Annotated in this window: 57 protein-coding genes and 1 tRNA gene (2 of these 58 only partly in view); 35 read left to right on the forward strand and 23 right to left on the reverse strand. The window is 67.1% G+C overall.

What is annotated here, in order from left to right; translation table 11 throughout:
* The 6 genes from M4578_RS21110 to M4578_RS21135 all read left to right on the forward strand — a co-directional run.
* Nucleotides 1-1,032, forward strand: partial view of a GMC family oxidoreductase gene (locus tag M4578_RS21110; protein WP_258095210.1) — the 3' portion only. It extends 540 nt beyond the left edge of the window; only the last 1,032 of its 1,572 coding nucleotides appear in the window; its start codon lies beyond the left edge, outside the window; it ends in the stop codon at nt 1,030-1,032.
* 216 nt (nt 1,033-1,248) lie between these two features.
* Complete coding sequence (locus tag M4578_RS21115) at nt 1,249-4,668, forward strand: transglutaminase family protein (protein ID WP_258095211.1); 3,420 nt, start codon at nt 1,249-1,251, stop codon at nt 4,666-4,668.
* A gap of 25 nt (nt 4,669-4,693) precedes the next feature.
* On the forward strand, nt 4,694-7,078 hold the full coding sequence (locus tag M4578_RS21120) for a circularly permuted type 2 ATP-grasp protein (protein WP_258095212.1): 2,385 nt from the start codon (nt 4,694-4,696) through the stop codon (nt 7,076-7,078).
* 6 nt (nt 7,079-7,084) lie between these two features.
* Nucleotides 7,085-7,963: a transglutaminase family protein gene (locus M4578_RS21125; protein WP_258095213.1), complete on the forward strand. Its 879-nt coding sequence runs from the start codon at nt 7,085-7,087 to the stop codon at nt 7,961-7,963.
* A 98-nt stretch (nt 7,964-8,061) separates the two neighbouring features.
* Nucleotides 8,062-9,051 (forward strand): hypothetical protein, encoded by a 990-nt coding sequence (locus tag M4578_RS21130; protein ID WP_258095214.1) that lies wholly within the window; start codon nt 8,062-8,064, stop codon nt 9,049-9,051.
* Between the two features lie 66 nt (nt 9,052-9,117).
* Nucleotides 9,118-9,882 (forward strand): sulfite exporter TauE/SafE family protein, encoded by a 765-nt coding sequence (locus M4578_RS21135; protein WP_258095215.1) that lies wholly within the window; start codon nt 9,118-9,120, stop codon nt 9,880-9,882.
* Nucleotides 9,883-9,894: 12 nt separating this feature from the next.
* Here the strand turns inward: M4578_RS21135 and M4578_RS21140 are convergent, their stop codons facing one another.
* From M4578_RS21140 to ugpB, 4 genes are all read right to left on the reverse strand, one after another.
* Nucleotides 9,895-10,902 carry an ABC transporter ATP-binding protein gene (locus M4578_RS21140; RefSeq protein ID WP_274705709.1) on the reverse strand — a complete coding sequence of 336 codons (1,008 nt, stop codon included), beginning with the start codon at nt 10,900-10,902 and terminating at the stop codon, nt 9,895-9,897.
* 62 nt (nt 10,903-10,964) lie between these two features.
* A complete protein-coding gene (ugpE, locus tag M4578_RS21145) occupies nt 10,965-11,801 on the reverse strand; it encodes a sn-glycerol-3-phosphate ABC transporter permease UgpE (RefSeq protein ID WP_258095269.1) in 837 nt (278 codons plus the stop codon).
* Between the two features lie 20 nt (nt 11,802-11,821).
* Nucleotides 11,822-12,703: a sn-glycerol-3-phosphate ABC transporter permease UgpA gene (gene ugpA, locus M4578_RS21150; protein ID WP_258095216.1), complete on the reverse strand. Its 882-nt coding sequence runs from the start codon at nt 12,701-12,703 to the stop codon at nt 11,822-11,824.
* A 102-nt stretch (nt 12,704-12,805) separates the two neighbouring features.
* Complete coding sequence (gene ugpB, locus M4578_RS21155) at nt 12,806-14,113, reverse strand: sn-glycerol-3-phosphate ABC transporter substrate-binding protein UgpB (protein WP_258095217.1); 1,308 nt, start codon at nt 14,111-14,113, stop codon at nt 12,806-12,808.
* 319 nt (nt 14,114-14,432) lie between these two features.
* Here ugpB and M4578_RS21160 point away from each other — a divergent pair, with 319 nt between their 5' ends.
* The 10 genes from M4578_RS21160 to M4578_RS21205 all read left to right on the forward strand — a co-directional run bounded on the left by M4578_RS21160 (nt 14,433) and on the right by M4578_RS21205 (nt 19,770).
* Nucleotides 14,433-15,269 (forward strand): 2-dehydro-3-deoxygalactonokinase, encoded by an 837-nt coding sequence (locus M4578_RS21160; protein ID WP_258095218.1) that lies wholly within the window; start codon nt 14,433-14,435, stop codon nt 15,267-15,269.
* Nucleotides 15,266-15,889, forward strand: coding sequence for a 2-dehydro-3-deoxy-6-phosphogalactonate aldolase (locus tag M4578_RS21165; protein ID WP_258095219.1), 624 nt, complete (start codon nt 15,266-15,268; stop codon nt 15,887-15,889). The genes M4578_RS21160 and M4578_RS21165 overlap by 4 nt, the downstream gene beginning before the upstream one ends.
* Nucleotides 15,890-15,922: 33 nt before the next feature.
* Nucleotides 15,923-16,408 carry a tRNA (N6-threonylcarbamoyladenosine(37)-N6)-methyltransferase TrmO gene (gene tsaA / locus M4578_RS21170; RefSeq protein WP_258095220.1) on the forward strand — a complete coding sequence of 162 codons (486 nt, stop codon included), beginning with the start codon at nt 15,923-15,925 and terminating at the stop codon, nt 16,406-16,408.
* Between the two features lie 166 nt (nt 16,409-16,574).
* Nucleotides 16,575-17,390, forward strand: a complete 816-nt coding sequence (locus M4578_RS21175; protein ID WP_258095221.1) for an urease accessory protein UreD — start codon at nt 16,575-16,577, stop codon at nt 17,388-17,390.
* Between the two features lie 3 nt (nt 17,391-17,393).
* Nucleotides 17,394-17,696 carry an urease subunit gamma gene (locus M4578_RS21180; RefSeq protein WP_008884617.1) on the forward strand — a complete coding sequence of 101 codons (303 nt, stop codon included), beginning with the start codon at nt 17,394-17,396 and terminating at the stop codon, nt 17,694-17,696.
* Between the two features lie 22 nt (nt 17,697-17,718).
* Nucleotides 17,719-18,291: a HupE/UreJ family protein gene (locus M4578_RS21185; protein WP_258095222.1), complete on the forward strand. Its 573-nt coding sequence runs from the start codon at nt 17,719-17,721 to the stop codon at nt 18,289-18,291.
* Between the two features lie 10 nt (nt 18,292-18,301).
* Nucleotides 18,302-18,607 (forward strand): urease subunit beta, encoded by a 306-nt coding sequence (locus M4578_RS21190; RefSeq protein ID WP_258095223.1) that lies wholly within the window; start codon nt 18,302-18,304, stop codon nt 18,605-18,607.
* A 79-nt stretch (nt 18,608-18,686) separates the two neighbouring features.
* Complete coding sequence (locus M4578_RS21195) at nt 18,687-18,980, forward strand: antifreeze protein (protein ID WP_258095224.1); 294 nt, start codon at nt 18,687-18,689, stop codon at nt 18,978-18,980.
* Between the two features lie 19 nt (nt 18,981-18,999).
* On the forward strand, nt 19,000-19,353 hold the full coding sequence (locus M4578_RS21200; protein WP_258095225.1) for a hypothetical protein: 354 nt from the start codon (nt 19,000-19,002) through the stop codon (nt 19,351-19,353).
* Nucleotides 19,354-19,374: 21 nt separating this feature from the next.
* On the forward strand, nt 19,375-19,770 hold the full coding sequence (locus M4578_RS21205; protein WP_258095226.1) for a carboxymuconolactone decarboxylase family protein: 396 nt from the start codon (nt 19,375-19,377) through the stop codon (nt 19,768-19,770).
* 72 nt (nt 19,771-19,842) lie between these two features.
* Here M4578_RS21205 and M4578_RS21210 read toward each other — a convergent pair whose 3' ends face one another.
* A complete protein-coding gene (locus M4578_RS21210; RefSeq protein WP_258095227.1) occupies nt 19,843-20,688 on the reverse strand; it encodes a c-type cytochrome in 846 nt (281 codons plus the stop codon).
* Between the two features lie 150 nt (nt 20,689-20,838).
* Between M4578_RS21210 and ureC the strand changes: the two genes are divergently transcribed.
* The 6 genes from ureC (at nt 20,839) to ureG (ending at nt 25,533) form a co-directional block, all read left to right on the forward strand.
* Nucleotides 20,839-22,587 (forward strand): urease subunit alpha, encoded by a 1,749-nt coding sequence (ureC, locus tag M4578_RS21215; RefSeq protein WP_258095228.1) that lies wholly within the window; start codon nt 20,839-20,841, stop codon nt 22,585-22,587.
* 20 nt (nt 22,588-22,607) lie between these two features.
* Nucleotides 22,608-23,198: a hypothetical protein gene (locus tag M4578_RS21220; RefSeq protein WP_258095229.1), complete on the forward strand. Its 591-nt coding sequence runs from the start codon at nt 22,608-22,610 to the stop codon at nt 23,196-23,198.
* A gap of 147 nt (nt 23,199-23,345) precedes the next feature.
* Nucleotides 23,346-23,564, forward strand: coding sequence for a DUF1127 domain-containing protein (locus M4578_RS21225; protein ID WP_258095230.1), 219 nt, complete (start codon nt 23,346-23,348; stop codon nt 23,562-23,564).
* A 145-nt stretch (nt 23,565-23,709) separates the two neighbouring features.
* A complete protein-coding gene (gene ureE, locus M4578_RS21230; protein ID WP_258095231.1) occupies nt 23,710-24,264 on the forward strand; it encodes an urease accessory protein UreE in 555 nt (184 codons plus the stop codon).
* The gene (locus tag M4578_RS21235; protein ID WP_258095270.1) at nt 24,254-24,889 is read left to right on the forward strand and encodes an urease accessory protein UreF; all 636 of its coding nucleotides are present in this window, start codon (nt 24,254-24,256) and stop codon (nt 24,887-24,889) included. Before ureE ends, M4578_RS21235 begins: the two co-directional genes overlap by 11 nt.
* 11 nt (nt 24,890-24,900) lie before the next feature.
* Entirely contained in the window at nt 24,901-25,533 is a 633-nt protein-coding gene (gene ureG / locus M4578_RS21240) for an urease accessory protein UreG (protein ID WP_258095232.1), read from the forward strand.
* Nucleotides 25,534-25,702: 169 nt separating this feature from the next.
* Here ureG and thyX read toward each other — a convergent pair whose 3' ends face one another.
* On the reverse strand, nt 25,703-26,611 hold the full coding sequence (thyX, locus tag M4578_RS21245; protein ID WP_258095233.1) for an FAD-dependent thymidylate synthase: 909 nt from the start codon (nt 26,609-26,611) through the stop codon (nt 25,703-25,705).
* A 213-nt stretch (nt 26,612-26,824) separates the two neighbouring features.
* Between thyX and M4578_RS21250 the strand changes: the two genes are divergently transcribed.
* Together M4578_RS21250 and M4578_RS21255 are read left to right on the forward strand one after the other, a co-directional pair.
* Complete coding sequence (locus M4578_RS21250) at nt 26,825-27,259, forward strand: VOC family protein (protein WP_258095234.1); 435 nt, start codon at nt 26,825-26,827, stop codon at nt 27,257-27,259.
* On the forward strand, nt 27,253-27,978 hold the full coding sequence (locus tag M4578_RS21255) for a DUF1194 domain-containing protein (RefSeq protein WP_258095235.1): 726 nt from the start codon (nt 27,253-27,255) through the stop codon (nt 27,976-27,978). The genes M4578_RS21250 and M4578_RS21255 overlap by 7 nt, the downstream gene beginning before the upstream one ends.
* On the opposite strand, the gene M4578_RS21260 is transcribed toward M4578_RS21255, so the two are convergent.
* The 3 genes from M4578_RS21260 to M4578_RS21270 form a co-directional block, all read right to left on the reverse strand.
* Nucleotides 27,972-28,469, reverse strand: a complete 498-nt coding sequence (locus M4578_RS21260; protein ID WP_258095236.1) for a MarR family winged helix-turn-helix transcriptional regulator — start codon at nt 28,467-28,469, stop codon at nt 27,972-27,974. The genes M4578_RS21255 and M4578_RS21260 overlap by 7 nt on opposite strands.
* A 114-nt stretch (nt 28,470-28,583) precedes the next feature.
* On the reverse strand, nt 28,584-28,844 hold the full coding sequence (locus tag M4578_RS21265; RefSeq protein ID WP_258095237.1) for a succinate dehydrogenase assembly factor 2: 261 nt from the start codon (nt 28,842-28,844) through the stop codon (nt 28,584-28,586).
* Entirely contained in the window at nt 28,841-29,236 is a 396-nt protein-coding gene (locus M4578_RS21270; protein ID WP_258095238.1) for a helix-turn-helix domain-containing protein, read from the reverse strand. The genes M4578_RS21265 and M4578_RS21270 overlap by 4 nt, the downstream gene beginning before the upstream one ends.
* Before the next feature lie 107 nt (nt 29,237-29,343).
* On the opposite strand from M4578_RS21270, the gene M4578_RS21275 reads away from it, so the two are divergent.
* The gene (locus tag M4578_RS21275; protein ID WP_258095239.1) at nt 29,344-30,546 is read left to right on the forward strand and encodes a pyridoxal phosphate-dependent aminotransferase; all 1,203 of its coding nucleotides are present in this window, start codon (nt 29,344-29,346) and stop codon (nt 30,544-30,546) included.
* A gap of 99 nt (nt 30,547-30,645) precedes the next feature.
* Nucleotides 30,646-31,047 carry a hypothetical protein gene (locus M4578_RS21280; RefSeq protein WP_258095240.1) on the forward strand — a complete coding sequence of 134 codons (402 nt, stop codon included), beginning with the start codon at nt 30,646-30,648 and terminating at the stop codon, nt 31,045-31,047.
* Here M4578_RS21280 and M4578_RS21285 read toward each other — a convergent pair.
* Nucleotides 30,951-31,652, reverse strand: coding sequence for a LysE family translocator (locus M4578_RS21285; RefSeq protein ID WP_258095241.1), 702 nt, complete (start codon nt 31,650-31,652; stop codon nt 30,951-30,953). The two genes, M4578_RS21280 and M4578_RS21285, sit on opposite strands and share 97 nt — an antisense overlap.
* 421 nt (nt 31,653-32,073) lie before the next feature.
* Between M4578_RS21285 and M4578_RS21290 the strand changes: the two genes are divergently transcribed.
* A complete protein-coding gene (locus M4578_RS21290) occupies nt 32,074-32,403 on the forward strand; it encodes a hypothetical protein (RefSeq protein WP_258095242.1) in 330 nt (109 codons plus the stop codon).
* Nucleotides 32,404-32,482: 79 nt separating this feature from the next.
* Nucleotides 32,483-33,274 (forward strand): inositol monophosphatase family protein, encoded by a 792-nt coding sequence (locus M4578_RS21295; RefSeq protein WP_258095243.1) that lies wholly within the window; start codon nt 32,483-32,485, stop codon nt 33,272-33,274.
* 141 nt (nt 33,275-33,415) lie between these two features.
* Here M4578_RS21295 and M4578_RS21300 read toward each other — a convergent pair whose 3' ends face one another.
* The 3 genes from M4578_RS21300 to putA form a co-directional block, all read right to left on the reverse strand.
* Nucleotides 33,416-33,784, reverse strand: coding sequence for a GFA family protein (locus tag M4578_RS21300; RefSeq protein WP_258095244.1), 369 nt, complete (start codon nt 33,782-33,784; stop codon nt 33,416-33,418).
* Nucleotides 33,781-34,524 (reverse strand): rhomboid family intramembrane serine protease, encoded by a 744-nt coding sequence (locus M4578_RS21305; protein WP_258095245.1) that lies wholly within the window; start codon nt 34,522-34,524, stop codon nt 33,781-33,783. The genes M4578_RS21300 and M4578_RS21305 overlap by 4 nt, the downstream gene beginning before the upstream one ends.
* A gap of 84 nt (nt 34,525-34,608) precedes the next feature.
* On the reverse strand, nt 34,609-38,043 hold the full coding sequence (gene putA, locus M4578_RS21310) for a bifunctional proline dehydrogenase/L-glutamate gamma-semialdehyde dehydrogenase PutA (RefSeq protein ID WP_258095246.1): 3,435 nt from the start codon (nt 38,041-38,043) through the stop codon (nt 34,609-34,611).
* 105 nt (nt 38,044-38,148) lie between these two features.
* On the opposite strand from putA, the gene M4578_RS21315 reads away from it, so the two are divergent.
* The 5 genes from M4578_RS21315 to M4578_RS21335 all read left to right on the forward strand — a co-directional run bounded on the left by M4578_RS21315 (nt 38,149) and on the right by M4578_RS21335 (nt 41,705).
* A complete protein-coding gene (locus tag M4578_RS21315; protein ID WP_258095247.1) occupies nt 38,149-38,637 on the forward strand; it encodes an Lrp/AsnC family transcriptional regulator in 489 nt (162 codons plus the stop codon).
* Nucleotides 38,638-38,704: 67 nt separating this feature from the next.
* Nucleotides 38,705-39,139, forward strand: coding sequence for an META domain-containing protein (locus M4578_RS21320; RefSeq protein ID WP_258095248.1), 435 nt, complete (start codon nt 38,705-38,707; stop codon nt 39,137-39,139).
* Nucleotides 39,140-39,223 (forward strand) — tRNA-Leu (locus M4578_RS21325).
* A 133-nt stretch (nt 39,224-39,356) separates the two neighbouring features.
* Nucleotides 39,357-39,947 (forward strand): hypothetical protein, encoded by a 591-nt coding sequence (locus tag M4578_RS21330; RefSeq protein WP_258095249.1) that lies wholly within the window; start codon nt 39,357-39,359, stop codon nt 39,945-39,947.
* Between the two features lie 243 nt (nt 39,948-40,190).
* Nucleotides 40,191-41,705: an acetyl-CoA hydrolase/transferase family protein gene (locus tag M4578_RS21335; protein WP_258095250.1), complete on the forward strand. Its 1,515-nt coding sequence runs from the start codon at nt 40,191-40,193 to the stop codon at nt 41,703-41,705.
* A 59-nt stretch (nt 41,706-41,764) separates the two neighbouring features.
* Here the strand turns inward: M4578_RS21335 and M4578_RS21340 are convergent, their stop codons facing one another.
* The 3 genes from M4578_RS21340 to cobA all read right to left on the reverse strand — a co-directional run bounded on the left by M4578_RS21340 (nt 41,765) and on the right by cobA (nt 45,512).
* Complete coding sequence (locus M4578_RS21340; protein WP_258095251.1) at nt 41,765-43,309, reverse strand: malonate--CoA ligase; 1,545 nt, start codon at nt 43,307-43,309, stop codon at nt 41,765-41,767.
* Nucleotides 43,310-43,314: 5 nt separating this feature from the next.
* Nucleotides 43,315-44,571: a malonyl-CoA decarboxylase gene (locus M4578_RS21345; protein ID WP_258095252.1), complete on the reverse strand. Its 1,257-nt coding sequence runs from the start codon at nt 44,569-44,571 to the stop codon at nt 43,315-43,317.
* A 173-nt stretch (nt 44,572-44,744) separates the two neighbouring features.
* The gene (cobA, locus tag M4578_RS21350) at nt 44,745-45,512 is read right to left on the reverse strand and encodes a uroporphyrinogen-III C-methyltransferase (RefSeq protein ID WP_258095253.1); all 768 of its coding nucleotides are present in this window, start codon (nt 45,510-45,512) and stop codon (nt 44,745-44,747) included.
* Between the two features lie 369 nt (nt 45,513-45,881).
* On the opposite strand from cobA, the gene M4578_RS21355 reads away from it, so the two are divergent.
* Nucleotides 45,882-46,346 carry a GNAT family N-acetyltransferase gene (locus M4578_RS21355; protein WP_258095254.1) on the forward strand — a complete coding sequence of 155 codons (465 nt, stop codon included), beginning with the start codon at nt 45,882-45,884 and terminating at the stop codon, nt 46,344-46,346.
* An 8-nt stretch (nt 46,347-46,354) separates the two neighbouring features.
* Here M4578_RS21355 and M4578_RS21360 read toward each other — a convergent pair whose 3' ends face one another.
* Nucleotides 46,355-46,852, reverse strand: a complete 498-nt coding sequence (locus M4578_RS21360; protein ID WP_258095255.1) for a histidine phosphatase family protein — start codon at nt 46,850-46,852, stop codon at nt 46,355-46,357.
* Between the two features lie 128 nt (nt 46,853-46,980).
* A complete protein-coding gene (gene ileS, locus M4578_RS21365; RefSeq protein WP_258095256.1) occupies nt 46,981-49,890 on the reverse strand; it encodes an isoleucine--tRNA ligase in 2,910 nt (969 codons plus the stop codon).
* Nucleotides 49,891-50,280: 390 nt separating this feature from the next.
* On the opposite strand from ileS, the gene M4578_RS21370 reads away from it, so the two are divergent.
* Nucleotides 50,281-50,490, forward strand: coding sequence for a hypothetical protein (locus M4578_RS21370; RefSeq protein ID WP_258095257.1), 210 nt, complete (start codon nt 50,281-50,283; stop codon nt 50,488-50,490).
* 29 nt (nt 50,491-50,519) lie between these two features.
* On the opposite strand, the gene M4578_RS21375 is transcribed toward M4578_RS21370, so the two are convergent.
* The 5 genes from M4578_RS21375 to M4578_RS21395 form a co-directional block, all read right to left on the reverse strand.
* Nucleotides 50,520-51,212 (reverse strand): VIT1/CCC1 transporter family protein, encoded by a 693-nt coding sequence (locus M4578_RS21375; protein WP_258095258.1) that lies wholly within the window; start codon nt 51,210-51,212, stop codon nt 50,520-50,522.
* Nucleotides 51,213-51,341: 129 nt separating this feature from the next.
* Entirely contained in the window at nt 51,342-52,367 is a 1,026-nt protein-coding gene (locus tag M4578_RS21380; RefSeq protein ID WP_258095259.1) for a YcjF family protein, read from the reverse strand.
* Nucleotides 52,364-52,855, reverse strand: a complete 492-nt coding sequence (locus M4578_RS21385) for a GNAT family N-acetyltransferase (protein WP_258095260.1) — start codon at nt 52,853-52,855, stop codon at nt 52,364-52,366. Before M4578_RS21385 ends, M4578_RS21380 begins: the two co-directional genes overlap by 4 nt.
* Nucleotides 52,852-54,279, reverse strand: a complete 1,428-nt coding sequence (locus tag M4578_RS21390; protein ID WP_258095261.1) for a YcjX family GTP-binding protein — start codon at nt 54,277-54,279, stop codon at nt 52,852-52,854. The genes M4578_RS21385 and M4578_RS21390 overlap by 4 nt, the downstream gene beginning before the upstream one ends.
* Before the next feature lie 157 nt (nt 54,280-54,436).
* A protein-coding gene (locus M4578_RS21395; RefSeq protein WP_258095262.1) for an inorganic phosphate transporter crosses the window boundary here: on the reverse strand, nt 54,437-55,391 show its 3' portion. 527 nt of this gene lie beyond the right edge of the window; the window shows 955 of its 1,482 coding nt (coding positions 528-1,482); the start codon falls outside the window, past its right edge; its stop codon occupies nt 54,437-54,439.

Genomic DNA, 55,391 nt, shown 5'->3' on the forward strand with positions numbered 1-55,391 from the left:
ATGGCGATCAACTCGACCGAGAACCAGGACCGGATGATGTGCCAGCAGACCGGGTTCTGTTTCCAGGGCTGCAAATGGGGCGCCAAATGGTCCTCGGCCTATACCGACATCGAGCAGGGCGAGGCCACCGGCAACCTCGAAGTGCGCATCAAATGCCACGCGGCGCGCATCCTGCACAACGATGCGGGCAAGGTGACCGGCGTGGAATATTTCGACGCCGACGGCAATCTGCAGATGCAGGCCGCGCGGGCGGTCTGCGTCGCGGGCAATTCCATCGAGAGCCCGCGCCTGCTGCTCAACTCGGCCTCGTCGATGTTCCCGGACGGGCTGGCCAACAGCTCGGGCCAGGTGGGGCGGAACTATATGCGCCACACCACGGGTTCGGTCTATGCGGTGTTCGACAAGCCGGTGCGCATGTGGCGCGGCACCACCATGGCGGGGATCGTTCAGGACGAGGCGCGGCACGATCCGTCGCGCGGCTTTGTCGGCGGGTTCGAGCTGGAGACGGTGTCTGTCGGGCTTCCTTTCGCGGCGGCCTTCCTCGATCCCGGCGGCTGGGGGCGCGAATTCACCTCGGCGCTCGATGGTTACGAGAACATGGCCGGGATGTGGATCGTGGGCGAGGACATGCCGCAGGAGACCAACCGGATCACGCTCAACACCGAGCTGCTCGATCAGCACGGCCTGCCGGCGGCGAATGTGCATTACGACGATCACCCCAACGATGTGGCGATGCGCAACTATGCTTATCAGCAGGGGCAGGCGATCTATGACGCGGTGGGCGCGACCCGCACCTTCCCGACGCCGCCTTACCCGTCGACGCACAACCTCGGCACCAACCGGATGTCCGAGAATCCGCGCGACGGGGTGGTCGACCGCAACGGGCGGACCCATGACATTCCGAACCTCTTCGTCTCGGACGGGTCGCAGTTCACCACCGGCGCGGCGGAGAACCCGACGCTGACCATCGTGGCGCTGGCGATCCGGCAGGCGGATTTCATCGCGCGCGAAATGTCCGCCGGCGCGCTCTGAACAGCGGTTTCCGGGCATCTGGCGGCGGGGCGGGGCGGCAAGCTCCGCCCCGTTGCGTTCCACGAGGCCGGATCGAGATTTGCGCAAGGGTCCATCACCGTGATGTTCCCGCGCACCGCTTTGGCGGTCAGCAGTGCCGGTAGGCTTTACAAGACCTTGGGAACGGGCTCTTTTGGCTGGAACGCAATCGGCAGAAATTTCGGGCGGACCTCAGCCATGGCCATTACGGCAAGCATTCATCACCTGACGCATTACAAATACGACCGCCCGGTTTCGTTGGCGCCGCAGATCATCCGGCTGCGCCCGGCGCCGCATTCGCGCACGCGGGTGATTTCGCATTCGCTCAAAGTCAGCCCCACGGGGCATTTCGTGAACCACCAGCAGGACCCTTATGGCAACTGGCTGGCGCGGTTCGTCTTTCCCGAGCCGGTGACCGAGTTCAAGATCGAGGTCGATCTGGTCGCCGACATGACGGTCTACAACCCGTTCGACTTCTTCGTCGATGAAGAGGCCCAGAAATGGCCCTTCGAATACCCCGAGGAATTTCGCAGCGATCTCGACATCTACCGCAAGCCCGAAGCCGCCGGGCCGCGGCTGCAAGCCTATCTCGACCAGCTTCCGAAGAAGGCCGAGAACACCGTCAATTTCCTAGTCGATCTCAACGCCAAGCTGCAACAGCATATCGGCTATGTGATCCGCATGGAGCCCGGGGTGCAGACCCCGGAGGAGACGCTCCAGCATGTGCGGGGTTCCTGCCGGGATACTTCCTGGCTGCTGGTGCAGATCCTGCGGCATCTGGGCTTTGCCGCGCGGTTTACCTCCGGCTATCTCATCCAGCTCAAGCCGGACCTCGTGTCGCTCGACGGGCCGGCGGGCACCGATCACGATTTCACCGACCTGCACGCCTGGTGCGAGGTGTTCCTGCCCGGCGCCGGCTGGATCGGGCTCGACCCGACCTCTGGTCTGCTGACCGGCGAAAGCCACATCCCGCTGGCCGCAACCCCGCATTACCGCAACGCTGCGCCGATCACCGGCATGGCGAGCTTTGCCGAGGTCGATTTCAATTTCGACATGTCGGTGACGCGGGTTTCCGAGCATCCGCGCATCACCAAGCCCTTTTCCGAAGAGGCCTGGCAGGCGCTCGACACGCTCGGCAACAAGGTGGACGAGGTCATCAAGGCGCAGGACATGCGGCTGACCATGGGCGGCGAGCCGACCTTTGTGTCGATCGACGATTTCGAAAGCGCCGAGTGGAACACCGCCGCCGTGGGGCCGCAGAAACGCGGGCTGGCGGACGAGCTGATCCGGCGACTGCGCGACCGTTTCGCGCCGGGCGGGTTCCTGCATTACGGGCAGGGCAAGTGGTATCCGGGCGAGACGCTGCCGCGCTGGACTTTCTCGCTTTACTGGCGCCGCGACGGCAAGCCGATCTGGAAGAATTCGGATCTGGTGGCCAAGGAAAACGCCAAGGGTGCCACCGCCGAGGATGCCGACCGCTTCCTCTCGGGCTTTGCGCAGAATCTCGGGCTCGACGGCGATTTCGTGCATCCGACCTACGAGGATCCGGTCGAGTGGATCATGAAGGAAGCGGATCTGCCCGCCAACGTGACGCCCGAGGACAGCAAGCTCAAGGATCCCGAGACCCGCGCCCGCATCGCCCGCGTCTTCTCGCGCGGGCTCGAGAACCCGGCGGGCTATGTGCTGCCGATCCAGCGCTGGCAGAGCAAGGCGCAGCCCTCGACCCGCTGGCGCTCGGAGCACTGGAAGACCCGGCGCGGGCATCTCTTCCTCATTCCCGGTGACAGCCCGGTAGGCTTCCGCCTGCCGCTGGGCGCGCTGCCCTATATCGCGCCCTCGGCCTATCCCTATGTCTATCCGACAGACCCCACCGTCCCGCGCGAGGCGCTGCCCGATTTCCACGCCGACCGCGAGGAGAAGCGCAAGGCGTTGATGGATGAGCTGGAGCGCATCGCCCAGGAGGAGGCGCGGATCGCCAGGGAACAGGCCGATCTGCTGCCCGAGGTCACCGAGGGCCGCGATCAGCCGGTCTCGGCCGCGCGCGATGCCGGGCGCCGTCAGAAGATCATGGAGCAGGGCGTGGACCCGGAAGGCGGGCAGGTGCGCACCGCCATCGCCATCGAGCCGCGCGACGGCCGGCTCTGCCTCTTCATGCCGCCGGTGGAAGAGCTGGAGGATTATCTCGAACTGCTCGCAACGGCGGAGGAGACCGCCGAGGAACTGGGCCTGCCGATCCATATCGAGGGCTACACGCCGCCGCATGACAGCCGCATGAACGTGATCCGCGTCGCGCCCGATCCGGGCGTGATCGAGGTGAACATCCACCCCGCGCATGATTGGGAAGACTGCAAGGCCATCACCCAGGGCGTCTATGAGGAGGCACGGCTGTGCCGGCTCGGCGCCGACAAGTTCATGATCGACGGCAAGCATACCGGCACCGGCGGCGGCAACCATGTGGTGGTGGGCGGCGAGACGGTGCTCGACAGCCCGTTCCTGCGGCGCCCCGACCTCATGCGCTCGATGATCCTTTACTGGCTGCGGCACCCCTCGCTCAGCTATCTGTTCTCGGGCCTCTTCATTGGCCCGACCAGCCAGGCGCCCCGGATCGACGAGGCGCGGCATGACAGCCTTTACGAGCTGGAAATCGCGCTGTCGCATTTCCCGCGCCCCGAAGACGGCGAGCCGCCGCAGCCCTGGCTCACCGACCGGCTGCTGCGCAACATGCTGATCGACGTGACCGGCAACACCCACCGGGCGGAGATCTGCATCGACAAGCTGTTCTCGCCCGACGGGCCCACGGGCCGTCTGGGTCTGGTGGAGTTCCGCGGTTTCGAGATGCCGCCGGACGCCAAGATGTCTCTCGCCCAGCAGGTGCTGATCCGGGCGCTGCTGGCGCGGTTCTGGAAGGAGCCGGTGCAGGGCCGTCCGGTGCGCTGGGGCACCGCGCTGCACGACCGCTTCATGCTGCCCTATTTCGTCTGGCAGGATTTCCTCGAAGTGCTGCGCGACCTGCGCGGCCACGGGTTCGAGTTCCGCTCCGACTGGTACGAGGCGCAGAAGGAATTCCGCTTTCCCTTCGCCGGCGAGGTCGAATACGAGGGCGTGCATCTGCAACTCAACCAGGCGCTGGAGCCCTGGCATGTGCTGGGCGAGCGCGGCGCCATCGGCGGCACCGTGCGCTACACCGACAGCTCGGTCGAGCGCATGCAGGTCCAGCTCACCGCCATGGATCCCGACCGCTATATCGTCACCTGCAACAAACGCCCGGTGCCGCTGGCGCAGACCGATGCGAGCGGCGTCAAGGTGGGCGGTGTGCGCTTCAAGGCGTGGCAGCCCGCCGACGCGCTGCATCCGACGCTGCCGGTCAACGCGCCGCTGGTCTTCGACATCTTCGACACCTGGACCGGCCACGCGCTGGGCGGCTGTACCTATCATGTCGCGCATCCGGGCGGGCGCAACTACGACACCTTCCCGGTCAACACCAACGAGGCCGACGCCCGCCGTCTGGCGCGGTTCGAGAAGCTGGGGCACAACCCGGGATCTTACTGGCCCGCGCCCGAAACGCCGCATCCGGAATTTCCGATGACCCTCGACCTGCGCCGCGCGCCGGGTCTTTGAGCCGGTGCAGGATGGGCCCGATACCATGGCGCCGGATATGCTCTCGCGTCTGCTTGCCGGTTACAGCCCGCTCACGGGGGTTGCCGACGAGCTGAAGCGCCCGGACGGATCGCTTCGCCCGGTCTGGGAACCGCTGATGCGCTACCTCTCCGAGCAGAGCGCCGAGACGCTGGCGCGCGCCTTTGCGCGCGGCGATCAGTATCTGCACGATACCGGGGTGTATTTCCGGCAATATACCGGTACGGGATCGACCCTGCGCGACTGGCCTCTGAGCCATGTGCCCGTGGTGATCGGCGAGACGGAATGGGCGGGGCTGGCCGACGGCATCGCGCAGCGCGCCGAGCTGCTCGAGCGGGTCATGGCCGATCTTTACGGGCCGGGGAATCTGGTGCGCGACGGCTTTCTGCCTGCCGATCTGGTGGCGCAGAACCCCGAATGGCTGCGCCCGGTGGTGAATATCCGGCCGCGTTCGGGCAAGTTCCTGCATTTCCTCGCCTTCGAGATCGGCCGCTCGCCGGATGGGAGCTGGTTCGTGCTGGGCGACCGCACCCAGGCGCCCTCGGGCGCCGGGTTCTCGCTGGAAAACCGCATGGCCTCGAGCCGGGTCTTCCACGATCTCTTCCCCAAGGCCAATGTCGAGCGGCTGGCGGGGTTCTTCCGCAGCTTCCGCGATGCGATGAACGGTCTGCGCGACGACCCCGAGGGGCGGGTCGCGATCCTGACGCCGGGCCAGCACACCGACACCTATTACGAACACGCCTATATCGCCCGTTACCTCGGGTTCTCGCTGCTGGAATGCGAGGACCTGAAGGTGCAGGACGGCAAGCTCTCGGTGCGCACGATCAACGGGCCCGAGCCCGTCAGCGTGCTGTGGCGCCGGCTGGATTCGCGCTTTGCCGATCCGCTGGAGCTGGACGAGACCTCGGCGCTGGGTACGCCGGGCATGGTCTCGGCGCTGCGCGCGGGCGCGATGGACATGGTGAACTGTCTCGGTTCCGGGGTGCTCGAGGCGCGGGCGCTGATGGCCTTCCTGCCGCGCATCTGCGAGCATCTGATGGGGGCGCCGCTGCGGCTGCCCAATATCGCCACCTGGTGGTGCGGCCAGCCCAACGAACGCGCCTATGTGCTGAACAATCTCGAACGGATGATGATCGGACCGGCGCAATCGACCAAGCTGCCCTTCGACATCGACGCCACCACCGCGCTGGGCGGCAAGTTCCGCGGCACCGCCCACACCTCCGTCGCCGAGTGGATCGAGCGCGAGGGTGCCTCGCTGGTGGGGCAGGAGGCGGTGACGCTCTCGACCACGCCGGCGATGATCGACGGCAAGCTGGTGCCGCGTCCGATGGTGGTGCGGGTCTTTGCCGCGCGCACGCCCGAGGGCTGGGCGGTGATGCCCGGCGGCTACGCCCGGATCGGGCGGTCGGGGGATCCGACGGCGCTGGCGATGCAGGCGGGCGGTTCCGTGGCCGATGTCTGGGTCATGGCCGACCAGCCAGTCGCGCCGGACACGCTGCGCAAGACACCGGCAGGCCCGTTCCTGCGGCGCCTGCCCGGGTTGCTGCCGGCCCGCGCTGCGGACAATCTCTACTGGCTCGGCCGTTATGTGGAGCGCGCCGAAGGCGGCGTGCGGGTGCTGCGCGCCTATCATCTGCGGCTGGAGGAATATGGCCGCCGCACCGTGCCGCTGGTCGATAGTCTCGGCCAGTTCCTCGACAATTTCGGGCTCGACCCCGAAGAGCCGATCCCGGGCGCGCTGCTGGGGCAGTTCGACGCCGCGGTCACCTGCGCGAGCAAGGTGCGCGACCGGTTTTCCACCGATGGCTGGAACGCGCTCAACGATCTGTCGGCCACCGCCCACGATCTGGCGACGCGGGTGCAGCACGGCGACGACGCAGCCCGCGCCATGGGGGTGCTGCTGCGCAAGACCGCCGGGTTCTCTGGGCTTGTGCACGACAACATGTTCCGCTTCCTCGGCTGGCGCTTCCTGACGCTGGGCCGCGCGCTGGAACGGGCCGACCAGATCGCCGCCGTGCTGGCCGCCTTCGCCGGTCCGGAGGTTCCGGCGGGCGGGTTCGACGCGGCGGTCGAGATCGGCGACAGCGTGATGACGCATCGCCGCCGCTATACGGTCGAGACCAACCGCGACACGGTGATCGACCTGCTGGCGCTCGACCGCGACAACCCGCGCTCGATGCTGTTCCAGCTCGACCGTCTGCGCGAGGAAGAGACCCGGCTGGCCGGGCTGGCGGGGATGCCGCAACTGGGAGAGGCCTCGCGCCATATCCTGAGGTTGCAGACCGCGCTGGCGGTGGCCACACCGGAAGAAACCACCACCGAGCGGCTGGGCGAGCTGCGTGCCGAGCTGGCCGCGATCTCCGAAGCGCTGACCGCGCAATATCTGAGCTGACCGCCGATGAGCCAGGTTTACGACATCACGCTGAAAATCGCGTATCTCTACGAAAGTCCCGCCGCGGCGAGCCACACGCTGCTGCGCATGCTGCCGCGCAACCTGCCCGAGCAGCAATTGCTCTACGGGGTGGTGACCACCAATCCCGCCCCGGATTATCGGTTGGACGCCATCGACTTCTTTGGCAATCCCACGACCGAAGTCAGTCACGAGCAGCGGCTTTCCGAGATCGAGTTCCTGTTCGAAGGGCGGGTGCTGCGGCACGGCCCGGCGGGCGGGCTCGACCTGTCCTGCGCGCTGGCGTCGCTGCCGCGGGAGGTGGCGCAGATCCAGAGCATCGCGCCCGACAGCCCGCATCACTTCCTCGGCGCCTCGCCGCGCCTGCCCGCCGAGCCGGAAATCGCCGCTTTCGCGCGGAGTTGCGTAGAACCCGGCATGTCGGCGCTGGCGGCGGCGGAGGCGGTGAGCCTTGCGCTGCACGAGGCGTTCGATTTCGACCCCGAGGCGACCGAGGTCACGACCACCCCCATCGAGGCGTTCCGCGCAAGGCGGGGGGTCTGTCAGGACATCAGCCATGTGATGATCACCGCGCTTCGGGCGCTGGGGATTCCGGCGGGCTATGTGTCGGGCTTCCTGCGCACAATCCCGCCCAAGGGCCAGGAACGGCTCGAAGGGGCGGACGCGATGCATGCCTGGGTGCGCGCCTGGTGCGGCGGCGAGACCGGATGGGTCGAGTTCGACCCGACCAACGCGATCCGCGCGGGCACCGATCACGTCACCGTGGCGGTGGGCCGGGATTACTCCGATGTGGCCCCCGCCAAGGGCTCGCTGCGCTCCGAAGGCTCGCACGAGACGACGCATCAGGTGGATGTGGTGCCGATCTGAGGCATGTCCCGCGGCCGGCGGGACGGATTTACCAATGCTCAACCTGTTTCCGCCTAGACTGCCCGCAGGCGCGGGGCGCGCGGTTCAGGGCAGGGCATATGAGACGGATCGACGAAAAGCTGGCCAAGATCCTCGCGGATAATTACGCGCCGCGCGATTTCATCGTCACCTTCGCCAAGGATGCCGATCTGCTGCGGGGATGCTCGGCCACCGGGGCCGACGCGCAGGGCCGGCCACGCCCGCTGGCCGCCTACCGCGCCGATGTGAAGCGGGTGATCGAAAGCGATCTGGCCGACATCGTGCTCACCTCGCTCTCCACTGCCGAGATGCTGGCCGAGGATGGTGTCTATGCCCGCTCGAACGCGACTCCGGCGGTGCGGCTCAACGATCCGACCGACATGTGGCGCGTGCGCGGCGGTGCCTATCCGGCACATCCGGCGCTGCCCTTCCGCTCGTCGCGGCTGGATGCGGTCAAGCCGGTGGCCAATCTGGGCCTCTACGGCATGACCTTCTACAACGATCCGGCGCAGGATCATGCCACGCTGCGCGCCTATTCCGATTTCCGCGATCTCGCCACGGCAGTGGGCATCCGGCATTTTCTACAGGTCTCGGATCCGCAATTTCCCATCGCCACCGGCGAGGCCGATTATGCCGCCTACCGCAACGACATCCTGATCCGCAGCCTTGCGGGCATCGCCCGCCGCGAACGCCCGATCTTTATCGAGACCGAGTATCTCGGCCCCGCCGCGATGGAGGAGCTGGCGGGCTGGCATCCGGGGCGCCTTGTCATCGGCATCACCGGATGCCCCACCGGCACCACCCGCGATTGTCTCGAACGGCTGGCACAGGCGGAAAAATACGGCGCGCGGCTGGCGGGGTTCAGCCGTGAAAGTTTCGCCTGCGAAGATCCGGTGCTGATGCTCACCGCCATGCGCCGCGTGATCCGCGAGGGGATGGGATCTTTCGAGGCGGTCAGGGCTTATCATGGCGATCTGCAACGCTCCGGACAGGTGCCGAACCGGCCGCTTCAGGAGGATGCGGAGCTGACCAGCCCCTTGCTCAAGGCCCATGCCGCCCGCGCCGCCTGAGCGCTTTGCCCTTTCCGCCGCCGCCGGTCCGGTGCATGACGGGGCAGGGCGCAGGGGAGGCCGGGTGTGGAACCGAGCTGGACATTCTGGATCGCGGCAGGCGCCGCCACCTTCTTCGTGGGCATGTCCAAGGGCGGGCTGCCCATGGTGGCCATGCTGGGGGTGCCGATCCTGTCGGTCTTCATCCCTCCCGCCGCCGCGGCGGGGTTGTTGCTGCCCATGTATATCCTGGCGGATGTCTATGCGGTGTGGCTGTTCCGGGGCCAGTATTCGGCGCGCAACCTCAAGATCCTGATCCCGGCCGCGGCCATCGGCATCTGGGTGGCCTTTCTGCTGGTGTCGCGCGTGCCGGTCGAGGCGAGCAAGCTGGTGGTGGCGCTGATCGGGGTAAGCTATCTTGCCAGCGCGCTGCGCAAACGGCTGTCGGGCGATTACAGATCCCGCCCGGCGGATGTGCCGAGGGGGCTTTTCTGGGGCGCGCTCTCGGGGTTCACCAGCTATATCAGCCACGCCGGAGGGCCGCCCTTTCAGGCCTATACCCTGCCGCAGAAACTGCCCAAGATGACCTTTGCCGGCACCGCCACGATCACCTTCGCCTGCATCAACTGGATGAAACTGCCCGCTTATGTCCTGGCCGGGCAGGTCACCTGGGACAGCCTGCGCCAGATCGCCTTTCTCGCGCCGCTGGCGCTGGCCGGGGCCTGGGTCGGCTACAGGCTGACCACCCGGCTGCCGGAGCGCGCCTTCTTTGCGCTGGTCAATATCGCGCTGGGGCTGCTGTGCCTGCGGCTGTTCTGGGAGGTCGGACAGGCCTGGTGGCCGGGGGCGTGACGCCGGGGCGCCTCAGCGCAGCCGCCGTCCCGCATCGTCAAAGCGCATCTCCTCTCCGGTGGCCCAGCTCAGCCCCGCTTCGGCACCCTCTGCGGGCAGCTCGGCGGTTCCCTCCTGGCGCACGGTGACGGCGGTGCCGTCCTCCAGCCGGAGATGGACGAGGGTTTCCGCGCCCAGCGGCTCGATCGAGACCGCCCGCCCGTCGATGCGGCCCGCGCCAGCGGCCCCGAGCGTCAGATGTTCGGGGCGGATGCCCAGCATCTCGCCCTCTGCGCCGCCGAACCGCGCGGCGGGCAGGAAATTCGTCGGCGGCGAGCCGATGAACCCGGCGACAAAGGCGGTGGCGGGGTCGGCGTAGACATCGAGCGGCGCGCCGATCTGATCGGCCACGCCGGCGTTCATCACGATCATCCGGTCGGCCAGCGTCATCGCCTCGACCTGATCGTGGGTCACGTAAAGCGCCGTCACCCCCAGCTTGCGCTGGAGCTGCTTGATCTCGAGCCGCATCTGCACCCGCAGCTTGGCATCGAGATTCGACAGCGGCTCGTCGAAGAGAAACACCGACGGCCGCCGCACGATGGCCCGCCCCATCGCAACCCGCTGCCGCTGCCCGCCCGACAGCTCGCGCGGCTTGCGCTTGAGATAGGGGGTGAGCTGGAGGAGCGTTGCCGCCTCCTGCACCCGCGCCGCGATCTCGGCTTTCGGAGTCTTGGCGATCTTCAGCCCGTATCCCATGTTCTCGGCCACCGACATATGCGGATAGAGCGCGTAGTTCTGGAACACCATCGCGATGTCGCGATCCATCGGTTCCTGCTCGTTCACGCGTTTGCCGCCGATGCGGATCTCGCCGCCGCTGACCCCTTCGAGCCCGGCGACCATGCGCAGGAGGGTGGATTTTCCGCAGCCCGAGGGGCCGACGATCACGATGAATTCGCCATCGGCCACGTCGATGTCGACGCCATGGATCACCTTGGTGTCGCCAAATGATTTCTGAACGTTCTCAAGCGTCAGCGTGGCCATTTACTGCATGTCCCGTTTCGTCGGATAAAGAGAGTTGCGCGGGGCGATAGGTCCGGACATGTTCATTTCTCGCTGTCGACCAGCCCGCGGATGAAGAGTTTCTGCATCGAGATGACGACGATGACCGGCGGGATCATGGCGAGGATCGAGGTCGCCATGATCACCGGCCAGTCGGCGATGTCGTCGCCGCTGGGGAACATCTGCTTGATGCCCATCACGATGGTGTTCATCTCGGGATCGGTGGTGATGAGGAGCGGCCAGAGATACTGGTTCCAGCCGTAGATGAAGAGGATCACGAAAAGCGCGGCCATATTGGTGCGGCTCATCGGCAGCAGGATGTCGATGAAAAACCGCATGGGCCTTGCGCCATCGACGCGGGCGGCCTCGGCCAACTCGTCGGGCACGGTCATGAAGAACTGCCGGAAGAGGAAGGTGGCCGTCGCCGAGGCGATGAGCGGCAGGATCAGCCCGTGATAGGAATTCAGCATGTCGAACCGTGCGGCAACCTCGTAGGTCGGCACGATGCGCACCTCGACCGGCAGCATCAGCGTGACGAAGATCAGCCAGAAGAAGAGCTTCCGCCCGGGGAAGCGGAAATAGACGATGGCGAAGGCCGAGAGGATCGAGATCACGATCTTGCCGACCGCGATGCCGATGGCCATGACCGCCGAGTTCGCCAGCATCCGCGCCACCGGCGCGTTGATGCCCGAGACCAGCGCCTTGCGGTAATTCTCGAGAAACTGGTCGCCGGGCAGCAGTGGCATGGGCGGGTGCACGATCTCGGGCTGCGTCACGGTCGAGGCGACGAAGGCGAGCCAGATCGGGAAGAAGATGAACAGCACGCCAAGGATCAGCCCGGCATGGGTGAGCCAGAGCCCCGCGCCGCGTTTTTCCACCATGCCCGTGTGTCGGTCGGCCATCAGTAATGCACCTTCCGTTCGACATATTTGAATTGCAGCACCGTCAGCGCGCCCACCACCAGCAGCAGGATCACCGATTGCGCCGCCGAAGAGCCCAGATCCTGCCCGACGAACCCGTCGGCAAAGACCTTGTAGACGAGGATCGTCGTGCTTTGCTGCGGCCCGCCGGCGGTGATCGTGTGGATCACCCCGAAGGTCTCGAAGAAGGCGTAGACGATATTGACCACCAGCAGGAAGAAGGTGGTGGGCGAGAGCAGCGGAAAGACGATGGTGCGGAACCGGGTCCAGAAATGCGCGCCGTCGATGGCGGCGGCCTCGATGACGGAGCGCGGGATGCTTTGCAGCCCCGCGAGGAAGAACAGGAAATTGTAGCTGATCCGGCCCCAGGCCGACGCGACGACGACCAGCCCCATGGCCTCGGAGCCGTTCAGCACATGGTTCCAGTCATAGCCCAACTGGCCGAGATACCAGGTGATCACGCCGACGCGGGTGTTGAACATGAACATCCACAGCACGCCCGCCACGGCGGGGGCCACCGCATAGGGCCAGATGAGCAGGGTGCGATAGGTGCCCGAGCCCTTGATCAGCCGGTCGGCCAGCACGGCGAGATAGAGCGCCACACCCATCGAGACCACGGTCACCAGCGTCGAGAACACCGCCGTGGTGAGGAACGAGGCGCGGTAATATGGGTCCGACAACAGATATTCGAAATTCCCGAGGCCCACATATTGCATCGACAGCCCGAACGGGTCGGGGATGAACAACGATTGCCAGACCGCCTGGCCGGCGGGGTAGAAGAAGAAGACCGCCGTGATCAGCATCTGCGGCGCCACCAGCAGCAATGGCAGCCAGATCCCTTTGAAGATCACGCGTTTTTCCATGGTGGGTCAGCTCGGGCTTGAGGGGAAAAGACCGCGCCCCGGTGTGGGAACCGGAGCGCGGCGGACGGCCCCGGCACAAGGCCGGGGCATCTGGCAGTGGGGTCAGCGGTTGGCCTGCTCGAAGCGGCGCAGAAGCTGGTCGCCGCGGGTCTTGGCGCTGTCCATCGCGTCCTGGGCGGATTTATCGCCCGACCAGACGGCCTCCAGCTCTTCGTCGATGATGCCGCGGATCTGGTCGAAGCTGCCCAGACGGATGCCCTTGGAATTGGGCGTCGGTGCCTTGGCGGTCATCTGGATCACCGCGATGTCAGTGCCGGGGTTCGCATCATAGAAGCCCTGCTCGCGGGTCAGCGCGGCGGCGGCTTCGGTGATCGGCAGATAGCCGGTGTCCTGGTGCCACTTTGCCTGAATCTCCGGCGAGGAGAGGAAGTTCAGGAATTCTGCCACGCCCTTGTATTCCTCGTCCGACTGGCCTTCCATGACCCAGAGCGAGGCGCCGCCGATGATGGTGTTCTGCGGCGCGCCTTCGGCATCCGACCAGTAGGGCAGCGGACGCACGGCGAAGTCGAACTGCGCCTCGGCCTTGATGCCCGCATAGCCTGCCGAGCTTTCGGTGAAGAGCGCGCATTCGCCGGCGCGGAAGTTCGCGCCGCCCTCGTTGCGACGGCCGGCATAGATGAATTTGCCGTCCTTGGCCCAGTCACCCATGGTCTGGATGTGCTTGACCTGGAGCGGGCCGTTCAGCGCCAGCTCGGTGTCGAGCCCGGCAAAGCCGTTCTCTTTCGTGGCAAACGGCACGTTGTGATAGGCCGAGAGGGTTTCCAGGTGGATCCAGCTCTGCCAGGCGGTGGTCAGCGGGCAGGTGGAGCCGGCTTCCTTGAGCGTGGTCAGAACGTCGCCGACCTGCTCCCAGGTCGACAGATCGGTCTCGGGGTCGATGCCCGCCGCGGACAGCGCGTCCTTGTTGACCCAGAGAACCGGGGTCGAGGAGTTGAAGGGCAGCGACAGCATATTGCCGTCGGTATCGGTGTAATAGCCTTTGACCGCCCCGATATAGGCGTCGGGGTCGAAGTCGGCACCGGCGTCGGCCATCACTTCGTAGACCGGCTTCACGGCGCCCTTGGCGGCCATCATCGTGGCGGTGCCGACTTCGAAGACCATCAGGATGTCGGGCTGCTCGCCCGCGCGGAAGGCGGCGATCCCGGCGTTCAGGGTTTCGGAATAGTTGCCCTTGTGGGTGGCGGTGACTTTGTAGTCGCTTTGCGCGGCGTTGAAGGTCTCGACCTGCTCGGCCACCAGCTCGCCCAGGCGGCCGGTGAAGGCGTGCCAGAATTCGATCTCGGTCTGGGCGGCTGCGGACTGGCCCACCAGCGCGGCGGCCAGAGCCAGCGCGGAAATACGCAGTGTCATAAATCGTTCTCCTTGTCGTCCGGAGACCTGGCTTTGCAGCCGGACTCCCTGTTTTCGAAACGGAAATCCCGCCATCGGGTGGCGGGGATGGACCCCCCAATGCCCGATGAGCACGACAGTTTCGTGACAGCCCGGGCCGCCGGTTGGCTCCGGCGGTCCGCGGGCATGGTGTGACTGAAAGGACTGTGGCCGGCGATTGCGCGGCCCCTCTCCTCCTCCGCGCACAACTAGAACATGCATTGGCGCCGTCGCCAAGGGGGCATTGGGGTTGCGTGGAAAAGCGCCGGCGACTACCTGTCGCGCGACAAGGAGGCACGGCATGACGCAACCGGACTGGATCGCCGGGGAATGGGCGCAGGGGCACCTGCGGCTGTGGCAGATGGCGGCGGACGATACGGTGCTGGCGCAGATGGCGCCCGCGCCGGGCCGGGATGCCGCCGAGGCGCTGGCGCGGCTCCTGCCGGAGCTTGCGCCGGGCGTGCCGGTTCTGATCAGCGGCGCTGCCGATCTGCCCTTTCCGGCCGTGCCCTGCAAACCGCCGGTCATGGCCCGGGCGCGGGACGGGGCAGGGGGCTTGCACCTGCTGCCGGGCGTGGCGCAGGCGCGCCCCGCCGATATACTGGAAGGGGAGGAAACCCGTGTGGCGGGGTTCCTCGCGCTCAATCCGCGATTCGACGGGGTGGTCTGTCTGCCCGGCGCCCAGAGCCGCTGGGTGCATGTGAGCGCGGGCGAGATCGTCAGTTTCCGCAGCTTCCTGACGGGCACGCTCGGGCGGCTTCTGGCGGCACCCGAGGCGCTTGGGCCCGCGCTGGGCACGGGCTGGGACGAGGCGGCGTTTCTCGAGGCGGTGGATCAGGCGATGGGGCGCCCGGCGGGTTTTGCCGGGGATCTGTCGGCGATCCTGGCCGAATCGCGGCTGCACGATCTGTCCCCGGCGGTGGCTTTGGCGCGGCTCTGGGGGCTGCTGATCGGCATGGAGCTGGCGGCGGCGAAACCCTATTGGCTGGGGCAAAGCGTGGCCATTCTGGACGAGGGCGAGACGGCGGCGCGCTATCGCGCGGCGCTGGCGGCGCAGGGCGTGCCGGCGGTGCTGGCGGATGGCGCGCGCATGGCGCTCGAAGGGCTGAAACGCGCGCGTCGGGAGGCAAAGCCATGAGCCGAAAAATCATCGCGATCTTGCGGGGCATCACGCCCGAAGAAGTTTCCGGCGTGGCAGAGGCGCTGATCGCGGGCGGGATCGGCCGGATCGAGGTGCCGCTGAACGTGCCGGGCGCCTGGGACAGCATCCGCCTGCTGGTGCAGGGGGCTGGACGGGACGCGCTGGTGGGCGCCGGAACGGTGCTGGCGCCGGAAGAGGTGATGCGGCTGGCGCATATGGGCGCGCGGCTGGCGGTTTCGCCGGACATGAACCAGCGGGTGATCATGGCGGCGAAAAAGGCCGGCATGGTCAGCGTTCCGGGCATCATGACGCCCACCGAAGCCTTTACCGCGCTGCGCACCGGGGCGGACGCGCTGAAACTGTTTCCGGCGCCTCTTGTGGGGCCCGCGGGTCTTGCGGCGCTGAAAACGGTTCTGCCTGAGGGCACGGAGGTTTATCCGACCGGCGGCGTGTCGGCGGAGAACATGGCCGACTGGGCGCGCGCCGGCGCGGCGGGCTTTGGCATCGGCGGTTGGCTCTATGCGCCGGGCCGGCCAGCGGCCGAGGTCGCGGCCCGGGCGCGCGATGTCGTCGCGGCCTATGACGCGGCCATGGCGGGCGCGGGCGGAGCGCGCTAATCTCGCCGGGACACGCGAGAAAGGAACCCCGCCATGTCCCAGTCCGCAGAGCTTCGCCCCGGTGAGCAGATCGTGGATCTGCCGCCCGCCGAAGACGCGCATCTGCGCTACATCGGCCGCATCCGCACCCCCTTCAAGACCCGTGAGGACTGCCCCCGGCAGGGCAGTTTCGACGGCCCGGACTGCCGGGTAGAGCTGATCCCCGCGCTGGAACCGGCGCTCGACGGGATCGAGCGGACCGATACGCTGGAGCTGCTCTACTGGCTTGACCGGTCGCGCCGCGATCTGCTGACGCAGAGCCCGCGCGGCAGCGGCGAGCTGCGCGGCACGTTCAGCCTGCGCTCGCCCAACCGGCCGAACCCGATCGGCACCTCGGTGGTCCGGCTCGTGGCGCGCGAGGGCGCTGTGCTGGTGGTGCGGGGGCTTGATTGTCTCGACGGCACGCCGCTGCTCGACATCAAGCCGGCCCGCTGCGATCACGCGGTGCGCAAACGGGCCGAGGCCGAGCGGCAGGGGTGACATGCGAAGTGCCTGATTTTGCGGCAAATCGCCAGAATGCGCTCATCCGCTGCGCGCCGGTGGGCCGGCGGGCCCGGGGCCGGATGCCGCATCTTGCCGTTCCGCGGGCGCTGGCAAAGTCTGTCCGGCGCAGGAGGCCCGCGCCATACCCTACGATCAGACAGAGATGACCCGCCCGAGCGCCCACGCCGCGCAACGTGCCCGTGGGCGCGCGCGGATCGGTGCGCGTTTGCGCAACGGGCGCAGCGCGATCGGCGATCTGCACATGTCGGGCAGTTCCAAGCTGTTGTTTCCGCGCGCTCAGGGCGCGTTGCAGGCGGTCTATCTCAACAGCTCGGGCGGAATCACCGGCGGCGATGCTTTCGAGGTCGCGGCCCATGTGGAGCCGGGCGCGCATCTTGCGATGACCACCCAGGCGGCCGAGCGCATCTACCGCGCGCTGCCGGGGGAAACCGGGCGCGTCGAGACCCGGCTGGCGCTCGACGCGGGCGCGCGGCTCGACTGGTTGCCTCAGGAGACGATCTTTTTCGAAGGCGCGGCGCTCGACCGGCGCCTGTCCATCGAGATGGCGCCCGATGCGCGGCTGCTGGCCTGCGAGGCGCTGATCTTTGGCCGTCACGCCATGGGCGAGGTGCTGCACAATCTGCGCCTGCGCGACCGCATCGACCTGCGGGTCGACGGAAAGCTCGTCTTTGCCGACCGGCTGCGCCTGACGGGCGATGCCCACGAAACGCTGGCGCACCCGGCGGTGGCGGCGGGCGCGGGGGCGATGGCCACGGTGATTCACGCCGCCCCCGGCGCCGCGTCGCAGCGCGACAGCCTGCGCGCGATGCTGCCCGAGAGCGCAGGCGTCTCGGCGATTTCCGACGATCTCTTGCTCCTCCGTCTGGTTTCCGTTGACGGCTACGCGCTGCGGGGCCACCTTGCCCCCGTCCTGCGCTGCCTCAGCGGAGCCGAACTGCCACGACCCTGGATGATCTGACCCATGCAATTGACCCCCCGCGAAAAGGACAAGCTGCTTGTCGCAATGGCCGCCGAAGTGGCCCGCAAACGCCTGAGCCGCGGCGTGAAGCTGAACTACCCCGAGGCGGTGGCGCTGATCACCGACGCGGTGGTCGAAGGCGCGCGCGACGGCCGCTCGGTCGCCGAGATGATGGAGGCGGGCGCCCAGGTGATCACCGCCGGACAATGTATGGAAGGCGTGCCCGAGATGATCCACGAGGTTCAGGTCGAGGCGACCTTTCCCGATGGCACCAAGCTCGTCACCGTTCACAACCCGATCCGCTGATCCCGCAGAAAGGCCCGTTTCGATGAAGAAACTTTCCCTGATCCTCGCCCCCGCGCTGCTGACGGCAAGCCCGGCGCTCGCCCATCTCAACCCCGGTGAGCATGGGTCGTTCGCGGCGGGGTTCACCCATCCGGTCTTTGGCGCCGATCACGTGCTGGCCATGGTCAGCGTCGGTCTCTGGGCGGCGCTGCTGGGCGGACGGGCGATCTGGATGCTGCCGGTCTCCTTCGTCGCGGCGATGTGCGCGGGCTTCCTGCTGGCGCTTGCGGGGCTGATGCTGCCCTTTGTCGAGCCGGTGATCCTGGCCTCGGTGATGGTGCTGGGCGTGGCGGTGGCGCTGGCCGCCCGCGTGCCCGCCGGTCTGGGCGCCGCCGTTGTCGCGGTCTTTGCGCTGTTCCACGGCTATGCCCATGGCACCGAGATCGGCGGCGCGACGGCGCTGACCTATCTGGGCGGCTTTGCCGTCGCCACGGCGCTGCTGCATGGCGCGGGCCTGGCGCTTGGCCTGGTTCTGTCGCGCTGGGTCAGCCCGGCGCTGACCCGCGTGGCAGGCGGCGCGGTGGCCATCGTCGGCGCCGCGCTGGCGGTTGGCTGAGGAGGGCGCGATGATCCCCGGAGAGCTTTTTCCCGCCGAGGGCGACCTCGTTCTGAACGCGGATCGCGAGGCGATCACGCTGATGGTCGCCAACACCGGCGACCGCCCGGTGCAGGTCGGTTCGCATTACCATTTCGCGGAAACCAACCCTGCGCTCGATTTCGACCGCGAGGCGGCGATGGGCCTGCGGCTCGACATTGCGGCGGGCACCGCCGTGCGCTTCGAGCCGGGCCAGCGCCGCGAGGTGCAGCTTATCCCGATTTCGGGGGCCCGCCGTGTCTACGGCTTCAATCAGAAGGTCATGGGCGCGCTGTAAGCGCGGCCCGGCCGACAACAACAAGAACCGGAGTACGGTAATGATGTTCGGGCAGTTCAATGCGTGGCACGAGAGTGCCGTGAAACTTGGCCTGCTGGCCACCGAGGCGCAAAGCGTCGTGGCCTACCGGCTTCTGGGCTTCAGCGGCCTATGGTCGGTGCAGCCCTCGGAATCGATCCGCATGGTGGCCGAGAAGACGCCGGCCTTTCTGAGCGGCTGGTGGGACGCCTCGCAGGCCTGGGGCAATGGCGCGCCGCCCGAAGCGGTGATCCTGGCCTGGGCCGAGCCGCTGGAGGAGGCGGCGCGGGAAAATCGTCAGCGCCTGGCGCGGCGGGGACCGAAACTGCATCTCGGGATCGAACCCGAGGATTGACCAGGGAGGAGAGACCGACATGATGCCGATGACCCCTTTGGACTGGAGCGTGGCCGCCATGCGCGCGGCCTCGCAGGTGATGGGGGCGCAGGTGCGGCTGGCGCAGGTGATGTACGAGGCCGGCCTGCAACAGCAGTCGCGGCTCTGGGGCCTGCGCGCGCCGGTCTTTTCCGCGCCCACCGCGACGATGGGGGTCTGCGGGCCGGTGCCGCTGGGAGGCGCGCACGCCGGGGGCCGCAATGCTCCGACCCGGCTGAAGCTCGTTTCCGCCTTGCCCGATGCGCCCAGGACACGCCGCCGCCGCACGCCCTCGACGCCGCCCGCGATGCCCGCCCCGGTTGCGACCGTGGGCGAGACCGACGCCCCGGCCTGACCCTCGCAAGGACCCGATTTCATGGCCAGCCGACCGCTTCTTACCGATGACCAGCTTGCGCCGCTTGCGCGCACGGTCTTCGACGACATCCGCGCCACGCGCGGCACCGATTATGTGAACAATTTCTGGCGCGCGCTGGCGCATGATCCCGAGACGCTCAAGGCGACCTGGGAGCGGCTCAAGGGGCTGATGGGCCCCGGCGCGCTGGATCCGCTGGTCAAGGAGATGGTCTATATCGCCGTCTCGGCGGCCAATGCCTGCGAATATTGCTGCCACTCGCATACGGCGGCGGCGAAAGCCAAGGGCATGACCGAGGAGATGCATAACGAGCTACTGGCGGTGATCGGCATGGCCAGTATGACCAACGCCATGGCCACGGCGCTTCAGGTGCCGGTGGACGAAATGTTCGAGGCCTGATCCGCGATGCGCTTTTGCCGCCTTCCGTTCCGTTGCCCAGACCGCGCCCCGAAGGGCGCGGTGGGCGATGTGTCAGGCGTCGGGCAGCGGCGGCAGGCTGCGCAGGTAGAGAATGACCGCGTCGAGATCTTCGGGCGTCATTCCGGCCAGGTAGCCATAGGGCATGGGGGGCAGCATCGGGCTGCCATCGGGGCGCTGACCCTGGGTGATCATCGCCTTCAGCGCCTCGTCGCTGTAGCCCGCCAGCCCGTTTTCGTGGCTGGTCAGGTTGGCGGCGACCGAGGTGCCCCAGGGCCCGTGAAACTCGAACCCGCCCTGTCCGAGATGCTCCGGATCGGTCATCGGCCCTTGCGGGCCCATCGGCGAATGGCATTCCATGCAATGCGCGACCGGGCCGGCGAGATAGGCGCCGTATTCCACGGTGACACCCTGCGGCGGCGCGGTCACGGTTTCGACCGGCGGACCATAGGCCGGGGGCAGGGGGATGTTGTATTCCGAGGGCGGCACCTCGTTCTCCACCGGGGCGAGCGTGCGCAGGAAGGCCACGATCGAAGCGAGATCCTCGTCGCCCAGCCCGCGATACATCGCAAAGGGCATGGGCGGCCCGATCAGCGAGCCGTCGGGGCGCAGCCCCTCGCGGATCGCACGGGCCAGCTCGGCATCGCTCCAGCCTGCGATGCGGCTCGCGGGGGTGATATTGGGCGCATAGGCGGTGAAGCCCGGGTTCTTGTCGACCAGCCGTCCGGCCAGTTCCATGCCCTGCACCGGGCCATCCGGGCCCAGCGGCGTGTGGCAGTTTCCGCAGCCCGCCGGGCCCCGGACAAGATATTCGCCGCGCGCCAGATCCGGTTCTGCGGTAGCTGCCACGGCAAGGCCGCCGAGGCTGGCGACCGACAGCGCGAACGCCTTCAACTTCATGATGTGTCTCCCCTGAGAAATGCAATTAAAACAGTAAAACAAAACAGATACCCGGAACTCACCTTATCAGCTTCGACCCGTCCCGCGAAGAAAATTGACGTAGGGGCAGGTTTGGGGCACCGGATCTGACAGCCGAGGAAAGACAAAGACATGCCAGCCAGGATCTCCCGCGCCGATTACGCCGCCATGTTCGGTCCCACCACCGGGGACCGGCTGCGGCTTGCCGACACCGATCTGATCATCGAGGTCGAACGCGACCTGACCGCCGAGGCGGTCGGTCTGGCGGCGGGCGGCAACGCGCCGGTCTATGGCGAGGAGGTGAAGTTCGGCGGCGGCAAGGTGATCCGCGACGGCATGGGCCAGTCGCAGGCCACCCGTGCCGATGGTGCCGTGGATACGGTGATCACCAATGCGCTGATCGTCGATCATACCGGCATCTACAAGGCCGATGTGGGCCTTCGCGACGGGCGCATCCACAAGATCGGAAAGGCGGGCAACCCCGATACCCAGCCGGGCGTGAACATCATCGTCGGCCCCGGCACCGAGGCCATCGCGGGCGAGGGGCGCATCCTCACCGCTGGTGGGATGGACAGCCATATTCACTTCATCTGCCCGCAGCAGATCGACGACGCGCTGCATTCCGGCCTCACCACCATGCTGGGCGGCGGCACCGGCCCCGCCCATGGCACGCTGGCCACCACCTGCACGCCGGGCGCCTGGCATCTGGGACGGATGATGCAGGCCGCCGATGCCTTCCCGATGAACCTCGCTTTCGCGGGCAAGGGCAACGCCTCGCTGCCCGCCGCGCTGATCGAACAGATCAAGGGCGGCGCCTGCTGTCTCAAGCTGCACGAGGACTGGGGCACCACGCCGGGCGCTATCGACTGCTGCCTGTCGGTTGCCGATGACATGGACGTTCAGGTGATGATCCACACCGACACGCTGAACGAAAGCGGGTTTGTGGAGAACACCGTGAAGGCCATGAAGGGCCGCACCATCCACGCCTTCCACACCGAGGGCGCGGGCGGCGGTCACGCCCCCGACATCATCAAGATCTGCGGCGAGGAATTCGTGCTGCCCAGCTCCACGAACCCGACGCGCCCCTACACGCAGAACACGCTGGAAGAGCATCTCGACATGCTCATGGTCTGCCACCATCTCGACAAGTCGATCCCCGAGGATGTGGCCTTTGCCGAAAGCCGCATCCGGCGCGAGACCATCGCCGCCGAGGACATCCTGCACGATATGGGCGCGTTTTCGATCATCGCATCGGACAGCCAGGCCATGGGCCGGGTGGGCGAGGTGATCATCCGCACCTGGCAGACCGCCGACAAGATGAAGAAGCAGCGCGGCAAGCTGGCGGAAGAGACCGGCGACAACGACAATTTCCGCGTCCGCCGCTATATCGCGAAATACACCATCAACCCGGCCATCGCCCATGGCATCAGCCAGGAGATCGGTTCCATCGAAGAGGGCAAGCGGGCCGATCTGGTGCTGTGGAACCCCGCCTTCTTTGGCGTGAAGCCGGAAATGGTGCTGATGGGCGGCACCATCGTCTGCGCGCAGATGGGCGACCCGAACGCCTCGATCCCGACGCCGCAGCCGGTCTATACCCGCCCGATGTGGGGCGCCTATGGCCGCTCGGTCGAGAATTCGGCGGTGATCTTCGTCTCCGAGGCGGCGCAGGCCGAAGGGATCGGCAAATCGCTGGGCCTGGCCAAGCAGACCGTCGCCGTGCGCAACACGCGGGGGATCGGCAAGAAGGACCTGATCCTGAACGCCGCCACCCCCGAGATCGAGGTCAACCCGGAAACCTATGAGGTGCGCGCCAATGGCGAGCTGCTGACCTGCGAGCCCGCCCGCGAACTGCCGATGGCACAGCGCTACTTCCTCTACTGACCGCCGAAGCGACAAGACCGATGGAAAACCCCTTCGCGCTGTTCTGTGCGCTGCTGGCCTTGCCCTCCGGGGCGCTGGCAGACTGCCCCAGCTCTGCGGATCTCGACAGGGGCATCCGCTTTCATATCGAGGGCGGCGATACCGAGGTCTTTCGCCGCTACGGCCCGGATGTGATCGCCTCGGTCTATTCGAGCGGCGGCGAAGACACCCGCGTCCTGCTGGGGCGCGGCATGTATGTGCTGGAGGTCGCCGACATGTCCCAGGGGGCGCCGGTGGCGGAAAGCGCAACGGTCTATGCCTTTCCCATGGCACCGTCCGAGATGCCGCTGCCGAGCCCCGAGGCCGGCTGGACGGTGAATGTGGCGGTGAAAGAGGCGCAGGGGCTCGATCAGGAATTGCAGATCTACAGCTTCGGCCCCTTGTCCGAGGTCAGTTTCGGCGAATGCGTCTACACGATGATCCCGGTCATACAATCCTACCGCCCGGATCCCTTCGAAGTGGTCGATTTCGTCAATTGGCTGCCCGAGCTCGGCCTGTCTTATCTGGTGCGCTCCACCGACGTCGATGGCGAGGACCGCTACGTCTATTCCGGGATCGAGCGCGTGGACTGATGGCAATGGAAATTTGTTTAATGGTGAACCATGCACCTATGCGCTCACCGAAACCCGACTTTGCAGTTGCAGCATTTGTGGTTTCGGACAGGATGGCTTACCTTTTTGACGTGGGAGGGGACCTGCTAATCGGAAGAAAGGTTTCCCATGGCATTTCTGAGCGCAACCCAGCGTCACGACACATCGCCGTTTCTGTACCGCCTGCTGGCGGGCTTCGGCAAAATCATCGTTGCAGTGGGCGAAGCAAACCCGCGCATGAAGAAGGTCGACGCGCTGCAGCGTCTGTCCGATGCCGAACTCGCCGAGCGCGGTCTGCGCCGCGAGGACATCGTGCGCCACGTCTTCCACGACGTCTACTACCTCTGACACCGGCCATCGCTTCCGCGGCGCTCTGCGCGCGGGACGGTGTCTCTTATCAAGGCCACGCGCCCGGTTCTATCCGGGCCGTGGCCTTCTCTGTTTTGCGGCGGCCTGTGCTGTGGCCCGGCCCCCGCGCTGGAAAGGACCTGACATGACCATGCCCACCAGCCACGAGATCGCCCGCAAGGGCCAGTGGCACGATGCGACCGACACCGTGACGCTGTCCTACGAGGACCGTTTCCTGCGGCGCAAGGTGCTGACGGCGGGCTCGGGGCAGGGCTTTCTGGTGGATCTCGCGCATACCGAAAGCCTCGATCACGGCGATGCGTTCCGGCTGACCGACGGGCGGCTTGTCGAGGTCGTGGCGGCGGAAGAGCCGCTGCTGGCGGTGAGCGGCGCGGATCTGCCGCGCATCGCCTGGCATATCGGCAACCGTCACACGCCCTGCCAGATCGAGCCGGGCCGGCTGCTGATCCAGCGCGATCATGTGATCCGCGACATGCTGGTAAAGATCGGCGCGACGGTGGCCGAGGTCGAGGAACCTTTCACCCCCGAGGGCGGTGCCTATGGCCACGGCCGGACCCATGGCCACGATCATTCGCACAGCCACGGTCCCGAGGGCCATGCGCACGGGCATGGCCACGATCATGACCATGATCACGGGCATGACCATTCCCATGGGCATCACCACCATCATGACCACTGACGCGGCCCTGACGCTGCATCAGCTTTTCTCTCCGGCCTTCCCGGTGGGGGCCTTTGCCTATTCCCATGGTCTGGAAACCGTGGTGCAGGCCGGGCAGGTCCGGTCGGCTGCGGAGATGCAGTCCTGGCTGGAGGCAGTGCTGCGCCACGGCGCGGGCTGGTCGGACGCGGTGCTTCTGGCGCAGGCGGCGCGGGGCGGGGATGCGGAGGCGCTTTCCGAGCTGGGCCTCGCGCTCTCGCCCTCCGCCGAGCGGCGTCTGGAGGCCGAGCAGCAGGGTCGGGCTTTCGCTTTGACCGTCTCGGAGGTCTGGGGCGTGGCGATCCCGCCCGCGCCCTATCCGGTCGCGGTGGGGTTGGCGGTAGAGGCGCTGGGTCTGCCGCTCGCCGAGGCGCTGCGGCTCTATCTCCAGGCCTTTGTGTCGAATCTGGCGGGGGCTGCGATCCGGCTCATCCCGCTCGGCCAGACCGAGGGACAGCGGATCGTCACCGCGCTGGCGCCGCTCTGCGCGTCGCTGGCGAAACAGGCGGAAACCGCCTCTCTGGACGAGATCGGCGGCTTTGCGCCGCTGATCGACATTGCCAGCCAGCGTCATGACATGCTCTATTCCCGGCTCTTCAGATCGTAACGGAGAAAAATATGGCATCCCCGAACGGACCTTTGCGCGTGGGGCTCGGCGGCCCGGTGGGCGCGGGCAAGACCACGCTGACCGCGGCCCTCGCCCGCGTCTTGCGCGACCGGCTGTCGATGGCGGTGGTCACCAACGACATTTACACGCGCGAGGATGCCGAAGAGCTGATGCGCCAGCAGGTGCTGCCGCTCGACCGGATCAAGGGGGTGGAGACCGGAGGCTGTCCGCATACGGCGATTCGCGAGGATGCCTCGATCAACCTCGCCGCCATCGCCGAGCTGAACGCATCCTTCCCGGATCTCGATCTGGTGCTGATCGAATCGGGGGGCGACAACCTGTCGGCGACCTTCTCGCCGGAGCTGGCGGATGTGACGATCTATGTGATCGACGTCGCGGCGGGGGAGGAGATCCCGCGCAAGGGCGGCCCGGCGATCACCAAATCGGACATTCTGGTGATCAACAAGACCGATCTGGCGCCCTATGTGGGCGCCTCGCTGGAGGTTATGGAGCGCGATACCAAAAAGATGCGGGCCGGGCGGCCCTATGTCTTCGCCTCTCTGCGTCAGGGCAAGGGGGTCGAGGAGGTGGTTTCGCTGCTCGCCCGGATCGGCGGGCTGCCGCTGGTCGAGGCGGCGGAGTAGGCGCGGATTCTCCGGCCACGGCGCGGGCGTCGTCGCCGGGACGCCTCCGGCGGGCGTATTTTCCGAAGAGAAGAAGGGCAGGGGCGCGCTCTTGCTCTTCTTCTCTTTCCAAATACGCACCCTTGCGGCGGTTCCGCCAGAGCGGGTTTGCCGGTGAGGCGCGGGCGGGTCAGCCTTCCAGCAGCGCCTGGAACTCGCGCCACTCGCCCTTGGACATGCCGGAGGTTTCCTGCGTGACCGCCTCGCCGGTCAGCATGCGCCGCACGCAGTCCATCGCCGTGCGCGACATCGTTGCGCCGCCCATGCGGTAATCCTCGAAGGCCTTGTAGGCGAAGGGCACCCAGTCCTTGACCAGCTCGCAGATCGCCTCGGCATAGACGCGGATTTCGTATTGCGCATGGGCGTCGGCGCGCAGCCGCAGGAAATGCAGCAGATTGTGCAGATCCACCTTCCAGTACCATTGCGTGTAGATATTCGCCGGCAGGTTCATTCGCGCCAGCTCGCGCGCCAGCCCCTGCTGCCCTTCGGTCGAGATCATCTCTTCGTAATGGTCGTAGGCGCGCATGGCGTCGTCGCGCAGATAGCGCAGCACCCGCTCGGCCTCTTCGCCCGACAGCGCGCTGCCCCGGCCCTGGTTGTTGACCTCGGATTGCGCCGCCAGCGCCTCGGGGGCGGGGATATAGAACTCTCGGTCCATGATCGAATAGCGCGCCGAATATTCGTTGACGTTGGCGGTCCGGTGGCGGATCCACTGCCGCGCTACGAAGATCGGGAGTTTCACATGCAGCTTGATCTCGCACATCTCGAAGGGGGTCGAGTGCCAATGGCGCATCAGATAGCGGATCAGCCCCTCGTCGTTCGACACCGATTTGGTGCCCTTGCCATAGGAGACGCGGGCGGCCTGGCAGATCGCCGCGTCGTCGCCCATGTAATCGACCACCCGGACGAAGCCGTGATCGAGCACCGGACGCGCGGTGTAGAGATGCGCCTCCATGCCCTGCGAGACGGCACGCAGGGTGGGCTGCGGCGTGCTGCGCTGCGCGTCGATTTCGGCCTGCTGGTCGGGGCTGAGGGGCATGTCGAATCTCTTTCCGGTAGCTGAGTCTCTGGCGACTATATCTGGTTGCTTGCCGGGGAGAAACGACAAGATGGGGTGGGGTATTTGCCGTGTAGGCGCCGTGCCGGGCCCGTGCAGGGCGGCAGGGCCGACATGTCGTGAACGCTCGGCTCTCGACATCCGCGCCGGGCTCTCTACTCTCGGAAGGACAGAGAGACCGCAAGGAGGCATCGCATGGGCATCCGTTATCTGCACACCATGGTCCGGGTGAAGGATCTGGAGAAATCGCTCGCATTCTACAAACTTCTGGGACTGAAGGAGCGCCGGCGTAGCGAGAGCGAAACGGGCCGTTTCACGCTGGTGTTTCTCTGCCCGCCGGAGCAGGACGACGGCACGGCGGATGTGGAGCTGACCTATAACTGGGACGGTGACGAGGGGCTGCCTTCGGATTCGCGACATTTCGGCCATCTCGCCTATACGGTGCCGGACATCTACGCGATGTGTCAGACGCTGATGGAGAATGGCGTCACCATCAACCGGCCGCCGCGCGACGGGCACATGGCTTTTGTGCGCTCGCCCGACAATGTCTCGATCGAGCTCTTGCAGCAGGGCGACGCGCTGCCGCCGCAAGAGCCCTGGGCCAGCATGGAGAACACGGGCCATTGGTGAGAGGCGCCGCCCTCCGGGTCGCGGCGCTGGCCGCGCTGGGCCTGATGCTCTGGGCCGGAGGGGCGCGGGCCGAGGATTGCCGGCTGGCCTTGCTGCTGGCGCTCGATGTCTCTTCCTCGGTGGATGACAGCGAGTATCTTCTGCAAAAGCAGGGGCTGGCCGGAGCGCTGTCGGATCCGGATGTCCGCCGCTCGATCTTTGAGGGCGAGGGCCGGGTGGCGCTGGCGGTCTACGAATGGAGCGGGCGCCGGCAATCGGCGGTGGTGCTCGACTGGACGCTGCTCGAGGACGCGGCGGCGCTGGACGGCGCCGTGGCGACCGTGCTCTCCGCGCCGCGCAGCCATAACCGCTTTCCCACGGCGATGGGCTATGCGCTGGGCTATGGCTCGGCGCTGATGGAGCGGGCGCCGGGCTGCGCGCGCAAGGTGATCGACGTCTCGGGCGACGGCATCACCAATGACGGGTTCCGCCCGCAGCAGGCCTATGCGCATTTCCCGTTCCAGAATGTCGTGGTGAACGGGCTGGCGGTTCTGGGCTCCGACCCGCGGGTGGTGGAGTATTTCCGCGGCGAGGTGGCGCATGGCCCGGGGGCGTTTGTCGAGGTCGCGGAAGGCTATGAGGATTTCCGCCGTGCCATGACGCTGAAACTCTTCCGCGAGCTCAACGACATGATCGTGGGGCAGCTTCTGCCTGCGGCGCGCGGCCTGGACGGTCAGTAGATATAGCGGATTTGGTCGGTCCAGAACCGTTCGAGCCGGCGCAGCGAACTGTTGATCGTTTCCAGCCCGTCGAGGTCGATGACCCTGCGGTTTTCGAGCCCCTCGGAATGGCGCTCGAAAAGCGTCTGCACCATATCGCGGACCTCGCGCCCCTGCGCCGTCAGCCGGACCCGCACCGAGCGGCGGTCGATCTCGCAGCGCTGGTGGTGCATATAGCCCATCTCGACCAGCTTCTTGAGATTGTAGCTGACATTGCTGCCCTGATAGTAGCCGCGCGATTTCAGCTCGCCCGCCGTCACCTCGTTGTCGCCGATGTTATACAGCAGCAGCGCCTGCACCGCGTTGATCTCGATAACCCCGGTACGCTCGAATTCGTCCTTGATCACGTCGAGCAGCAGCCGGTGCAGCCGCTCGACCAGCGACAGGGTTTCCAGATACCCGGCCATGTAACCGCTGAGCGGCCTGTTTCCCATGGAGGCATGAATGCTCATAACCGTCTCCGCCTGTTCTCGTTGAACGGCAGGTTTGGGGGAAAAAGACCAACAATCGGTTAAATCACCTAAGATACATAGAAAACCGCAGATTTTATGCCGGGTCTTTCGGAATCAGCGGTTGCAGGCGATGCTGGCGATCTCGTCGATGAGGGGTTGCAGCGCCTCGGGGGCGGGGCGCTGGCCGGAGACCCATTGATAAAGATCCTGGTCGTTCTCCTCCAGCAACGCCTCGTAACGGTCGAGCTGGGCGCTGTCCATAGCCGCCAGCCGGAGCTCGGCGTAGCGCATGAGGATGATGTCCATCTCCTTGATGCCGCGCCGCATCGAGCGCATCGACAGCCGTTTGAGACGGTGTTCCGGTGTTTCGGTCATAGCTCGTCCTTCAAGAGCAGGCGCAGGGTCTTTTCCAGCCGGCCGAGCTGGTCGCCCGCCGTCTGGATCTGGGTCTTGAGCGCGCGGATTTCCAGCAGCGCCTCGTTCACATCGGCGGGCAGCACCGGCTCGCTCTCTTCGGGGCCCGAAAGCCCTTCGCCTTCGCCGGTCAGGAGCCACCCCATAGACACGTTGAGCAGCCCGGCCAGCATCTGCAACCGGTTCGCCCGGGGCTCGGACAGGTCGTTCTCCCAGCCTTGCAGCGTCTTGAGCTTGACGCCCAGGCGACGGGCGAGTTTCTCCTGGCCCATGCCCGCCGCCTCGCGTGCCGCGGCGATGCGGTCTCCGAAGGTGGCGGTATCGGGGCCGTACCAATCAGTCGTTCCGGTCATCTTGCTTTCCTCCCGGCGTATCGCCGTTTCCCTTGCGGTAGATGTCGCTTGAACGGGTGCGGGGGGCACCCTATGACAGTCGGGACCTCAATACAAACGGTGCCCTCATGGCTTTTCTGTCCGACACTCTCGCCCGCGTGAAACCTTCGCCCACGGTGGCCGTCACCCAGCTCGCCAACGAGCTGAAGGCGCAGGGCAAGGATGTCATCGGACTCGGTGCCGGTGAGCCCGATTTTGACACGCCCGACCATATCAAGGAGGCGGCGATTGCGGCCATCCATGCGGGGAAAACGAAATACACCGCGCCGGACGGGATCATCGAGCTGAAACAGGCGATCTGCGCCAAGTTCAAGCGCGAGAACGGGCTCGATTACGAGCCCGCGCAGATCAGCGTGTCCACCGGCGGCAAGCAGGTTCTCTACAATGCCTTCATGGCGACGCTGAACCCCGGCGACGAGGTGATCATCCCGGCGCCCTATTGGGTGAGCTATCCCGATATGGTCAAGCTCGGGCAGGGCGAGCCGGTGATCGTCGAGGGCAAGCCCGAGCTCGGCTACAAGATCACGCCCGAGATGCTGGAGGCGGCGATCACGCCCAAAACCAAGTGGTTCCTTTTCAATTCGCCGTCGAACCCCACCGGGGCAGGCTATACCTGGGACGAGCTGAAGGCGATCACCGAGGTGCTGATGCGCCACCCGCATGTCTGGGTGATGACCGACGACATGTACGAGCATCTGGCCTATGACGGGTTCGAATTCTGCACCCCCGCGCAGGTGGAGCCCGCGCTCTACGACCGCACACTGACCTGCAATGGCGTTTCCAAGGCCTATGCCATGACCGGCTGGCGCATCGGCTATGCGGGTGGGCCGAAAGAGCTCATCGCGGCAATGCGCAAGATCCAGTCACAATCGACCACCAACCCCTGTTCGATCAGCCAGTGGGCGGCGGTGGAGGCGCTGACCGGGCCGCAGGATTTCCTTGGCGAGTGGGTCGCGGTCTTTAAACGCCGCCGCAATCTGGTGGTTTCGGCGCTGAACGCCATCGAGGGGATCGAGTGCCCGACGCCCGAGGGGGCGTTCTACGTCTACCCCTCGATCGCGGGGCTGCTGGGCAAGAGCTCGGCGGGCGGCACGGTGATCGAAGACGACGAGGCTTTCGCCAAGGCGCTGTTGGAGGAAACCGGCGTGGCGGTGGTGTTCGGCGCGGCCTTTGGCCTGTCGCCCAACTTCCGCATTTCCTACGCGACCTCGGACGCGGCGCTGGAGGAGGCCTGCAAGCGCATCGCGGGGTTCTGCGGGGCGCTGGTCTGAGCGCGGCTGTCGGGCGCGGTGCCCCGGCAGCGGTCGGGGCGCTGAAGGCAGGATGCCTCCGGCGGGAGTATTTGGCGGAAAGATGAAAGGGCGCGGAGCATGTCGGGCGAATTGCCGGAGTATTACTTTCGGATACGCGATAACGGGGCGACGGTGTTCCGGGTGGATTCCGAGAACCGCCAGCGGCGCATCGACATGGACCAGATCGCCGTGGTCAACCTCAACAAAGCCGAGATCAAGCCGCATGGCGAGCGCGCGCTGAGCGATGCGGATCTGGCGGCGATCCGGGCCTGGATGGACGAGCGCAAGACGATCCTCGCGATGCGGGACATCGACGATATTCACCGCGCCATCGACCATCTCAACATGACCACGCAATGGGCGCAGACCCGCGCCAGCGACGATCAGCTCGACGCGGTGACCGATGCGCTGCTGCTGGCCATGCACGACCTGCGCTCGGTGCTGGTGCGCAAGAAGGCCGAGCGGCTGATGAAGCCGTAGCGCCGCGTCGCTATCCCAGCAGCATCCAGACCGCCACAAAGGCCAAGCGCGCCCGCGAAGAGCCGGTTCAGTCGCCGTGCCTGCGCCGGATCGCGGAACCTGCGTGCCAGCCGGTCTCCGGCGGCGGTCCAGGCGGTGAAGGCGACCAGGTTGTTCAGGGTGAAGACGGTGGCGAGCGCGACCAGATCGGGCAGGTGCGGTCTGTCACCGAGGAACTGCGACAGCATCAGCGCGATGATGACATAGGCTTTGGGGTTGAGCAGCAGAAGGATGGCGCCGCCGCCGAATCCGAGCGCCGTCGCGCGGTTTTCCCCCGACAGGGCAGAGGCGCGGGCCATGGTCCAGGCGAGCCAGAGCACATAGCCGGCGCCGCCCCAGCGCAGCGCATCGAAGAGGCCCGGAAAGCGTTCGAGCACCGCAGTGGCGCCGAGCCCCAGCGCGACGGTCACGCTCCAGGTGGCCAGATGGTAGCCCAGGCTTGCGGGCAGGGTGGCGCGCAGGCCGAACCGGGCGCCGTTGGCGGCAAAGCTCATATTGCCGGGGCCGGGGCTCCAGGCCAGCGGCAGCAGGAAGAGAAGCAGGGCGGCGATGGTGGGCAGCGTCATGGCGGGCACTCTCGTCTGGCGTGTGGGGACCGCGCCTGAGTGCCCCGGGCGGGCGGTCCCGGGCGATCCGTTTCCTGCGCATTCCGCCCCGTCTGTCGCGGGGGAAGCCGCCTCGGCTTCTCCCCCTGACGGCGCGGCCGCACCAGGGTAAGCTGCTGAAAAACGGGATGCGCCGGGCCTTGGCTCTGTCGCGTCAGATCCCGGGCACCGGCGATGTGTTCGTTCCGAGTGGCCCCGTCCGGTCTTCCCCCGGGCGGGGCGTTTTTTGTTTCGGTCGCGACAATTCCGGCAATTCCGCAGGGCCTGTTCGGGAATTGGAAACGGCCCATGGCTTTCGGGACAATTTATTGACTTGATTGGGAAGGTTGCTACGCTGGGGCGCAGATAAATTTCCGATCACTTGGGTTTCTCGGGGGACACAATGCGCGCAACCTGTTTTCTCGCCGCTGCGGCGGCGCTGACGATTTCCGCTTCTCAGGCGCTGGCCTGGGGCGACATGTATATGGGCGACACGACGGGCGACCCCTATCAGGAACCGCTGGTTCAGGCCTATCCCGCGCCGAACTACTGCCCGGCGGGCAAGCAGCCGGTGATCGTCGGCGGCGTGATCTGCTGTGGCGTGCCGACGGCGGGGACCTATTACAACCCGGTCTCGAAACCCAAGCCCGCGGTCAAGAAGGTGGTCAAGACCAAGACCTATCTGCCCCGCGCCTATGCGCCGGTCGGCGAAAAGGGTGTCGTTTACAAATAAGCGCATCGCCTTCGGGCCCTTGGCAAAGACGGTGAGGCCGCGTATACGCGCGGCCTGAACCATTTTCGGGGATCCGACCATGCAGGGCAGTGCAAATCTCAACATCATGATCAAGGCGGCGCGCAAGGCGGGCCGCTCGCTGGTGAAGGATTTCCGCGAGGTCGAGAACCTTCAGGTGTCGATGAAGGGCGCGGGCGATTTCGTCAGCAAGGCCGACATCGCTGCCGAAGAGATCCTCAAGGAAGAGCTGCTGGGCGCGCGCCCGAACTATGGCTGGCTGGGCGAGGAGGGTGGCTCCGAGGACGGCGCCGATCCGACCCGGCGCTGGATCGTCGATCCGCTCGACGGCACCACCAACTTCCTGCATGGCCTGCCGCATTGGGCGATCTCCATCGCGCTGGAACACAAGGGGCAGATCGTCGCCGGTGTGGTCTTCGACCCGGCCAAGGACGAGATGTTCTATGCCGAGAAGGGCAATGGCGCCTGGCTGAACGACTCGCGGCGCCTGCGCGTCTCGGGCCGCTCGCGGATGATCGAGGCGGTGTTCGCCACCGGCGTGCCCTTTGCCGCGAAAAAGACCCTGCCCGCGACGCTCAAGGACCTTGCCCGGCTGATGCCGGAATGCGCCGGGGTGCGGCGCTGGGGCTCGGCGGCGCTGGATCTCGCCTATGTGGCGGCGGGCCGCTACGACGGTTATTGGGAGCGCGAGCTGAATCTCTGGGACATCGCCGCGGGTTACCTCATCGCGCAGGAGGCCGGTGCGCTGGTCGAGGGGGTGCGCAAGGATCAGGAGCCGCTCGAGACGGGCGCGATTCTCTGCGCCAACAATGCGATCTTCGACGGGTTCGCACGGATCATCCGCGAAAGCTGACCCGCGCCGCGCCGGCGGAAAGCGCCGGTCGTTTCTTGCGTATTTGGAAAGAGAAGAAGACAGGGGCGCCTTTTCCGGCCTGCCCCTTTCTTCTCTTTGACAAATACGCCCGCCGGAGGCGTCCCGCCCGTGCCGTCGGGCTCAGAGATCGGAGGGGTGGTTGACGCCGTCGTTCCACGGGATCGGTTCGTGATCTGCCGGGTTCACCCCTTCGAGCGCGCCCATATTGACCCCGTATTCGTTCGGGTCCGAGCGCCGCTGGTGATACATGTAATTCCCGCAGACCGAGCAGAAATAGTGCTTCGCCGTCATCGTGCCGAACTGGTAGAGCGTCAGCTTGTCGGCGCCGCGGACCACCTCGAGCCCGGAACGCGGGGCCGAGACATTGGCGGCGCCACGGCGGCGGCAATAGGAGCAGTCGCAGCGACCGGCCGTGGCCAGCCCGTCCGAGAGCGTCACGCGCAGCTCGACGGCGCCGCAATGGCAGGTGGCTTTCATCGGGTCTGTCATCTCCGTCGTCCGATCTTTGGAATCGAGGTGGTGTCGCGGTAGCGGATTGCCGGGTGCGGCGGATGTCCCCGGGTCCGGTTCCAGAAGGCGGGGCCGCCGCGCCGCAGCCAGACCGGAACGGTGAGCGCCATGCCGGCGACGAAGCCGCCCAGATGCGCCCAATAGGCCACCCCGCCGCCATCGGCCGTGCTGCCGAGCCCGCCGAAGACCTGTAGCGCGAACCAGACGGCGAGTACGATCCAGGCGGGGATCGGCAGGATCTTGAAGAAGATGATCAGGATCACGAGGATATCGACCCGCGCGCGCGGGAAGAGCAGCAGATAGCCGCCCATCACCCCGGCGATGGCGCCGGAGGCGCCGACCGTCGGCACTGGCGAAAAGGGCGCGGCGAGGTAATGTGCCAGCGCCGCGATCACGCCGCAGGCCAGGTAGAAGCCCAGGAACGGCCCGTGGCCCATCTCGTCCTCGATATTGTCGCCGAAGATGAAGAGGAACAGCATGTTGCCGGCCAGATGCGCGAGCCCGCCATGCAGGAACATCGAGGTGACCATGCCGGTCAGCCCGTCGCCCTGGCTGACCAGCGCGGGGATCAGGGCCCAGTCGTAGAAGAAGGCACTCAGCGCGCGGGGCTGCTGGAACAGCGACCAGTAGCTGATGAAGATGACGATATTCGCCACGATCAGCCCGTAGGTGACATAGGGCGTGCGGCCCGAGGGGTTGTGATCGCGGATCGGAAACATCGCCCTCACCTTGGCGCGGAAATGCCCCGCGTCAAGGTCTGGTATCGCTTCGCCGGGCGCGGCGCAGGGCCGCGCCCACCGCGGTTACATATTGCCGCCAAGCAGCGCGGCATTGCCGCCCGAGGCGGTGGTGTCGATGCAGACATGGCGCTCGGCCCGCGCATGGCCCTTGTCGGGCTGGCCGGTGATCAGCGCCAGGATCGGCCCGGCGCGGCCCGCAAGCGCGCGGCGGTAGGCGCGGGCGCCATCCTCGTCGCCCCACCAGATCGCCGCCGAAAAGCCGCCGAGCGTTGCCAGCGCCTCGGGCGGCACCTTGCCATGCGAGACCACCGCCACGCCGCCCAGCTTGCGGATCGCGTCGGCCTGTGCTGCCGCGCAATCCGAGCCGGGGCCGAGGCAAAGCACCGGCGGGCGGGCGTGGGTGGTGTACTGGTTCGCCTCGCCGGTCGGGCCGGGCAGTTCGGAGGTCACCGGTCCCGGTGCGCGGCCCGCGATGGCCAGCGCGGCGTCCAGCCGCTCGGCCACGTCCTTTGTGGACCAGTTGCCCACCGGCCCCCGATGGGCATGGGCGCGGAAGCGGTCGCAGTAAAGCGGCCCGCCAGCCTTGGGGCCGGTGCCGGAAAGACCCTCTCCGCCAAAGGGCTGACTGCCCACGATGGCGCCGATCTGGTTGCGGTTCACATAGATGTTGCCCGCGTTCACGCGCTCGGTCACATGCTGCACCCGGTCGTCGATGCGGGTCTGAAGGCCAAAGGTCAGCCCGTAGCCCGTGGCGTTGATCGCGTCGATCACCGCATCCAGCTCGCCGGATTTGAAGGTGGCGAGATGCAGGACGGGGCCAAAGATCTCGCGCTCCAGATCGGCGATGCCGCCCACCCTGATCAGCGCCGGGCCGATGAAATGGCCCTCGGCGGGCACGTCGATCTGTTTCAGCAGGCGGCCGTCGGCGCGGGCGGCCTCGACATAACCCGCGATGCCCGCATGCGCCTCGGCGTCGATCACCGGGCCGAGGTCGGTCGACAGATCCCAGGGCAGGCCGGGGCAGAGCGCCTCCATGGCGCCGGTGAGCATCTCGGTGAAATGCGGCGCGATGTCCTCCTGTACGTAGAGGCAGCGCAGCGCGGAGCAGCGCTGGCCCGCCGACTGGAAGGCGGATTCGACGATGGCACGCACCGCCTGTTCCGGCAGCGCCGTGCTGTCGACGATCATCGCGTTCAGCCCGCCGGTTTCGGCGATGAACGGCGTGCCGGGGGCGAGATGTTCGGCGATGGAGCGGTGGATGATCTGCGCGGTCTCGGTCGAGCCGGTGAAGGCCACGCCCGCCACATGCGGGTCGGAGGTCAGCGCCGCGCCCACGTCACCCGCGCCGGGCAGCAGTTGCAGTGCCGTGGCGGGCACGCCCGCCTCGTGCAGCAGCTGCACCGCGCGCCAGGCGATGAGCGGCGTCTGTTCGGCGGGTTTCGCCAGCACCGCGTTGCCGGTGGCGAGCGCCGCCGCGATCTGGCCGGTGAAGATCGCCAGCGGGAAGTTCCAGGGCGAGATGCAGGCAAAGACGCCCTGCGGCGCTGCGGCGCTGTCGAGAGCGCGGGCGGCGTAGTAGCGCAGGAAATCCACGGCCTCACGCAGCTCGGCCACGGCGTCGAGCTGGGTTTTGCCGGCCTCGCGGTGCAGCAGGGCGAAGATCTCGCCGAATTGCGCCTCGAAGAGATCGGCGGCAGCGTTGAGCGCGGCGGCGCGCTCGGCCGGCGGGGCCTGCCAGGGGCGGGCAGCGGCGGCGGCGATGGCGACGGTCTCGGGGGTGGCCCAGGCGGCGCTGCCCAGCGTGTCGGTGGGATCGGCGGGGTTCACGAGCGCCTCTTCGGCGCCGCGCGGCGCCTCCTCGGCGGTGATCGGTGCCGCACGCCAGAGATGCGTGCGGAACGGCACGCGGGCGGCGTCGATCGCGCTCAGCGTCGGGCGGTGGGTCAGGTCGAAACCCCTGGAGTTGGGCCGCTCGGGCTGGAACAGCTCGGGGCCACGGGCGAGCGGGCGGCTGTCGGCGGCCTCGAACGGGTCGGCAGCCACAACCTCCGGCGGCACCTCCTCATCGACGATCTGGTTCACGAAGGAGGAGTTGGCGCCGTTCTCAAGCAGCCGCCGCACCAGATAGGCGAGCAGGTCGCGGTGCGCGCCCACCGGCGCATAGATGCGGCAGCGGGTGTCCGACTGCGACTTGATGAGATCGTGCAGCACCTCGCCCATGCCGTGCAGGCGCTGGAACTCGAACGCGCCCTTGTCGCCCGCCATATGCAGCACGGCGGCGACCGTATGGGCGTTGTGCGTGGCGAATTGCGGATAGATCCGGTCGGTCATGCCCAGAAGCTTGCGGGCATTGGCGATATAGGACACGTCGCTGTGCGGTTTCGAGGTGAAGACCGGGAACCCTTCGAGCCCCATCACCTGCGCGCGCTTGATTTCGGTGTCCCAATAGGCACCTTTCACCAGCCGCACCATGATGCGCCGGTCATAGGTTTCGGCCATGGCATAAAGCCAGTCGATGGCCTCGGCGGCGCGCAGCCCGTAGGCCTGCACCACCACGCCGAACCCGTCCCAGCCCGCCAGAGACGACGAGGCAAAGGCCGCGCCGATCACATCCAGCGAGAGCGACAGGCGGTCGGCCTCCTCCGCGTCGATGTTGAGCCCGATCCCGGCGGCGGCGGCCTGCTCGCACAGCTGCAGCAGGCGCGGCACGAGCACCTTCATGACCTCGTCGTATTGCCCCTCCTCATAGCGCGCAAAAAGCGCCGAGAGCTTGACCGAGATGCCGGGATTGTCGCGGATGTCGTTCGATGTCGCCGCCCCCGCGATGGCGGAGATCGCCTTGGCATAGGCGTCGAGATAGCGCAGCGCGTCGGCCTCGGTGCGCGCGGCCTCGCCCAGCATGTCGTAGCTGTAGGTGTAGCCTTTGGCCTCCATGGCACTGCCGCGCTTCATGGCTTTCCGGATCGTCTCGCCCAGCACGAATTGCGCGCCCATCTCCTTCATGGCGCGGCCCACGGCGGTGCGGATCACCGGCTCGCCCAGCCGCTTCACGGCGTTGCGCAGATGGCCGGCGGGGCCGGGGCGCTGCGCCGGGTCGAGCACCTTGCCGGTCAGCATCAGCGCCCAAGTCGAGGCGTTGACCAGCGGCGAGGTGGAGCGCCCCATGTGCCTGCCCCAGTCCGAGGGGGCGATCTTGTCCTCGATCAGCGCGTCGATGGTTTCGGCATCCGGCACCCGCAGCAGCGCCTCGGCCAGACACATGAGCGCGATACCCTCGTCGGTCGAGAGCCCGTATTCGGCCAGAAAGACCTCCATCAGACCGGGCTTGGAACTGCCCCGGATGTCGCGCACCAGCTGCGCGGCGCGGGCGCCGATGGCGGCGCGGTCCTCGGGCGTCAGCGCCGCCTGATCGCGCAGCCGCGCCAGCGTCGAGGCCTCGTCGGCATAGGTGTTGAGGTCGATCTGCGCACGCAGGTCGGGGGCGATGATTTCGGGCATGATGAACTCCGGTGATTTTCCCCATGATACAGTGGTGTTTGAAGTCGAATTGCCTTATTGATGGCGAAACGACATAATTTTTCACCGAAAAATGCGGGAATCTCCATGCTAGATGACTTCGAGGAATTCGACCGGTTCGACCGCGCGATTCTGACCACGCTTGCGGGCGAGGGCCGCATCTCGATCACCGAGCTGGCCAAGCGCATCGGCCTGTCGAAAAGCCCCACCCAGGCGCGGCTGAGGCGGCTGGAAGAACTTGGGGTGATCCGCGGCTACCGCGCGATCCTCGACCCGATCCGGCTGGGGCTCGATCATGTGGCCTTTGTCGAGGTGCGGATGCTGGACACGCGCGAGAGCTCGCTGGCGGCGTTCAACGCGGCGGTGGCGGCGATTCCCGAGATCGAGCAGGTGCATCTGATCGCCGGGAATTTCGACTATCTGCTCAAGGTGCGCACCGCCGATATGCGCAGCTACCGGCGGGTTCTGGCGGAAAAGATCTCGACCCTGCCGCATGTCTCGGCCACCTCGACCTATGTGGCGATGCAGGCGGTCAAGGAGGACGGGCTGGCCCAGGCGCCGGGTGTCACCGGCTGACGTAGGGTCAAGGGTCGGTTCTATGCTAGTCACAGGGACAGGATGGAGACGGAAAGGGCAGGGCGGGATGTGGATGCGGATTGCGGGATGGGGACTGGCGCTGTCGCTGGCGGGGGCCGCGATGGCCGATGAGCCGGTGGGGCCGCTCTGGCAGGTGGTGGCGCTGGACGGGCGGGATGCCGAGGCGCCGGTGCCCGAGATGCGGTTCGACGAGGCAGGCCGTCTGGCCGGCACGGGCGGCTGCAACCGGTATCGCGCGAGCGTCGGGATCGACGGCGGCGCGATGCGGATCGAGGGGACGATGGCGACGCGCATGTTCTGCGGTCCGGCGGTGATGGCGCAGGAACAGGCGTTTTTCGCGCTGCTGGCACAGGTGGACGGCTGGCAAATTGCGGCGCCCGACCGGCTTGCGCTGTTCGCAGGCGCGCGCGTGGTGATCGAGGCCAGGCGCGGCCCGCCGGCTCTGGCCAATCCTTCGGATTTGCGGCAAGACAAGCGCTGAGCCCGCGTGGTGGAATGGTAGACACAGGGGACTTAAAATCCCCAGCCTTCGGGCGTACCGGTTCGAGTCCGGTCGCGGGTACCAGCGCTTTTCCGACGCGCCTTTTCTGCATTGAACGGCGCCTGCATCGCATCGGCGCCCGCGCCCGCTCTGCATTGAGTCGCGCCGACGGGAGCGCTAGCATCGTGGGGCCGGGCGAGAACAGGAGGCCATCGCCATGACATCCCGCATCGACCAGATCCTCGCAAAGATCGACGCGCTGCATGCCGAACTGGAAGAGGAGATCTCGCAGCGCCGGGCGGTGTTCCGCTACCGGATGGAGCACAACCGCGTGCGCTTCGAGATCGAGGCGCTGCGCCGCCAGCGGGCCTTGCGCATCGGGCTGCGGAGCTTTCTCGCGCGGGCAAACCCGTGGCATATCCTCACCGCGCCGGTGATCTATTCGCTGATCCTGCCCTTTTCCCTGCTCGATCTGTTCGTGACGGTGTATCAGGCGATCTGCTTTCCCGCCTACGGGATCCCCAAGGTGAAGCGCCGCGATCATATCCGCATCGACCGCCATCATCTCGCCTATCTCAACGCGCTACAGAAGATGAACTGCATCTATTGCGGTTACTGCAACGGGCTGTTGTCCTATGTGACCGAGGTCGCCTCGCGGACCGAGGCGTTCTGGTGCCCGATCAAGCACGCCGCGCGGGTGTCGCAGCCGCATCACCGCTATGCGCATTTCATGGATTACGGCGACGCCGAAGGGTTCCAGGACGGGCTCGAGGCGTCGCGCCGCGCGGTCAGGCGCCGCGACGGCTAAGCTGCAAGGCCCGGGGGCGCCGCCACGGTCTGGACATCCCTTCGGGGTGCCCTGAAAAGCCATGCGCCCAGGGGTTAGCTTTTCGGAAAAGCTATGCATTTCAGGAATACCCGTCCTGCGGAGCTTTTCTCCATCTGGCAGGATCGCGGCGGGATTGCATAAATACCGCGCAAGTTTCGAACAATCTGCCGGCCCGGACCGTTATGGATATAACCGGTCGCGGGCGGGCGAAGGAGGAGCCTCTTGACCTTGCAGTCCCGCATTGCCCATCCCGACCTTCGCGCGCGCATGATGAGCGCCGAAGACGCCGCCGCACTGATTTCCGACGGCATGACCATCGGCATGAGCGGCTTTACCGGCTCGGGTTATCCCAAATCCGTGCCCATGGCACTGGCCGCACGGATCGAGGCCGAGCACGCCGCCGGCAACCCGTTCCGGGTCAAGGTCTGGACTGGCGCCTCGACCGGGCCGGAGCTCGATGGGGCACTGGCCAAGGCCGATGGCATCGAATTCCGTCTGCCCTACAACTCCGATCCCATCGCCCGTGAAAAGATCAACGCGGGCGAGATGAACTATTTCGACATGCATCTGAGTCAGGTGGCGCCGATGGCCTGGGAAGGGTTCCTGGGCAAGCTCGACGTGGCGGTGATCGAGATTTCCGGGATCACCGAAGAGGGCGCGCTGATTCCGTCTTCGTCGATCGGCAACAACAAGACCTGGCTCGATTGCGCCGACAAGGTGATCCTCGAGCTGAACCGCTGGCAGAGCGACGCGCTGAACGGGATGCACGACATCTATTACGGCACCGCGCTGCCGCCGAACCGGGTGCCGATTCCGCTGGTGAAGCCCGATGACCGTATCGGCCAGCCGCATTTCACCGTCGATCCTGAAAAGATCGTTGCCATCGTCGAGACCGACGCGCCCGACCGCAACCTGCCCTTCGCCGAGCCCGATGCGGTGGCCGAGGCCATCGCCGGGCATCTGCTCGACTTCTTCGCCCATGAGGTGAAGCGCGGGCGGCTGCCGGCCAACCTGCTGCCGCTGCAATCGGGGGTGGGCAATGTGACGAACGCGGTGCTCTCGGGGCTGATGGAGGCGCCTTATGCCGGCATGACCGCCTATACCGAGGTGATCCAGGACGGCATGCTGGATCTGCTGGAAGCGGGCAAGCTGCGCATGGCCTCGGCCACGGCGTTTTCGCTGTCGCCGGCGGCGGCGGAGCGGTTCAACAACGATGCGGCGCGGTTCCGCGACAAGCTGATCCTGCGCCCGCAGGAAATCTCGAACCACCCGGAACTGGTGCGCCGTCTGGGCTGTATCGCCATGAACGGGCTGATCGAGGCGGATATCTACGGCAATGTGAACTCCACCCATGTGATGGGCTCGCGCATCCAGAACGGCATCGGCGGCTCGGGGGATTTCGCCCGCAACGCCTATGTGTCGATCTTCATGACACCCTCGACCGCAAAGGGCGGCAAGATCTCGGCCATCGTGCCGATGGCGAGCCATGTGGACCACATCGCGCAGGACGTGCATGTGATCGTGACCGAGCAGGGGCTGGCCGATCTGCGCGGGCTGGCGCCCAAGCAGCGCGCGGCGCTGATCATCGAGAACTGTGCGCATCCCGATTACCGCCCGGCGCTGACGGACTATTACGCCCGCGCGCTGACCGGCTCCTTCGGCAAGCACGCGCCGCATCTGCTGAGCGAATCGCTGTCCTGGCACGAACGCTTCGTGACGACCGGCTCCATGAGCTGACCTGAGTTGACCGGCCCGGCGCCGGCCCGGTGCGACCGGGCTGGCGCCTGCCTGTCGGCTCAGTCTCCCGCGCCGGCCTCGGCGTGGTCTGTGGGCTGGAAAGCCGCGGCATAGCGCTCGCGCAGCGCGTTTTTCTGGACCTTGCCCATGGTGTTGCGCGGCAGCGCCTCGATCAGTGCGTAGCGGCGCGGCTGCTTGAACCGGGCCAGCCGGGTTTCAAGGGCCGTGGCGATGGCGCCCGTGTCGGGCGTTGCGCCCGGTTCGGACACCAGAACCGCCAGCACGCTTTCTCCCAGATCCGGATGCGGCACGCCGATCACCGCGCTTTCGCGCACTCCCGGCTGTTCGTCGAGGATCAGCTCGACCTCCTTGGGATAGATGTTGTAGCCGCCCGAGATGATCAGGTCCTTGTTGCGGCCGACAATGATGACATAGCCGTCGGCATCCATGCTGCCCAGATCGCCGGTGAGAAAGAACCCGTCGGCGCGCAGCTCCGCGGCGGTCTTGTCGGGCATCTGCCAATAGCCCTTGAAGACGTTGCGCCCGCGCACCTCGATCAGCCCGATCTCGCCCTGGGGCAGCGGTTCGCCGGTCTCGGGGTCGGTGATCTTCAGCTCGACGCCGGGCAGGGGAAAGCCCACGGTGCCGGCGCGGCGCTCGCCCTCGTAGGGGTTCGAGGTGTTCATGTTGGTCTCGGTCATGCCGTAGCGTTCGAGGATGCGGTGGCCGGTGCGGGTTTCGAACTGCACATGGGTGTCGGCCAGCAGCGGCGCCGAGCCGGAAATGAAAAGCCGCATATGCGCGGCCAGATCGCCGGTGAAGCGGGGATCGTCCAGCAGGCGGGTGTAGAAGGTGGGCACCCCCATCATTGTGGTGGCCTGCGGCAGCTGGGTCAGGATCTGGTCGAGATCGAATTTCGGCAGAAAGATCATCTGGCCGCCCACCGCGAGGATCACGTTGGTCGCGACGAACAGCCCGTGGGTGTGGAAGATCGGCAGCGCGTGCAGCAGCACATCCTCGCCGGTGAAGCGCCAGTAATCGACCAGCGTCTCGGCATTGGAGAGCAGATTGTCCTGTGTCAGCATCGCCCCCTTGGAGCGGCCCGTGGTGCCCGAGGTATAGAGAAAGGCGGCCAGGTCGTCGCGGTCGCGGGGCACGGTATCGAAGCGGCCGGGCCGTGTGGCGGCCTCGGCCATCAACGAGCCTTTGCCATCCGCGCCCAGCGTATCGGTCTGGCCACCGAGCGCGGCCATGATCGGGCGCAGCGCGGCTTCTTTCGCGCTGTCGCAGACCAGCAGCTTCGCACCGCTGTTCTCGACGAAATAGCGCAGCTCTTCGGACGTATAGGCGGTGTTGAGCGGCAGAAAGATCACCCCCGCCTGCACCGCCGCCGCGTAAAGCGCCAGTGCCTCGGGCGATTTCTCGACCTGCACCGCCATGCGGTCGCCGGGGGCGAGGCCCCGGTCCACCAGCACATGTGCGATGCGGGCGGCCATTTGCAGGAAGGCGGCATAGCTCAGCCGGCGCCCCTCCGGACAGGTCAGGAACGGGCGCTCCTGCCCGGCGTGTCGGGCGAAAAGCGTATCGTAAAGCGGGTTGGCCATATCCGTCATCCTCCTCCGGCGGTGGCTTTCTCCCGTGCGGCGGCAAGCGCGCGCACCGGCTGCGCGGCGGTCACCTCGTGGCGTTCCGCGTAGCGGTCGTGATATTTCTCCACGCGGGCGAGATCGTAAAGGTAATTGACCATCACCCCGGCCGATTGCCGCAGCCCGTTCTCGGAGACATCCGCATCGGGATGCACCGCCTGGATCATTGCGCCATTGCCGAGGTGGAACCGGGTCACCGGGTCCACCGGCTGTCCGTCGGGGCGTTTGGCCTGAAGCAGATAATGCGCCGCGAGCGCGGTCATCGCCTTGGAATCCCGGGGGTCGTAGGCGATCTCCTGCGCCTCGAGCCAGCGGACCAGACCGGGGACGGGCGAGAGCGTGACAAAGGTCTTGAGCCCCGGCAGCTCGGTCGCCAGATCCGAGACCACCTGCTTGATCAGAGAATTGCCGAAGGAGATGCCGGCGAGCCCCGGCTGGCAGTTCGAGATCGAATAGAACACTGCGGTGTCGGCCTCATCCGCCGCCATCGGAGCGCGGTCCTCGGCCAGCAGCGCCTGAATCGAGCCGGGAATGCCCTTGGTCAGCGCCACCTCGACGAAGATCAGCGGCTCGTCCGGCATCGCGGGGTGGAAAAAGGCAAAGCAGCGCCGGTCCTCGGGGACGAGGCGGCGGCGCAGATCGTCCCAGCTATGGATCGTGTGCACCGCCTCATAGGCGATGATCTTTTCCAGGATATGCGCGGGGCTTTCCCAACTGATCGGGCGCAGCACCAGAAAGCCGCGGTTGAACCAGGCGCGGAACAGGTGCCGGAAATCCAGATCGAGCGCCTGCAACGCGGGTTCGGTCCGGCCCATGCGCCGCAGGTCGTCGCGCATCTGCACCAGATGTTCGGTGGCGCCGGGCACCTGGTTGAGACGGCGGATCAGCTCTTGCCGGGGCGGTTCGCAGGCGGCGGTGAAGGCGCGATAGCTGTTCCCCGAGGGCTCGGCGTCATAGGCATCAAGCGCCGCACGCAGCGCGCCGGCATCCAGCCCGAGCGCCTCGGCGATGTGGCGGAAGAAGGCCAGCCGCGCCGCGTCGTCCATCTCGGCATAGCGCTGAAGGATGCGCCGGGCGAGCGCCAGAGCGGCGGTTTCCGAGGTCGCGGCCATCAGATCGGCGATCAGCGCCTCGGTGCTGCGTGGGTCGCGGCGCAGGATCGGTCCGATCCGGGCGCGGCGTTCGAAAACGGTGGCAAGCAGGTCTGCGAGCAGGGTCATGGGTCCGGCCTCCTGAAACGGTCCGGCGCCCCGCGGCCAAAGGGCGGCGGGGCCGGGGCAGAGTGGAGCGCGCAGAGAGGCTGCCCCCGCGCGTCGCGCCAAGGGTCGGCCTCTGAGGTCGGGAAATCAAGCCACTCGCGGAGATGTCCGGGATGCGTTCGGCGCCTCGCCGCTCAGGCGGCGATTTCGACGCCTGCCGCCGCGATCTGCCGGGCCAGGGATTTCGGATAGCGGATGAAGAGGATCGCCGGGTTGCAGATGTCTTCGCGGGCGAGCGTGTCGGCCAGAGCGCCCAGCGTGGTGGACACATGGCGTTCGCGCGGGGTGCTGACGGCGGCGACGATCTCGACCGGGCAGGCGCCGGGCGCGCCCGCCTCCAGCAGATCGGCCTGCACCTGCGCCGCGCGCTCCACCGCCATGTAAAACGCCATGGACGTGCCGGGATGCGCCAGCCGCGCGCGGTCGGGGGCTGCGTCGCCCGGCTTGCAGGTGCCGGTGGTCAGCGCGAAAGTGTCGGTCTCGCCGCGTTCGGTCAGCGGCACGCAAATCGCGGCGGCGGCGGCGGAGGCGGCGGTGATGCCGGGCACGATCTCGACCTCGACCCCGGCGGCGCGGGCGGCGGCGATCTCTTCGCTGGCGCGGCCAAAGATCGACGGGTCGCCGGATTTCAGCCGCACCACGCGCAGCCCCAGCTTGGCCTTGGCGACGATCAGCCGGTCGATGCGGCCCTGCGGCCAGGCGCAGCGGCCCACCTCCTTGCCGACATAGATCCGCTCGGTCTGCGGGCGGGCCAGCTCCATGATCTCGGGATCGACCAGTCGGTCGTAAAGCAGCACATCGGCCTGCTGGATACGCTCGAGCGCGCGCAGGGTCAGAAGGTCGCGGGCGCCGGGGCCGGCGCCGACAAGGGCGATATGGCCTTTTTTCTGCGGTTGGGTCATCTGGGTCTCTCCGTGCGAAAAACAAAAAAAGCCGCCGATACGCCGCGTGGATGGGTGCGACGGATCGAGCAGCTTTGCTCATCGGTCCCGGACATTCGGGAGACTCATACGGCGCCGTTGCCGTATTGCGTGATCTAAAGCCGCGCCGGGGGGCGTCTGGCAAATGTTTTCTGGTGCAGGGGGGCGATTTTCATCCCGTTCGGGAAATGCTGCGTCTGAGGTGAATGTTTTTTGTGCAGACCGGGCCTCGGGACCAGGGATGTAGATGTCTTCGGTTGCAAAGATGTCCAGGAGGCCGGATAGGCGGTTTCAGAGACTTGCGGTATCCGCCGTGGCGCGCAGGGCATGTCCCGGAATGAAGGAATTGCGATGGAAGTGGAGGGTTTGCGGTTCGAGGGCGCGTTCGAGAGCGATGCGACGGCCCTTGCGGAGCTCCGCGTCGAGGCAATGCGCCCCAGCCTGCAGGCGCTGGGCCGGTTCGACCCGGACCGCGCCCGGAACCGGTTTCTCGACGGGTTCACGCCAGCGGACACAACCCTTGTCTATGTGGGGCCGGAGATGGCGGGGTTTTTCGTCCTGCGCAGGCGCCCAGACCACCTCTATCTCGATCACCTCTACATGCGCGCGGCGTTTCAGGGGCGGCGCATCGGTGGCCGGATTGTCGCCGCGCTTCAGGACGAGGCACGGCGCGCCGCGCTGCCCATCCGCCTGCTGGCGCTCAAACGCAGCCCGGCCAACGCCTTCTATTGCGCCTGCGGGTTTGCGCTCGTCTCCGAGGACGGCTTCGACAATACCTATGAATGGCGTGCCACGCCCTCCCGCCAGACGGGGTGACGACGGGCCTAACCTGTCGCGGGCCCGTAGTGCCGGCGCTCCACCGTGACGCGGCCCTCGGCATCGCTGCGGATGAAGGTCAGATCGCCATAGTTCAGCGGCACCTCTCCCGGCAGCGCGAGGGTTTCCCAGATCTCCGCCAGATTGCCCTTGTTGCCGACCCAGAGCACCGGGCCGCCCGCTGCTGCCGCGGCCAGCGCCGCGGTGGGCGTCTCCTGCGGGATGCGGGTCACCGTCAGCCCGCGCGCCCCGGCCAGCGGCGCGGCAGTGTCGAGGTTGCGCTGGATGCCGGGGCTGTAGATCGCGTCGAGCGGCTGCCCCTCCAGCGCGCGCACCAGTGCCCGTGCCCGCGTGCGCCCGGTGGCGTTCAGCATCTCGTCCGAGCCCGAGCGGTCGCCGTGGCGGGTGAGGATCAGTGTCGATCCGGGGGCGAGCCGCACAGGCCCGGAGGCCGTGCAGGATGCCAGCAGCGCGGCGCTGCCCAGCAGAAGAAATCGTCTGTTCATATGTCCCTCCCTGGTCTGACCCCGTCGCGCGGGGCCTTCCCTTAAGGAAACCGCAGATCTCTTCACTTTTCCAGAAATACTCAAAGAAAAACGCCCCGCCGGTCGGGCGGGGCGTCGGAGTTCACCGTTCAGAGCGCCGCGTCGCAGCGCGCGCAGGTGGCCGGGTGGGCATGGCTGCCCACATCCGGCAGGATCTTCCAGCAGCGCTGGCATTTCCCGCCGTCGGCCTTTTCAAAGACCACGCCGACGCCCGGCACCTCCGCCATGCGGAAGGCCTCCTGCGGCGCCGGATCGGCGGTCAGCGTGATGGCGGAGGTGATGCAGATGTCGTCGAAGGCGACGGTCTTCAGCGCCTCCAGCATCCCGGCATCTTCCACATGCACCACCGGAGCCGCCTCCAGCGAAGCGCCGATCACCTTGTCGGTGCGCTGGATCTCCAGCGCGGCGGTCACCGCGCGGCGGGCGGCGCGGACCTGCGCCCATTTCGCCGCCAGCGCCTCGTCGCGCCAGCTTTCCGGCGTCTCGGGGAAGTCCTGCAGGTGCACGGAGCTTTCCTCGCCGGGGAAACGGTCGAGCCAGACATCCTCCATGGTGAAGACCAGCACCGGCGCCAGCCAGGTGGTGAGCCGGTGGAAGAGCAGGTCCATCACCGTGCGGGCGGCCTTGCGGCGCGCGGTGTCGCCGTCGCAGTAAAGCGCGTCCTTGCGGATGTCGAAATAGAAGGCCGAGAGATCCACGGTGCAGAAGGTAAAGACCGACTGGAACACCGACTGGAAATCGAAGCTGCGATAGCCCTCGCGTACCTTCTCGTCCAGTTCGGCCAGACGGTGCAGCACCCAGCGCTCCAGCTCGGGCATGTCGGCGGCATCCACCCGGTCGGCCTCGGTGAAATGGCCCAGAGCGCCCAGCAGGAAGCGCATGGTGTTGCGCAGCCGGCGATAGCTGTCGGCCACGCCTTTCAGGATCTCCGGCCCGATGCGCTGGTCGGCGGTGTAATCGGTCTGTGCCACCCAGAGCCGCAGGATGTCTGCGCCGTATTGCTTGACCACCTCTTCGGGCACGATGGTGTTGCCGAGCGATTTGGACATCTTGTTGCCCTTCTCGTCCAGCGTGAACCCGTGGGTCACCACGTTGCGATAGGGCGCGCGGCCGATGGTGCCGCAGGCCTGAAGCATGGAGGAATGGAACCAGCCGCGGTGCTGGTCGGTGCCTTCCATATAGACATCGGCGATGCCGTCGGCGGTGCCGTCGGCGCGGTCGCGCAGCACGAAGGCATGGGTCGAGCCGGAGTCGAACCACACGTCGAGCACGTCGAACACCTGTTCCCACTCCTCGGCGTCATAGCCATTGCCTAGGAACCGCTCCTTGGCGCCCTCGGCATACCAGCAATCGGCGCCCTCGGCCTCGAAGGCCTCGGCGATGCGGGCGTTGACGGCGGGATCGCGCAGCAGGAACTCCGGGTCGGTGGGCAGCGCGCCTTTCTTCACGAAGCAGGTCAGCGGCACACCCCAGGCACGCTGGCGCGACAGCACCCAGTCGGGGCGGGTCTCGATCATCGAATAGAGACGGTTGCGCCCGGTCTGCGGGGTGAATTTCACCAGCTGGTCGATGGAGGTCAGCGCGCGTTCGCGGATCGTGGTGCCGTAGTCGTCCTGACCGTCGCCGACCTTGCGGTCGATCGAGGCGAACCATTGCGGCGTGTTGCGGTAGATGACCGGCGCCTTCGACCGCCAGCTATGCGGATAGCTGTGCTTGATCTTGCCGCGTGCCAGCAGCCCGCCGACCTCGGCCAGCTTGTCGATGACCGCCTTGTTGGCGTCGCCCTCCTTGCCGTTGGGCTTGAGGATCATCTTGCCGCCGAAGAACGGCAGGTCGGCGCGGAAGGAGCCGTCTTCCATCACGTTATAGGTGATGACCTGTTCGAGCATGCCCAGATCGCGGTAAAGCTCGAATTCCTCCATCCCGTGCGAGGGCGCGCAATGGACAAAGCCGGTGCCCTCGGTGTCGGTCACGAAATCGGCGGCGCGGAAATCGCGCAGACCGTCCCATTCGCCATGGCCGCCCTCGACACCCTTCAGCGGGTGGGTCAGCGCCAGCGGCGCCAGCTCCGACACCGGCACATCGCGCAGGCGGGTGTACATGGAATCGTCGAGCCGTGCGCGGGTCATCACATCGCCCGCCACGTTGTCGGCAAGGATGTAGCGGTCGCCGACATTGGCCCAGCTCTGTTCGGGCGTTCCGGTCACCTCGTAGAGCCCGTAGGCGATGTCCTCGCCATAAACCACGGCCTTGTTCGACGGCATGGTCCAGGGGGTGGTGGTCCAGATCACCACATAGGCCCCGGCAAGATCGCTGTCGGCGGGTTCGGCCACCTTGAACTTCACCCAGATGGTGAAGCTTTCCTTGTCGTGATACTCGACCTCGGCCTCGGCCAGCGCGGTTTGTTCCACCGGCGACCACATCACCGGCTTCGAGCCCTGATAGAGCGTGCCGGTCATCAGGAACTTCATGAATTCCTCTGCGATCACCCGCTCGGCGTGGAAATCCATCGTCAGATAGGGATCGGCCCAGTTGCCGGTGATGCCCAGGCGCTTGAACTCCTCACGCTGGATGTCGACCCAACCCTCGGCGAATTTCCGGCATTCCTGACGGAAGTCGATGACCGGCACCTCGTCCTTGTTCTTGCCCTTGGCGCGGTACTGTTCCTCGATCTTCCATTCGATGGGCAGCCCGTGGCAGTCCCAGCCGGGCACATAACGTGCCTCGTGCCCCATCATCTGGTGCGAGCGCACGATCATGTCCTTGATCGTCTTGTTCAGGGCGTGGCCGATATGCAGGTGGCCGTTGGCATAGGGCGGGCCGTCGTGCAGGGTAAAGGGCGGGCGGTCTGCGGCGGTGGCGCGCAGGCGGTCATAGATGCCGATCTTCTCCCAGCGGTCGAGCCATTCCGGCTCGCGCTTGGGCAGTCCCGCGCGCATCGGGAAATCGGTTTTCGGAAGGTTCAGCGTGTCCTTGTAGTCAGGCGTTTCGGCGCACATGATCTGCGGTCCCGGTTCTTGAGAAATTGGGGGAAACTCTGGTCGGCGCGAGGGTCCATACGCCTTGTCCCGGCGGCTCTGCGGTTTAGAGCGCCGGGCATATAATTCGAATGACGATCTCGAAACGGCCCATCATGAGCGGCGTTATAGGCAAGCGACTCGCGATGGTCCAGTGCCCGCGCGCGGTGGCGGAAATCCACCGCCCGGACGGTCGCGGCGGCCGGGTGTTGCCGGGGCGCCATGGTCGGCGGCGGGAACCGGCGCAGGCGGGGGCGCCTTTGAGCAATCCGCCGCCTGTGCGTGGGCCGGATGCATTCGGCAAGAGACAAGATCCCGAAAAAGGCGCAGAGCAAGGCTGCTTTCTGCCTTCTCTCTCTCCCGGGTGCTGCCATGACCCAATGCCACGACGATCTTTCCTCCTCGGCCCCGCTTGGCGCCGAACCGGCATCCGCCGCCGAGTGGCGCGCGCTCGACCGGGCGGCCGGGGTGGTGCTTTTCGTGCTGGTGGGGCTGGGCGCGCTCGTGGTGTTCGACGCGGTGACGGCCTCGGGGGATGTGCTGTCGGTGCCGTCCGAGGCCGCGCAGGCCGCGCCCGGATAGAGGTGCGGGACCCTGCGGGCCCGCAGGGATCACAGGGAGAACAGGCTTCCCACCGCATAGGCGATGCCCGCCGCCACCCCGCCGATCAGCAGGGTCTCCAGCCCCGAGCGCCACCAGGGCGACAGCGACCAGCGGCTCTTGTAGGCGCCGATGGCGAAGAAGGTGGTGAGGGTCAGCAGGGTCGCGACCTCGAAGGCGCTGGGGAACGAGAGCAGAAAGGGCAGAAGCGGCACCATGCCGGCGACGAGAAACGCCGCGAAGGTGGCGAGCGCCGCCTTCATCGGATGCGGATCGACCGAGGACAGACCGTAGCTGCCGTCGAGGATCAGCGCCAGAGCCTGCGGCGGATCGCCGGCGATCTCGTCCGCGGCGCGGTCGAGAATGCCGTCCGACAGCCCCTTGGCGGCGAGGATGCCGCGCAGTTCGGCGCGGGTGCCCTCGGGGTCGCGGGCCAGCCGCGCGGTCTCGAGCCGGCGCAGACGGTTGAGATCGTCGAGTTCGGCCTTGGTGCCGGAGTAGTTCCCGGCGGCCATGGAAAACCCGTCGGCCAGCACATTGGCGAATCCGAGCGCCAGAATGACGAAGGGCGACAGCCCGGCGCCGGCCACGCCCGCGACGATGGCGAAGGTGGTGACCGAGCCGTCGATGGCCCCGTAGACGATGTCGCGCAGATGGCCGTGGCCGTTGGCGCGCCGGAGGGGGGCTTGGCTGGCATCGGACATGGCTGGCCTCGGTGCAGAGCGGGGGCCGCAGGCGCATCCTGCGGCGGGAATCGGGTTCCGGACCGTTTTACGCGGGGACGCGCCCGGAGGCGATTCCGATCCTGCCGAGATACGGGGCCGGAGGTCGGGTCAGTCCCTGGTCTCGCCCTTGATGAGCCCGGTGAGAGCGGTGCGGATGATCGCCCGCACCGAGGGGCGCTTGCTGCGGGTGAAGGGCAGCGGGCGGCAGACCTCGATGGCGGCGACCCCCACCCGTGCGGTGAGCGCGCCGTTCACCAGCCCTTCGCCGAAGCGGCGGGAAAGTTTGGCGAGGATGCCGCCGCCGAGGATCGGCTCCAGCATGTCGTCGCCCACCGCCACGGCGCCGGTGGCGACCAGATGGGACATGACCGCGCGGGTCAGCCGCCAGCCGCCCAGCGTGCCCGAGCGGCCGCCGTAGATTTCGGCGATGCGCCGGATCATCCGCAGGTTGGCCCCGAGGGCCGTGACGACATCCGCCAGCGCCAGCGGCACCAGCGCGGTGACGGTTGCGACCTGCCGGGCCGAGGCTTCGACCTCGCGCCGGGCGGCGGCGTCGAGCGGCGCCAGAAGCTCGCTCTCGGCCAGACCCAGCAGGCCCGAGGCGTCGAAGATCTCGTCCTGCCGCTCGCGAATCCGGTCGCGGCCCCAGCGGGTGTCGTCGCGGCCGGCGTAAAGCGCCGTCAGCTTGCCGACGACGCTGCGCGCGGCGTTCAGATCCTCGTCGGCCAGCGCCGCATCGGCGGCGCGGTGCAGCGTGTCGAGGCGCGTGAGGCGCGAGATTGCCGCAAGTTCCTTGAGCACGATCAACAGCACCACGATCACGAAGAGCGCGATCAGCGCGGTGACCACATAGCCCAGGAGCGGCACGGAGACGACAAGATCGGTGACGAAGCGCCAGGCGGCGATCGAGACCAGCGTGGTGACAAGCCCGCCGAGCAGCGCCCAGAACCAGCGGGCGAGGCGCGAGGGGCGGCGCGCGGCCAGGGCGGCGGCGGTCGCCATGGCGCGGCCCTCGGGCAGCGTGGGCGCCGGCTCCGGTTCCGGGACCGGCGGCGCTTCGGCGGGAGCGGCGGGGGCGGTGCCCTCGTCGAGCTCGATCAGCACCGGGCCGGTCTTGTCCTTGCGGTCGCTCATGCGCGGGCCTCCTTGGGCGGTGTCGTGCCGGGGCGGAGCGCGGGGGGCGCCTGCCAGCGGTAATGGATGTCGGGGAGCCCCTCGTCGTTCGCCTCGCCATCGCCACGGGCGATAACGGCAAAGCCCGCGCGCTCGTAGAAGCGCCGGGCGCCGGTATTGGCCTCGAAGGTCCAGAGATCGAGCCGGTCGCAGGCCGCCTGCGCGGCGGCGATGAGCCGCCGGCCGACGCCGTTGCGCTGGGCCTGCGGGGTGATGAACAGGGCGTGGATATAGGCGCCTTCGCGGGCGAGAAAGCCCAGCAGCGCGCCGGTGCGGGAGGCTTCGGCGACGGTCACCCAGCCGTTCTCGATCATCGCGCCCGCATGGGCAATGTCCTCGGCGCCGCTGTGCAGGCGCGGTTTCCAGGGGCGGCTGCCCGCGGCCTCGGTGATCATCGACCCGAGCTTGCCGGCATCGGTGCTCCGGGCGGGGCGGAGAACCACGCTCACAGCCGGTCTCCGATCAGGAACTGTGCGGCGCGGTCGAGGCGGATATGCGGCGGGCCCTCGCCGGGCTTCAGGGTCAGCGCGGCGGGGGCGAAGCGCATGATGGCGTAATCGTTGTCGAGCCATTTTTCGGCGCCCTCGCGCGCGGGGCCCAGAAGATGCGCCGGATCGGCGGGCAGCTCGCCCGGATAGAACGCCGCCTCGCGTCCGCGCGTGCCGTCGTCGTTCAGCAGCGTGCCGCGCACGCAATCGAGCGCGTGCCCGTCATGGGGCAGGCTCTGCTCCACGGTGGCGCGCAACGCGGCGATGGACATGGCGCCGGTCTCGGCCCCGGCAAAGCGCGCGCGGTCGCGGGCCTCGCGGGTCAGCGCCTCCATGATCGCGGTGAGGCGGGGGTGCTGGGCATGGTGCAGGTGGTCGGCCTTGGTGGCGGCGAAGAGGATCTTCTCGACGCGCTTGCCGCGCAGCAGGCTGCTGAGGAAGGCGTTGCCGCCGGGCCGGAAGGCGGTGAGGATGTCGGCCATGGTGCGGCGCAGATCCTCGAGCGCGGCGGGGCCGGCATGGATGGCGCCGAGCGCATCGACCAGCACCACCTGGCGGTCGATGCGCGAGAAATGATCGCGGAAGAAGGGTTTGACGATCTGGGATTTATAGGCCTCGAAGCGCCGCTCCATCTCGCGCCAGAGCGATTTGCGCGGCGGATCGGCGGGTTTCGGCAGCGGGGCGAAGGTGAGGGCGGGGCTGCCCTCTTTCTCGCCCGGAAGCAGGAAGCGGCCCGGGGTGCAATCGGAGAAGCCGGCGGCGCGGGCGGTTTGCAGTGCCCGGGTGAAGGCGCTGGCGAGCGCCTTGGCGCGCACCTCGTCCAGCCCTTGCGTGCTGTCCTCGGCCCGGGCCATCGCCAGATAGTCCGCACCGCCGGGACGGGTTTCGAGGCGCTGGAGGCTGTCTTCGGCCCAGTCGGAATAGCTTTTCTCCATCAGGCCGAGGTCGAGCAGCCATTCGCCGGGGTAGTCCACAATGTCCAGATGCAGGGTGCGGGGGCCGGAGAAGCCCGCAAGCAGACCGGTGGGCCGGATCTTGAGCGAGAGCCGCAGTTGCGACACGGCGCGGGTGCTTTCGGGCCAATGCGGTACTCGTGCGGTGAGCGCGCCCAGATGCGTTTCGTAGTCGAACCGCGGCATGGTGTCGTCGGGCTGCGGCTGAAGATAGGCGGCGAGGATGCGCCCCTCGGCCTCTGCCACGAGCTGGGGCATCCGGCCCCGGTCCAGCAGGTTGGCGACGAGCGAGGTGATGAACACCGTCTTCCCGGCGCGGGACAGGCCGGTGACGCCCAGCCGGATCACCGGTTCGGTGAACGGTGCGGTCAATGTGCCGGCGACGTTCTCGACGCCGCGCGAAAGCGTGTCGGCGATGTTTCCGATGACCAAGCTCTGCCCCTTCCTCCTGTCTCTTGCCCATAGATAAAGGCCGGGCGCGCCGGTTGCCAGAGGCAGCCGTTTGCGGGAGAGGCCCAAGATTTTTCGGACGAAAAATCTTGGGCGAAGACTTATTGCGGGAAAAGTCTTCTTGCGCCGCGCGCCGGGCCTACAGTCCCAGTGCGCGCAAGAGCCAGAAACAGGCTGCCGACAGCAATGCGGCGGCGGGCACGGTGATCACCCAGGCGGCGACGATGGTCATGAAATGCGAGCGTCGCACCAGCTTGCGCCGGGCGCGCTCCTGCGGGGCGATGCGCTTGGCCGGCGGGCGGTTCAGGTTGATCGAGCGCGCGCGCCGCTCCGCGTGCCATTCGCGGAAGAACCCCACGCCGAACACGCCGCCCACCGCGATATGGGTGGAACTGACCGGCAGGCCGAGCCAGGAGGCCGCGATCACCGTCACCGCGGCCGAAAGCGCCACGCAATAGGCGCGCATCGGGTTCAGCTTGGTGATCTGGCTGCCCACCATGCCGATGAGCTTGGGTCCGAAGAGCACGAGGCCGAACGAGATCCCCAGCGCGCCGATCACCATCACCCAGAGCGGAATCGCCACCTGTCCCGCCACCTCCGTCGAATGCTGGATCGAGACCACCGCGGCCAGCGGCCCAACCGCATTGGCCACGTCATTGGCGCCATGGGCAAAGGACAAAAGCCCCGCCGAAACCACCAGCGGCAGGCGGAACAGCGTCTTGAGCGAGCGGTTGCGGTTCTCCAGCCCCCGCGCCTGGCGCCGGATGAAGGGCACCGAGAGCAGCCCCAGCACGAGGCCGGACACGGCACCGATCGACAGCGCCAGCGACAGCGGGACCTTGGTCACATGGCTCAGCCCCTTGATCGCCAGATAGGTGGCGAAGGCCGCGCTCATCAGACCGATCAGCACCGGCACCCAGACACGGGCGGCGGCGATCTTGTCCGCGACATAGATGATGCGCCACTTGATGAAGGCCAGCATCGCCGCCGCGATCAGTCCGCCGAGCAGCGGCGAGATCACCCAGCTTGCGGCGATGGCGCCCATGGTCGGCCAGTTTACCGTGCCCAGCCCCGCCGCTGCGATCCCCGCGCCC

Source organism: Salipiger pentaromativorans (genome assembly GCF_024721115.1).
Classification (GTDB): Bacteria; Pseudomonadota; Alphaproteobacteria; order Rhodobacterales; family Rhodobacteraceae; genus Salipiger; species Salipiger pentaromativorans.

Bases quoted from the DNA above. Each gene is read 5' to 3' on its own strand.
- M4578_RS21115 (WP_258095211.1), top strand. From the start codon at position 1,249: ATGGCCATTACGGCAAGCATTCATCACCTGACGCATTACAAATACGAC.
- M4578_RS21120 (WP_258095212.1), top strand. From the start codon at position 4,694: ATGGCGCCGGATATGCTCTCGCGTCTGCTTGCCGGTTACAGCCCGCTC.
- M4578_RS21125 (WP_258095213.1), top strand. From the start codon at position 7,085: ATGAGCCAGGTTTACGACATCACGCTGAAAATCGCGTATCTCTACGAA.
- M4578_RS21130 (WP_258095214.1), top strand. From the start codon at position 8,062: ATGAGACGGATCGACGAAAAGCTGGCCAAGATCCTCGCGGATAATTAC.
- M4578_RS21140 (WP_274705709.1), bottom strand. From the start codon at position 10,902: ATGGCCACGCTGACGCTTGAGAACGTTCAGAAATCATTTGGCGACACC.
- ugpE (WP_258095269.1), bottom strand. From the start codon at position 11,801: ATGGTGGAAAAACGCGGCGCGGGGCTCTGGCTCACCCATGCCGGGCTG.
- ugpA (WP_258095216.1), bottom strand. From the start codon at position 12,703: ATGGAAAAACGCGTGATCTTCAAAGGGATCTGGCTGCCATTGCTGCTG.
- ugpB (WP_258095217.1), bottom strand. From the start codon at position 14,113: ATGACACTGCGTATTTCCGCGCTGGCTCTGGCCGCCGCGCTGGTGGGC.
- M4578_RS21160 (WP_258095218.1), top strand. From the start codon at position 14,433: ATGACGCAACCGGACTGGATCGCCGGGGAATGGGCGCAGGGGCACCTG.
- M4578_RS21165 (WP_258095219.1), top strand. From the start codon at position 15,266: ATGAGCCGAAAAATCATCGCGATCTTGCGGGGCATCACGCCCGAAGAA.
- tsaA (WP_258095220.1), top strand. From the start codon at position 15,923: ATGTCCCAGTCCGCAGAGCTTCGCCCCGGTGAGCAGATCGTGGATCTG.
- M4578_RS21175 (WP_258095221.1), top strand. From the start codon at position 16,575: ATGACCCGCCCGAGCGCCCACGCCGCGCAACGTGCCCGTGGGCGCGCG.
- M4578_RS21180 (WP_008884617.1), top strand. From the start codon at position 17,394: ATGCAATTGACCCCCCGCGAAAAGGACAAGCTGCTTGTCGCAATGGCC.
- M4578_RS21185 (WP_258095222.1), top strand. From the start codon at position 17,719: ATGAAGAAACTTTCCCTGATCCTCGCCCCCGCGCTGCTGACGGCAAGC.
- M4578_RS21190 (WP_258095223.1), top strand. From the start codon at position 18,302: ATGATCCCCGGAGAGCTTTTTCCCGCCGAGGGCGACCTCGTTCTGAAC.
- M4578_RS21200 (WP_258095225.1), top strand. From the start codon at position 19,000: ATGATGCCGATGACCCCTTTGGACTGGAGCGTGGCCGCCATGCGCGCG.
- M4578_RS21205 (WP_258095226.1), top strand. From the start codon at position 19,375: ATGGCCAGCCGACCGCTTCTTACCGATGACCAGCTTGCGCCGCTTGCG.
- M4578_RS21210 (WP_258095227.1), bottom strand. From the start codon at position 20,688: ATGAAGTTGAAGGCGTTCGCGCTGTCGGTCGCCAGCCTCGGCGGCCTT.
- ureC (WP_258095228.1), top strand. From the start codon at position 20,839: ATGCCAGCCAGGATCTCCCGCGCCGATTACGCCGCCATGTTCGGTCCC.
- M4578_RS21220 (WP_258095229.1), top strand. From the start codon at position 22,608: ATGGAAAACCCCTTCGCGCTGTTCTGTGCGCTGCTGGCCTTGCCCTCC.
- M4578_RS21225 (WP_258095230.1), top strand. From the start codon at position 23,346: ATGGCATTTCTGAGCGCAACCCAGCGTCACGACACATCGCCGTTTCTG.
- ureE (WP_258095231.1), top strand. From the start codon at position 23,710: ATGACCATGCCCACCAGCCACGAGATCGCCCGCAAGGGCCAGTGGCAC.
- M4578_RS21235 (WP_258095270.1), top strand. From the start codon at position 24,254: ATGACCACTGACGCGGCCCTGACGCTGCATCAGCTTTTCTCTCCGGCC.
- ureG (WP_258095232.1), top strand. From the start codon at position 24,901: ATGGCATCCCCGAACGGACCTTTGCGCGTGGGGCTCGGCGGCCCGGTG.
- thyX (WP_258095233.1), bottom strand. From the start codon at position 26,611: ATGCCCCTCAGCCCCGACCAGCAGGCCGAAATCGACGCGCAGCGCAGC.
- M4578_RS21250 (WP_258095234.1), top strand. From the start codon at position 26,825: ATGGGCATCCGTTATCTGCACACCATGGTCCGGGTGAAGGATCTGGAG.
- M4578_RS21260 (WP_258095236.1), bottom strand. From the start codon at position 28,469: ATGAGCATTCATGCCTCCATGGGAAACAGGCCGCTCAGCGGTTACATG.
- M4578_RS21265 (WP_258095237.1), bottom strand. From the start codon at position 28,844: ATGACCGAAACACCGGAACACCGTCTCAAACGGCTGTCGATGCGCTCG.
- M4578_RS21270 (WP_258095238.1), bottom strand. From the start codon at position 29,236: ATGACCGGAACGACTGATTGGTACGGCCCCGATACCGCCACCTTCGGA.
- M4578_RS21275 (WP_258095239.1), top strand. From the start codon at position 29,344: ATGGCTTTTCTGTCCGACACTCTCGCCCGCGTGAAACCTTCGCCCACG.
- M4578_RS21280 (WP_258095240.1), top strand. From the start codon at position 30,646: ATGTCGGGCGAATTGCCGGAGTATTACTTTCGGATACGCGATAACGGG.
- M4578_RS21285 (WP_258095241.1), bottom strand. From the start codon at position 31,652: ATGACGCTGCCCACCATCGCCGCCCTGCTTCTCTTCCTGCTGCCGCTG.
- M4578_RS21290 (WP_258095242.1), top strand. From the start codon at position 32,074: ATGCGCGCAACCTGTTTTCTCGCCGCTGCGGCGGCGCTGACGATTTCC.
- M4578_RS21295 (WP_258095243.1), top strand. From the start codon at position 32,483: ATGCAGGGCAGTGCAAATCTCAACATCATGATCAAGGCGGCGCGCAAG.
- M4578_RS21300 (WP_258095244.1), bottom strand. From the start codon at position 33,784: ATGACAGACCCGATGAAAGCCACCTGCCATTGCGGCGCCGTCGAGCTG.
- M4578_RS21305 (WP_258095245.1), bottom strand. From the start codon at position 34,524: ATGTTTCCGATCCGCGATCACAACCCCTCGGGCCGCACGCCCTATGTC.
- putA (WP_258095246.1), bottom strand. From the start codon at position 38,043: ATGCCCGAAATCATCGCCCCCGACCTGCGTGCGCAGATCGACCTCAAC.
- M4578_RS21315 (WP_258095247.1), top strand. From the start codon at position 38,149: ATGCTAGATGACTTCGAGGAATTCGACCGGTTCGACCGCGCGATTCTG.
- M4578_RS21320 (WP_258095248.1), top strand. From the start codon at position 38,705: ATGTGGATGCGGATTGCGGGATGGGGACTGGCGCTGTCGCTGGCGGGG.
- M4578_RS21330 (WP_258095249.1), top strand. From the start codon at position 39,357: ATGACATCCCGCATCGACCAGATCCTCGCAAAGATCGACGCGCTGCAT.
- M4578_RS21340 (WP_258095251.1), bottom strand. From the start codon at position 43,309: ATGGCCAACCCGCTTTACGATACGCTTTTCGCCCGACACGCCGGGCAG.
- M4578_RS21345 (WP_258095252.1), bottom strand. From the start codon at position 44,571: ATGACCCTGCTCGCAGACCTGCTTGCCACCGTTTTCGAACGCCGCGCC.
- cobA (WP_258095253.1), bottom strand. From the start codon at position 45,512: ATGACCCAACCGCAGAAAAAAGGCCATATCGCCCTTGTCGGCGCCGGC.
- M4578_RS21355 (WP_258095254.1), top strand. From the start codon at position 45,882: ATGGAAGTGGAGGGTTTGCGGTTCGAGGGCGCGTTCGAGAGCGATGCG.
- M4578_RS21360 (WP_258095255.1), bottom strand. From the start codon at position 46,852: ATGAACAGACGATTTCTTCTGCTGGGCAGCGCCGCGCTGCTGGCATCC.
- ileS (WP_258095256.1), bottom strand. From the start codon at position 49,890: ATGTGCGCCGAAACGCCTGACTACAAGGACACGCTGAACCTTCCGAAA.
- M4578_RS21370 (WP_258095257.1), top strand. From the start codon at position 50,281: ATGACCCAATGCCACGACGATCTTTCCTCCTCGGCCCCGCTTGGCGCC.
- M4578_RS21375 (WP_258095258.1), bottom strand. From the start codon at position 51,212: ATGTCCGATGCCAGCCAAGCCCCCCTCCGGCGCGCCAACGGCCACGGC.
- M4578_RS21380 (WP_258095259.1), bottom strand. From the start codon at position 52,367: ATGAGCGACCGCAAGGACAAGACCGGCCCGGTGCTGATCGAGCTCGAC.